We start from the raw sequence: 57120 nt of genomic DNA on the forward strand, positions 1-57120 counted from the left end.
ATCCCACGCTCGACCAGATACCTGACCACCGCTCCGGCGCGAGCCGACGACAGCTCCCAGTTGGACGCATACTTCGCGGTCGAAATCGGCACACTGTCGGTATGTCCTTCGACGAGCACATTCCCCGTCGAATCCTTTTGCAGTACCTGCGCGATCTGATTCAGTACCTCGAACGAATCGGGCAGCAGCCGCGCGTCGCCGGCGTTGAACAGGATCTTCGCGTTGACGGCGATTTCGACGCCGTGCGGCACCTCCGTCACCGTGATCAGCCCTTTCTCGCGCAGCGCATCGAGCAATGCGCTCAGTTGCTTATGCGCATCCTGTTGGGCGCCGCCTGCCGGTGCGGGCACGCTGTGCTGCGCCGTTTGTGTTTCGAGCGTCTGATACCTGAGCTCGAGTTGCCTCGATTTCGCCAACTGCAACGCATACAGCGCGAGGAACAGCACCATCATCGTCGTGATGAGGTCCGCGTACGAGATCAGCCAGCGGCCGCCCTCGGTGCCTTCGCCGCCGGGTTCGGCGTGATCGTCCGCGCCGCTGGCGAGGCGCTTGGTGCCAGACGTCGTTTGCATACGTGATAGGTCCGATTCGAATGACAGCGCGCCGCTGAGCCACGCGCCCTATGACAGGTTTAGGCCAGCGACTCCGCCGCGCGTCCGCGCACTTCGCCTGTCAGGCGCGTCTCGATCGTATGCGGCGACTCCTTGCGCGAAATCGCGAGCAGTCCGTCGAGATAAAGCCGGCGAAACCGCACTTCACTGTCGACCTGCGCCTGGAGCTTGCCGTACAGCGGCAGAAACACCAGATTCGCGAGCGCGAGACCATACAACGTGGCGACGAACGCCGTCGCGATCCCCGAGCCGAGTTGCGCCGGGTCGAGAATGTGATTGGTGACCTGGATCAGCCCGAGCACCGAGCCGAGAATGCCGAAGGTCGGCGCATAGCCGCCCGCCTGCTGCCACACGCGCGCCGCCGCCATGTGATTGCGCGCATACGCATCGAGCTCGCGCTGCAGCGCATCTTCGAGCACGGCGGTCGATACGCCGTTCGCGAGCAGTTCGAGCCCGCGTCTGGCGAACGGATGAATGCCGCTGACATCCATCGATTCGAACGCGAGCAGGCCGTTGAGCTTCGCCTGGTCACCCCATTCGAGCAGATCCGACAGGCTCTTCCGGTCCACCTGCCGTGCGCGCGTGAACGCGAGGCCGAGCAGCTTCACCGCGTCGAAAAAACGTGCCCACGTGTTCTGGATCATCACCGCGCCGAGCGTGCCGCCGAGCACGATGACGAACGCCTCGTACTGGAACAGCGTCAGAAAATGCCCGCCTTCGAGCGCGAAGCCAAAAACGATTGCCGCTCCACCGAACAGCACACCGAATAACGTCAACAGATCCATAGTTTTCCTCGAACGGCGCCGCACTCGCGCTTGCGCGTATCAGCAACGGCGCGCCGTCAAACCGCTTAGCGCGCGGCGTCCTGCAGCGCCGCGAGCGGCGCGGGCGGTGCCTTCAGCGTCTTCACCGCGTCGAGCAGCCGTTGCTCGATGTCGCTAATTTCGACCGTATCGATCTTGATATCGCGCCGCATCACCCACGACACCTCGTTGCGGCGCACTTCGGTCATCACCGACAGCAGGCGCTCCGCCACCGGCCGGCCGTCGACGCTCGCGAGCAGCTTGGCGAGATCGTACGTATCGAAGCCACTGACGACGTCGAACAGCGTGCGCTGGTCGACGAACGCGAGATCGTCGAGCGAATTCAGCGCGCCGCTCTGGCGCGTCGTGCGCCGCGAGAAATACGCGACACCTTGCTGCTCGACATAGGTCAGTACCTTCGACTTACGGAAGGCGAAGACCTCGTCGGCGATCTCGCCGTGCGACAGCTTGTTCAGAATCAACGTCTTGTCGACGCCGATCAGCGCTTCCAGATCGGTCAGCTCGATCAGTTCGAGCTCGCTGCTCACCGCGATATCGAGCTCGCTGTCCGCAACCTGCTGCGCGCGATCGACGATGCGCGCGGCGTCGAACGTGACGACCTGGCGCGCGGCCGCGCCGTCATACGCCGAGTATTCGGTCGACACGTTACCGAGTTGCCCCGGCTGCGCGGCCTCGATCGTCACGAGGTTGAGCTTCTCCATCCGCTTGAGCATCGCCATCACGTGCGGACGCGAATGGCCGGCAATCGCGCGGCACTTCTTGATCACTTCGACGAGCGGCACCGAGATTTCCTCGGCCTGCGCTTGCAGTGGACGGCGTCCCCAACTGTCGTTCGCCTCGCGCCGTTCGCCGTGCGACATCAGCGTCAGCACGTGCGCATACGACAGCACGCCGGGGAGAAAATCGGCGTGCGTATAGGTTGCGAGCAGATCGTCCTTGCGCTTCACGCGACGAATCAGCGTGCGCGTGATATGGCGCAGCAGCGGCGACACGCGTTCGATCTCGTCATCGAGCACGCTGGCCGGCACGACGGTCAGTTGACAGAACGTCAGCGCCTTCGCGGTATTGCTGCGCGGCTCGGCAGCAAGCAACGCGGCTTCACCGAAAAATTCGCCTCGGCCGAGCGTCGCGACGACGACCTTCTTGTCGTCGCAGCGAGTGGAAAGCTCGACCTTGCCTTCCGTGATCAGAAAAACGACGGGCTCACCCGAGTAGCCCTCGGAATAGATGACCTCGCCGGGCGCCGCTGTGCGCGTCCACGACTGTTGACGATTCAATGTAATTCCCCTGCAGCGCGGTTTTGTAGTTGCAGCTGCGCGACGCGACGCAATTGCGTCGCATGGGTCGGCAGCCATTGCCTGTACGCCCGTTTACGACATCGCGGCAGGGACTCTTTAACGGGCCAAGGAGGGCAGGACTGCGAGGAAGCGCGCCGCAAACCGCGCTGCAGATGGGAAGAACGGCGACAAAACGATCGGTGAATCGTTTGCGCGTGGCGTGATGGCGCAATATGCCGCGACATAGCGGCCGTCAAAATTTTTTGTTGATGCAGTTCGAAAACGTTTGCGCGACATCGCGCGCCGCAGCGAATGCTATGCTCTCGGTCGACCGAAATAGTGCGCCCACGGCGCGACATCCACACATGACGAAACTGATCAAACGCGCTTCGGCCGAGGCGCGCGCTTTCCGCCACCGGGACGCCGAAGTCCACGGCGGTAAGCAGAAAATGGCGCGCAAACCGGCGCCGAAAGCCGCACGCAACGCGAGCCGCGCCGTCGACAATGACATTCACGACGCACCGCGAATCGAAACACCGCGCAAACCGCGTTTTGCGCCAGTGACGTTCTCCGAAGAGGGCGGCGTGCGCTACCTGCATTTCGGCACGGAATGGGTGCAAGGCGCGATGCGTCTGCGCAAGCCCGATCACATCGAACTCGAATACGCGCAGCAGATGATGGCGTGGCTGCTGTTCCTCGAAACGCCGAAGCGCATCGTGCAGCTCGGCCTGGGCGCCGCGTCGCTGACCAAGTTCGCGCACCGCTTTCTGAAGAGCGCGAAGGTCGAAGCCGTCGAACTGAATCCGGCGGTCGTCGTGGCCGCGCGCACGATGTTCGGGCTGCCGTCCGACGACGCGCGTCTGAGCGTGCACGAAACCGATGCGTGGGACTTCGTCAATGACAGCGCGAACCACGGCACCATCGGCGCACTGCAGATCGACGTCTACGACGCGACCGCGCGCGGCCCGGTGCTCGACAGCGTGGGCTTTTACCGCGCGGCGCGCGCGTGTCTGACCGACGCGGGCATCGTCACGGTGAATCTGTTCGGCGACCATCCGAGCTTCGTGCGCAACATGAAGCGTCTGAACGAAGCCTTCGACGGCCGCGTCGTCGCGCTGCCCGAAGTGCACGATGGCAACCGCATCGTGATCGCGTTCTCGGGCCCCGCGCTCGACGTGCCGTTCGCCGCGCTCGAGGGGCGCGCGAAGCTGATCGAAGCCGAGCTCGGCTTGCCGGCGCGCAAGTGGATCAAGGGCCTGCGCGAATCGACAGGGCAGACGGGCGCATCGTTCGCGATCTGAGCGACGCGATCCGGCGGGCGTCGTCGATCCGGCCGACGCCTTGTCCCACGCCAGTGCGCCTCGGGTCCGCCCTGCTTGACCGGGCGTTCGCCACTCCTATACTCTTTCGAAGCTTTCGGGGCGCCCGTGGCTAACGCGGGACGACCACCCGCTGAGTTCCACCTGCCATCGACCGCGGGCAGACAAATTCTAAATAGGAAACAGGAGACGTCATGGCTCACGACGCCGACGTGAAGAAGGCCAGCAAGCACTGGCTCTGGCTATTGCTGCTACCCTGGATCGCGATGATCTGGGTACCGTCCTACAACCGGATCGAGCCGCAACTGTTCGATTTCCCGTTTTTCTACTGGTATCAGCTGCTGTGGGTGCTGATCAGCGCGGTCATCACCGCGTTCGTCTACTCGAAGACCCGGTCCCGCTATACCGGTCGCCCGAACGGGGGCGCGCAATAATGAACCCCATTGCAACTTTCGTCTTCGTTCTGTTTTTCATCGGTGTCACGGTTCTCGGCTTCGTCGCGGCCCACTGGCGCCGCGGCGATCTCGCCCACATTGAAGAGTGGGGCCTCGGCGGCCGGCGCTTCGGCACGATCGTCACGTGGTTTCTGTTGGGCGGCGACCTGTACACCGCCTACACCTTCATCGCGGTGCCGGCGCTCGTGTTCGGCGCGGGGGCAACGGGCTTCTTCGCGCTGCCGTACACGATCCTGATCTATCCGTTCGCGTTCGTCGTGTTCCCGAAGCTGTGGAGCATCGCGAAGCGGCACGGCTACGTGACGTCGGCGGACTTCGTGTCGGCCCGCTACGGCAGCCGCATGCTGGCGCTCGCGGTCGCCGTGACCGGCATCGTCGCGACGATGCCGTACATCGCGCTGCAGCTGGTCGGTATCGAAGTGGTGATCGGCGCGCTCGGTTTCGACACGACCGGCTTCGTCGGCGATCTGCCGCTCATCATCGCGTTCGCGATCCTCGCGGCCTACACGTACACGTCGGGCCTGCGCGCGCCGGCCATGATCGCGGTCGTCAAGGACATCCTGATCTACGTGACGATCTTCGCCGCGATCATCGTGATTCCGCCGCAGCTGGGCGGCTTCGGCCATATCTTCGGCGCGGTGCCGCCGGCCAAGCTGCTGCTGAAATCGCCGGACGTCTCGAGCCTGAACGGCTATAGCGCGTACGCGACGCTCGCGGTGGGTTCGGCGCTCGCGCTGTTCCTGTATCCGCACTCGATCACCGCGGTGCTGTCGTCGAAATCGGGCAACACGATCCGCCGCAACATGGCGCTGCTGCCGGCGTATTCGCTGGTGCTCGGCCTGCTCGCGCTGCTCGGCTTCATGGCGCTCGCGGCCGGCGTGAAGGACATGCCGGAGTTCGCGCCGTACTTCAAGGCCTTCGGCCCGAACTTCGCGGTGCCGGCGCTGTTCCTGCACTTCTTCCCGTCGTGGTTCGTCGGCGTCGCGTTCGCGGCGATCGGTATCGGCGCGCTGGTGCCGGCGGCGATCATGTCGATCGCGGCGGCTAATCTGTACACGCGTAACGTGCACAAGGAGTTCATCAACCGCAACATGACGCACGACCAGGAGACCAACGTCGCGAAGCTGGTGTCGCTGATCGTCAAGGTCGGCGCGGTCGCGTTCATCCTCGGTCTGCCGCTCACGTACGCTATCCAGCTCCAGCTGCTCGGCGGCATCTGGATCATCCAGACGCTGCCGGCCATCGTGCTCGGTCTGTACACGCGCGTGCTCGACTATCGGGGTCTGTTGATCGGCTGGGCGGCCGGTATCGCGACCGGCACGTGGATGGCGATGTCGCTGAAGCTCGCGAGCTCGATCTTCACGATCCACCTGTTCGGCATGGCGATTCCGGGCTATGCGGCGGTGTGGTCGCTGATCGTGAACCTCGTGGTGTCGGTGGTGGTGAGCCTGTTCGTGCGCGCGGTGGGCATGCAGCGCGCCGAGGACCGCACGCGTCCGGAAGACTATCTGGACATCGTCGAAGGCTGAACCGGCTGCAACCTCAAGCTCCGAAAAACGCGACGCCCGCCAACGAAAGTTGGCGGGCGTTTGTGTTTGCGGGGCACTTCAGGGCAGGATAGCGGTACCGTCCTTTCACGCGTTCGCCGCGCGCCGCCATGCCTGCTGCCGATACTCCCAACCTGATTCCGCGCCGCGCGGCGCTCAGCCGGATGGTGCGCGCGGTCACGTCGCCGTATTACCGCTACCGGCACGCGAAGGTGCTGCATAGCCTGCGCGTCGGGCTCGCGATGCTGGTGTCGATTCTCGCGACGACCGGCATCGACATTCCGCACGGCATCTGGTCGTCGGTGACGCTGCTGGTCGTGATCGGCGGCTTGCAGCATCACGGCAATATCCGCAAGAAAGCGGCAGAACGCGCGGCCGGCACGCTGCTAGGCGCATCGATCGGGCTCCTGCTGATCGTGCAGCAGAATCTCATCGGTTCGCTGCCGCTCACCTACGTACTGGAGGCGATCATCGCGTCGATCTGCGCGTGGTTCGCGATCGGCTCGTCCGGCTATGTGGGGCTGTTGACCGCGATCACGATGTGCATCGTCGCGGGCCATGGCGACAATCTGATCGACGTTGGCCTATGGCGCACGCTGAACGTGTTGATCGGCATCGTGATTGCGCTGGCCTTTTCGTTTGCCTTGCCGCTGCACGCCACGTATTCGTGGCGCTATGGGCTCGCCGCCAATTTGCGCGAATGCGCGGGCATCTACGCGCGGCTGCTCGACGGCGAGACGATCACCGAGGAGGAGCAGGTCAAGCGCTTCCTGCAGATCAATAAGCGGCTCGTGCAACTGCGCTCGCTGATGCCGTCGGTCGCGAAAGAAATCGACGTGCCGCAGACGAAGCTCGAGGAGATCCAGCGGCTGCATCGCGCGGTACTCAGTTCGCTCGAACTGCTGGCGACGGGCCCGCTGATGAACGCGGACGCCGCCGCGCGCACCGCCTACGCGGCGCAGTGCGGCGCGGAGGTGCGCGCCGTGCGCGCGATCCTGCTGTCCACCGCGCGCGGGCTGCGTTTTGGCCGCCCGACGCGCTTCGGCATTCCAGCGGCCGCCCCGCTCGCGAAACGGCATGGCCACGCGGCCACCACGCTGCCGCCCGACTGGCAAGGACCGTACTGGCTCGGCCAGCGGCTCGCGGAGCAGGTGGACCGACTGCGCGCGCTATTGCTGGAGACGGAGCCGAACTGGAATATCGAGCGGCATGCGCGGGCGGCGCGGATCGCTTAGGCGGGGCTGATCCTCAAGCCTGCGGCGGCAGCGTGACCATCCACATCAGGCCGAAGCGGTCCACCACCATCCCGAAGCCCTTGCTCCAGAACGTTTGCTGGAACGGCATCACGACCTGGCCACCGTCGGCGAGTGCGTTGAAGCAGGTTTGCGCCGACGCGCCGTCGTCGACGGTCAACGACAGGCTGAAGCCGTTGAATGGGCCGGCCGCCGGGTCGCAGTTGCCGTCGGAAGCCATCCACGCGGTCGTGCCCAGCTGCACGTTGGCGTGCATGATCTTGTCGGCGAGCTCCGGGCGCGGCGGGTTGTGCGCGTCCGGCGGCGCTTCCTTGTACAGCATCTTGAAGGTCACCTGGGCACCGAGCTTGTCGGTGTAGTAGTCGAGCGCTTCCTGGCAACGGCCGTTGAAAAACACGTAGGGCTGAACGTACATGATCGTCTCCATGGTCAGGGGTTGGACCGGCGCCGTCGTTCCTAACGAGAAACGGCGCTGAACCGTGAGGTTCAGCGCCGCCTGCGATGGATGATGGCTTCGGGTGGATCAGCGCAGCGTTTCGATCAGCTTTTCCAGCTTCATCGCGTCGGCGGCGAACGTGCGGATGCCTTCGGCGAGCTTCTCGGTCGCCATCGCTTCGTCGTTGACGAGAAAGCGGAACGACTTTTCGTCGACCGGCACGCGCTCGATGTCCGCGTCGTGCGATGCCTCCGGCGACAGCTTGCGCTCGACCTTGTCGGTGCTCTCGTGCAGCTTTTGCAGCAGGTCGGGGCTGATCGTCAGCAGGTCGCAGCCGGCCAGTTCCAGAATCTGCGAGGTGGTGCGGAAGCTCGCGCCCATCACCTCGGTCTTGTAGCCGAACTTCTTGTAGTACCCGTAGATGCGGCGCACCGACTTGACGCCCGGATCGTTGGCGCCGCCGTCTTTCGCTTCGTCCCACGCGCTGCCGGCGCTCTTCTTGTACCAGTCGTAGATGCGGCCGACGAACGGCGAGATCAGCTGCGCGCCCGCTTCCGCGCAGGCGGCCGCCTGCGCGAGCGAGAACAGCAGCGTCATGTTGCAGTGGATGCCTTCCTTCTGCAGCACCTCGGCCGCGCGCACGCCTTCCCACGTCGACGCGAGCTTGATCAGCACGCGCTCGCGCTCGATGCCGTGTTCCTTATACAGCGCGATCAGCTCGCGGCCTTTCGCGATCGAGCCTTCGATGTCGAACGACAGGCGCGCGTCGACTTCGGTCGACACCCGCCCCGGGATGATCTTCAGGATTTCGGTGCCGAACGCGATCAGCAACTGGTCGATGATCGCACCGACCGGCTTCGACGCATGCGCCTTCACGGTCTTTTCGAGCAGCGGCCGGTAGTCGTCTTTTTGCACGGCCTTCAGAATCAGCGACGGATTGGTGGTCGCATCCCGCGGCTTGTACTGCGCGAGCTGCTGGAAGTCGCCGGTGTCGGCCACCACGGTGGTGTATTGCTTGAGTTGGTCGAGTGCGGTTGTCATGTTCGGGCCTTCAGGGCGCATACGCGCCGTGGTTCAGGAGAAGTGAGGACGCCGCCGCGCCGGCTGGACCGAGCATAGAAACCAGCCGGCGGCGGCGGCCGCGGATCAAGCCGCAGCGCGTCCCACGATGGCGCCGGGAAACGCTGCCGGATACTTCTATTCTATGGCGGATCGCCGAGGATGGTATGAACACCGGGTAGCGACAGCCGGGCGTGGCGATCCGTTCACACGCGCCGCGCGTTCAGCACAGCTTGCGTCACCACGCCGGCGACCAGCCCCCAGAACGCCGAGCCGATCGACAGCAGCGTGAGCCCCGAGGCGGTCACCATGAAGGTGACGAGCGCCGCCTCGCGCTGCCTCGTATCCTGCATTGCATTGGCGAGCCCGCTCATGATCGAGCCGAACAGCGCGAGCGCCGCGACCGAGACGACCAGCTCCTTCGGGAACGCGGCGAACAGCGCGGCGATCGTCGCGCCGAACACCCCCGCGAGCAGATAGAAAATGCCGCCCCACACGGCCGCCGTGTACCGCCTGGCGGAGTTTTCATGCGCTTCGGGGCCAGTGCAGATCGCCGCCGTGATCGCCGCAAGATTGATGCCGTGGGAGCCGAACGGCGCGAGCACGAGCGATGCGACGCCGGTCGTCGCGATCAGCGGCGCGGACGGTGTCGTGTAGCCGTCGGCGCGCAGCACCGCGATGCCCGGCACGTTTTGCGAGGCCATCGCGACCACGAACAGCGGAATGCCGATGCTCACGCACGCCGCCACCGAAAACGACGGCATCGTCAGCACCGGATTCGCGAGCGCGACGTGAAAGTGGCTGAAGTCGAGCAGCCCGAGGCCGCCGGCTGCAGCCGTGCCGGCCACCAGGGTCGTGGGAATCGCGTAGCGCGGTGCGAACCGTTTGACGATCAGGTAGGTGAAGAACATCGTCAGCACGAGCGCGGTCTGGAACTGCGCGGCGCGGAAAATCTCGATGCCGATCTCGAACAGGATGCCCGCGAGCAGCGCCGACGCGAGGCCGGACGGAATCCGCTTCATCAGCGCGTCGAACCAGCCGGTGATGCCGACCAGCGTCAGCAGCGCCGCGCAGAAGATGAACGCGCCGATCGCCTCGGCATACTGCACATGCGGCAGCGACGACACCAGCAGCGCCGCGCCCGGCGTCGACCACGCGATCACGATCGGCGCGCGAAAGCGCAGCGACAGGCCGATCGTGCAGAGGCCCATGCCGATCGACAGCGCCCAGATCCATGATGAAATCTGCGCGTCGCTCAGATGCGCGGCCTGGCCCGCCTGGAACATCAGCACGAGCGAGCTCGTGTAGCCGGTCATCGCCGCGACGAAGCCGGCGACGATCGTCGACAGCGAGGTATCGGCGAGCGGATTGAAGCGCCTCGGCGGCGTGGCGGCGGGGGACAGCTGGGGCGACGGGGGCGAACTCATGCGAAGGCTTGTTGTTGTGAGGTTGAGGCGTCAGGACGGGGAGCGTTGACCGGCGGCCCTTACTTGCTCAGCACCCGCATGGCCGTCTCGAGGCCCGCGAGCGTCAGCGGATACATGCGGTGGCCCAGCACCTCGCGGATCGCGCTGACCGACTGCCGGTACGGCCACAGCGCTTCCGGTTCCGGGTTCAGCCACGCGAAGTGCGGGAAATGGTCGGCGAGCCGGCGTAGCCACACCGCGCCGGCCTCGGCGTTGTTGTACTCGACAGAGCCACCCGGCTGCAACACTTCGTATGGGCTCATCGTCGCGTCGCCGACGAAGATCAGCTTGTAGTCGGGTGTGAACTTGTGCAGCAGGTCCCACGTCGGCGTGCGCTCGGCATGGCGACGGCGGTTGTTCTTCCACAGGAAGTCGTACACGCAGTTGTGGAAATAGTAGAACTCGAGGTGCTTGAACTCGGCCTTGGCGGCGGAGAACAGCTCTTCGGTGCGCTTCACGTGATCGTCCATCGAGCCGCCGACGTCGAGCAGCATCAGCACCTTCACGTTGTTGTGCCGCTCGGGCACCATCTTCAGATCGAGCCAGCCGGCGTTCGCGGCAGTGCTGCGGATCGTGTCGGGTAGATCGAGCTCTTGCACGGCGCCTTCGCGGGCGAAACGGCGCAACCGCCGCAGCGCCACCTTGATGTTGCGCGTGCCGATTTCGACCTGGTCGTCGTAGTCGCGATACGCGCGCGCTTCCCAGACCTTGACGGCCGTGCGATTGCCAGCCGCGTCGCCGCCGATGCGCACGCCCTCGGGGTTATAGCCGCCATTGCCGAACGGCGACGTGCCGCCGGTGCCGATCCATTTGTTGCCGCCCTCGTGGCGCTCCTTCTGCTCGTCGAACAGTTCTTTCAGCCGCTCCATCAGCTTGTCGATGCCGCCCATCGCCTCGATCTGCGCCTTTTCCTCGGGCGACAGATCACGTTGCAGCTTCTTCTTCAGCCAGTCGAGCGGAACGTCGAACGCCAGCTCCGAGGTCGCGGCGACACCGTTGAAAAAGGCGCCGAACGCCTGGTCGAACTTGTCGAAGTACTGCTCGTCCTTCACGAGCGTGATGCGTGCGAGGTAGTAGAACTGGTCGAGCGACGGCGCGATCACGTTGGCCTTCAGCGCTTCGAGCAGCGTCAGGTATTCCTTCACCGAGACCGGCAGTCGGGCGGCGCGCAGCGAGTAGAAAAAGTCGATCAGCATGCTGGATGTCCTGCGGCACGGCGCCCGCTCAACGGTTGTTGCGGTTCATGAACAGCAGCCGCTCGAACAGGCTCACGTCCTGTTCGTTCTTCAGCAGCGCGCCGCGCAGCGGCGGCACGATCTGCCTGTGATCGGACGAGCGCAGTGCTTCGGGCGGGATGTCTTCGGCGAGCAGCAGCTTGAGCCAGTCGAGCAGTTCGGAGGTGGACGGCTTCTTCTTCAGTCCCGCGACGTTGCGCAGTTCGAAGAAGCTCTGCAGCGCCGCGGCGAGCAGATCCTTCTTGATGCCGGGGTAGTGCACGTCGACGATCTGCTGCATCGTCGCCGCATCCGGAAACTTGATGTAGTGGAAGAAGCAGCGCCGCAGGAACGCGTCGGGCAACTCCTTTTCGTTGTTCGACGTGATGATCACGAGCGGGCGATGCTTCGCGCGCACCAGTTCGCGCGTCTCGTACACGTAGAACTCCATGCGGTCGAGTTCGCGCAGCAGGTCGTTCGGGAATTCGATGTCGGCTTTGTCGATCTCGTCGATCAGCAGCACGCTCTGCTCGTCCGATTCGAATGCCTCCCACAGCACGCCTTTGACGATGTAATTGCGGATGTCCTTCACGCGCTCGTCGCCGAGCTGCGAATCGCGCAAACGCGACACCGCGTCGTATTCGTAGAGCCCCTGCTGGGCCTTGGTGGTCGATTTGATGTGCCATTGCAGCAGCGGCATGCCGAGCGCGGCGGCGACTTCCTCGGCGAGCATGGTCTTGCCGGTGCCGGGTTCGCCCTTGATCAGCAGCGGACGCCTGAGCGTCATCGCGGCGTTGACCGCGAGCTTGAGGTCGTCGGTGGCGACGTACTGCGATGAGCCTTCGAAACGCATGGCGAGATGCTCTTGTGCGGGAAAAACCCAGTATAAGTCAGAAGGCCTGTTGGCCTGAAACCGGGTCACGTAGGGTGTCAGCCCGCGCGGCGATGCTGGGGCGGTGCCGCTGCGGGACTGCTGTGGTGCCGTTGCGAAGCCGTCGTGGGGATGGCCTGCGGTCCGTTCCGGCGGGCGTTGCGCGGCTCCCGCGTCTGGTGGACGTTCGGCGCGGCGTCGCGGTACAATGAGCCCGATTTTTTTGGCCTGCGTGGCTACCCTACAGTGGCTACCCTACAAAAAGAACGGCGCGGACCGCTGCCTTTCCGGGCACCCGATTCCCCTCAAGCCAGGTTACATCTATGAATAAATTCGTCGGCAAACACGTCGTGATCGCAGCGCTGTCGGTGCTCGCGGGCTACGCGGCCAGTGCGCAAGCAGCGGATGTCGTAGGCAACGCCAAGGCGGGCCAGGACAAGGTCGCGATGTGTATCGGCTGCCACGGCATCCCTGAGTACCGCACGGCTTATCCAGAGGTTTTCCGTGTGCCGAAGCTCGGCGGGCAGAATCAGGCGTACCTCGAAAACGCTTTGCACGCCTACAAGAAGGGCGACCGCCATTTCGACACCATGCACGCGATCGCGACGTCGCTGTCGGATCAGGACATTGCCGACATCGCCGCATACTACGCAGCGCAAACTGCCGCCTCGAAAAACAATCCCAACAAGTGATCGGCGTCGGTCACAGCACATCCAATTCGCGGGATAGGAGATTTCATGATCAAGCCCCAACAGGCACTCCATACGGTATTCAAGGCGGTCGGCGCGGCGGCGGTAATCGGTCTGGCGGCGGCGAACGTCGCCCACGCGGCCGACGCGGGCAAAGGCAAGGTGCTTGCCGACAGCCACAACTGCGCGGCGTGCCACGGTGTCAACCTGAACAAGCCGGTGAGCCCGGAGTATCCGAAGCTGGCCGGTCAACATGCTGACTACGTGTTCTGGGCGCTGCGTCAGTACCAGATGGGTACCGGCAATCCGCACTTCGGCCGCAACAACGCGATCATGCAGGCGCAGGTGCAGAGCCTGTCGCCAAGCGACATGAAGGACATCGCCGCTTACGTCGAATCGCTGGACGGCGACCTCGTGCAGAAGAAGTAAGCGTCGGGCGTCGATTTCGCCCCGAAGCTTCAAAAGCAAAACACCCCGCTTCGGCGGGGTGTTTTGCTTTGGGGACGTCGTACCCGGGCGCGCTTGGGTCTTGCGGCGCTGGAGTTTTCACCCGCTTCAGTGGCTTCAGTCGCGGGTCGCGCGCCGTTCGATGCGCTGAAGGTACGCGTCGGTGTCGGGCGGCGTACCGGTGCGCTGCGCTTCCCAGATGGTTTCGCCGAGGCAGTCCATGATCGCGTGCTGCGCCTCGTGCGTCGAGCCGAGGCGCGCGGCAAGCCGCTCGTGCGCGGCGCGAATGCCGGGCGGCTGGTCGATCGACAGCTGCTCGGAGATCGCCAGATGCATCGACAGGTGCAGGAAAGGATTAGTCTGCCCGCGCTCCGGCGAATAGTCCTGCGCCTGGGCGGCCGGGCCGTCGGTGAGGTCGGCGTGATATTCCGGATGCTCGACGATCCAGTCGGCGGCGATCGCCTCGAGCGGCGTCAGAATCTCGCCCTGGCGCTGTTTGCGCCAGGTGTCGGTGAAAAAGAGACGAACTTCGTCGCGGCTGGGATTGAACATCGTGGAACCGGTGCGTGGCGTGGGGCGTGTGTGAAACCCGATGGTGCGCGAACTTGCATATCAGCGCTGCGCACTGCGGGTAAGCGTTATTTTACGCGGCGGCCGCGCGGACCGCAGGCGGGCGCACGACCTCGGGTTTGGAGCGGGTGCGCGTCTAGAGATCGGGTGGCGGGGTCTTCGGCCGGAACTCGCACAGCGGCTCGATCGCGCAATGCCAGCATTCGGGGCGGCGCGCCTTGCACACATAGCGTCCATGCAGGATCAGCCAGTGGTGCGCGTCCTGCCTGAATTCGGCGGGCGTGACTTTCTCGAGTGCCGCTTCGACCGCGCGCACGTCCTTGCCGGGCGCGAGGCCGGTGCGGTTGGCGACGCGGAAAATGTGCGTGTCGACCGCAATAGTCGGATGGCCGAACGCCGTGTTCAGGATCACGTTGGCCGTTTTCCGGCCGACGCCCGGCAGCCCTTCGAGCGCCTCGCGATCCTCGGGCACCTCGCCGCCGTACTGGTCGAGCAGGATGCGGCAGGTGGCGATCACGTTCTTCGCCTTCGTGCGATACAGACCGATCGTCTTGATATAGCTCGCGACACCTTCCTCGCCGAGGTCGAACACCTTCTGCGGCGTGTTCGCGACCGGGAACATCTTGCGCATCGCCTTGTTGACCGAGACGTCGGTCGCTTGCGCCGACAGCAGTACCGCGATCAGCAGTTCGAACGGCGTCGTGTATTCGAGCTCGGTGGTCGGATGCGGATTCAGGCTCTGAAGCGTTTCGTAGATCGCGCGGCGTTTGTTCGCGTTCATGCGGAGCGGGTCTGTGTGGGTGGGGCGGGACGCGCCGGCGCGATCAGCGCGCGGCCGGTGGCGAGTCGGACGGCGGGCTCGACTCGTTGGACGGCTGCTCGGAGCCGCGCGTGTCGTCGCCGCTGGCGAGGCCGAGACGGCGGCGGCGCGCTTCGGCGGCGTCGATCTGGGCCTGCACGTCGGCGCTGACGTTCTCGGTGTTCATCGGTCCTTGGCCGGTCGCGGCCATGTCTTCCTTCTTCTTGCGCGCGCGTTCGAGCGCGGCCTGGATGATCGCGCGTTTCTTCGCTTCGGCGTCGCCCGCGAGCGGTGAAGCGGAAGGATCGGACGGCGCTGTGGTGCCGCTGGCCTGCACCGCGGCCGGCGCAGCCGCCGGCGCGCTCGCGCTCGCCGCTCGCCGCGCCGCAGCACGCGCTTCGGCGGCGTCGCGCTCGCGCGCGAGACGCGTCTCGTGGCGATCATGACGCGCCCGCGCCGCGTCGGCCTGGCTCTGGCTCCAGGCGTTCCAGCCAGTGGCCTCGCCGGTCACGGGCAGCATCGCGATGCAGTCGACCGGACAGGGCGGCACGCACAGGTCGCAGCCGGTACATAGCTCGGCGATCACGGTGTGCATCTGTTTCGGTGCGCCAACTATCGCGTCGACGGGACAGGCCTGCATGCACAGCGTGCAGCCGATACACACCTGTTCGTCGATAACCGCCAAGGGACGCGGACGTTCGACGCCATTGGCGGAATTGAGCGGAATCACCGGTTTGCCGAGCAGCGCGGCGAGGCGCGCGATGCCCTCGGTACCGCCGGGCGGGCACTGATTATAGTTTGCGTCGCCGCTAGCGACGGCTTCGGCATACGGACGGCATGCGGGATAACCGCACTTCGTGCATTGCGTTTGGGGCAGCAGATCTTCGATGCGATCCGCGAGTGTTTTGACGTCTGTCACGGTCACGACGTGGGGGCTTGCCGTGCGATCGCACAGCCTGAAATAAATAGCACATTATCGCCGATTTCCCGGATTGCCATTCGCAATCCATGTGCCATAATCGAAGCGCTTCATTCGAAAGACCGCAGAAAAGGGTGTGTTTCCCAACCACGACGCGCCCGCTAAACGCCGCCCACTGCAAGGCTCGAGGAGAGGCCGGCGGCGCGATCCGGACAACGCGGCTCACGAAGACGATGCCACCATGAATCAGCCGAAAATCAAAAGAGATCCTGAAGGCACGAGGCGCCGCATTCTGCTTGCGGCGGCCGAAGAGTTTGCAAATGGAGGACTGTTCGGCGCACGAGTCGATCAGATCGCCCGCCGCGCGGAAACCAATGAACGTATGCTCTATTACTACTTCGGTAGCAAGGAGCAACTATTCACCGCGGTACTCGAGCACGCGTTCAGCGCGCTCAACGAAGCGGAACGCACGCTCGAACTCAATGGAATCGCGCCCGTCGAGGCCGTTACGCGTCTCGCGCATTTCGTGTGGGACTACTACCGTGACCATCCCGAGTTGCTGCGGCTCATCAACAATGAGAATCTGCATGAAGCACGCTATATGCAGAAGTCGACGCGCATACGCGAAATGATCTCGCCGATCGTTGCCACGCTCGGCGGCATTCTCGAACGGGGGCAACGCGCGGGGCTGTTTCGCACCAACGTCGACCCTTTGCGCTTTTATGTGACGCTTTCGGGCATGGGCTACTACATCGTGTCGAACCGTTTCACGCTCGAAGCGACGCTCGGCCGCGACTTCAGCAGCGCCGCCGAACGCGGCGAGGTGATCCAGATGAATACCGAACTGCTGCTCGCGTATCTGCTGAGAAAGTAACGGGCGGGAACTGCGCGGACCACTGCCGCGGTAAACAATCAGTATCACGAACGAAGCGCGACAAAAAAGCAACGGCCTCGAAGGAGGCCATTGGCTTTATCAATGCTATTGCAAGTTTAATGCTCAGGCTTCGACTTTTTCTTTCGTCGTTCTTGCTGCCTTGTTGTGCTCGAGAATGAAGTCGCGCAATTGCGGGTAAATGATCGTGCGCCAGCGGCGGCCCGAGAAAATCCCGTAGTGACCGCATTTTTCCGCGGTGAAGTGACGCTTGTTCTTCGCCGGAATGCCGCTGCACAGGTCATGCGCCGCGTAGGTCTGGCCGTCGCCGGAAATGTCGTCGAGTTCGCCCTCGATCGTGAACAGCGCGGTCGTCGTGATGTCTTGCGGCCGCACCCGCTCACCGTTGACGACCCACGTGCCCTCGGCAAGACGGAATTCCTGGAACACGATGCGGATCGTGTCGAGGTAATAATCGGCGTCCATGTCGAGCACCGCGTTGTACTCGTCGTAAAAGCGGCGATGCGCTTCGGCGTCGTCCTCATCGCCTCGCAACAGGCTTTGGTAGAAATCCCAATGCGACGCCGCGTGACGCTCCGGATTCATCGCGACGAAACCGGTGTGCTGCAGGAAGCCCGGATAGACCTTGCGGCCCGCGCCGGGATAGTTCGGCGGCACGGTGAAAATCACGTTGTTCTCAAACCATTCGTACGAGTGCTGCGTGGCGAGCGAATTGACCGAGGTCGGGCTCTTTCGTGCGTCGATCGGCCCGCCCATCATGGTCATCGTGCGCGGCGTATCCTCGCCGCGGCTCGCGAGCAGTGAAATGGCGGCCAGTACCGGCACGGTCGGCTGGCACACCGAGATCACGTGCAGATTCTTCGCGCCGATATGGCGAATGAATTCCTGGATATACGCGATGTAGTCGTTCAGACCGAACTCGCCCGCTTCGAACGGCACCATGCGAGCGTCGATCCAGTCGGTGATGTAGACCTTGTGGTCTTGCAGCAACGTGCGCACGGTGTCGCGCAGCAGCGTGGCGTGGTGTCCCGACAACGGCGCGCAGACGAGCACGACAGGCTCGTCTTTCAATTGGTTGACAGCTTCGCTGTCGTCGGCGAAACGCTTGAAGCGCATCAGACGGCAAAACGGCTTTTCGATGAAGGTCTGCTCGACGATCGGAATGTTATGCCCATCTTTGACAATCTGGTGAATATTGAACTCGGGTTTTTCGTAATCCTTTCCGAGCCGGTAAAGCAGTTCGTAGCCGGCGGAAAGGCGCGTGGCGCCCGGCACATAAGCTAGCGGACTGGCCGGATTCGCAAATGATTTCGATGCGGCCTGAGCCCAGGCGGTGAGGGGGCTCAACATCGCCCGCTGGAATTCATGAAATTGATAGAGCATGTTTGCTCCGTATTAAGCGGTTCGCATTGGGCTTCGCAAACACGCGTGAGGCGTTGCGGCGGGCCATTCTGGTTGTTGGCACATTATTGTTGGCCGACAGTCGGATTGATGATATAGAACAAGGCAGACTTGTGCAACGCAACAATTCTCGCCTTTTAGGGTGCGCAAATTGTCACGGCGTCATGCTAGTGGCGATGCTGCTTCGCCGCTATCAGGGCTTGCCTGCACCTCAAGCTCCATCGCGCGGATGCCGTTATGCGGCGGATGGCCGGTCGCCTGCGCCATCTCCTGCTCGTGCTTCATCAGGTTAAGGCCCGTGTGCACCAGCGCCACGTGCGAAAACGCCTGCGGAAAATTGCCGACGAGACGTTTTTCGACCGGGTCGTACTCCTCGGACAGCAGGCCGACGTCGTTGCATAGCGCAAGCAGCCGCTCGTACATCTCGATCGCCTCCGGCACGCGCCCCTGCAGCGCCAGGTTGTCCACCATCCAGAACGAACATGCAAGAAAGGTGCCTTCCCCGGGCGGCAGGCCGTCGTCGTATTCGGTGGTGCGGTAGCGTCGCACGAAGCCGCCGTTCATCAGGTCGCGCTCGATCGCCTCGACCGTGCCCTTGATGCGCGGATCCTGCGGCGGCAGGAAGGCGACCAGCGGCATCAGCAGCGTGCTCGCGTCGAGCTGGTCGCTGCCGTAGTACTGCGAGAACGCGTTGAGCGCCGGATTCCACGCTTTCTCGCAGACGTCGGCGTGGATCGTGTCGCGCGTCGCGCGCCATTCGTCGAGGGGGCCGTCGAGCTTGAACATTTCGGCCGAGCGGATCGCGCGGTCGAACGCGACCCACGCCATCACCTTCGAGAACGTGAAGTGCTCGCGGCCGCCGCGGGTCTCCCAGATGCCTTCGTCGGGTTCCCGCCAGATCGTGCTCAGGTGCTCGAGCATCGCGCACTGCACGCTCCACGCAGTGACGTCCGCCTGCAGGCCGCCGACGCGCGCCAGATGCAGCGCGTTCATCACCTCGCCGTAAACGTCGAGCTGACGCTGCCCGACCGCGTTATTACCGACGCGCACCGGTTTCGCGCCCTCGTAGCCGGGCAGCCACCCGATTTCGATTTCGGGCAGACGCCGCTCGCCGCCGATGCCGTACATGATCTGCAACTGGTTCGGCGCGCCCGCCATCACGCGGCCGAGCCAGCTGCGCCAGGCGCGGGCTTCGTCGTAGTAGCCGCCGCGCATCATCGCGAGCAGCGTGATGGTCGCGTCGCGCAGCCAGCAGTAGCGATAGTCCCAGTTGCGCGTGCCGCCGAGCCGCTCGGGCAGCGACGTGGTGGGCGCCGCGACGATGCCGCCGGTCGGCTCGTAGGCGAGCGCGCGAAGCGTAATCAGCGAGCGGCGAATCGGTCCGGCCCAGCGTCCCTCGACGGTGCCACGGGCCGCCCATTCGAGCCAGTGATTCTCGGTGCGCGCGAGCGACGTGTGCGGATCGCGTGCGGGCGGAATACGCAGGTGCGACGCCGCGTACGCGAGCGAGAACGGCACGCGCTCGCCTTCGGTCACGGTGAATTCGGCGACGGTCTTCATGTCTTCGCCGCGGAGTTCGACCGGCGTGCGCAGCACCGCGTTGTCGGGGCCGACGATCGCCTTGATGCCGCTGTCGTGCTTGAGCTTGTCGACCCACGGAATCGAGAAGCCGTAGTCGAAGCGCAGCACGAGTTCCATCTTCATTCGCACGGTGCCGCGCTTGCCGACGACGATACGGATCAACTCCGAGGAGCCGTTGCCGGGCGGCATGAAGTCGATCAGCGTGACGGCGCCGTCGGGCGTTTCGTAGTCGGTTTCGAGAATCAGCGTTTCGCCGCGGTAGCGCCGCGTGATGGTGGGCGCGCCGTCCTCGCCCTGGGTGGCGGGGGCGATCAGCCAACGGCCATTGTCGGGCGTGCCGAGCAGCGCCGCGAAGCAGGCGCCCGAGTCGAAGCGCGGCCAGCAGAGCCAGTCGACGGAACCCTCGCGGGAGACGAGCGCGGCGGTATGGCCGTCGCCGATCAGTGCATAGTCTTCGATGTGTGCAGGCATGGACAACGTGTCGGAAAAACGAGTCGTTATGACGGACGGCGACAGCAGCCGCGCTTCGAGGGGTGTTATTACCGGACTACGATCAGCATTGTTTGGTTCACCGCATAGTGCGGCAAAACACGGATTGGTAAATTGTTAAACCATGCATACAATCGGATTTCATGCCGATGTCCGGCGACAGGCCGGACTGCGAATCGGCCTTGCTCATGGCGTATGCAGACGCCGTTTCCGAGGACGAAAGCCATGCTGAACCCTTCGAAATCCGATTGCATCACGATTCTCTCCGCCGCTAGCCAGCTTGCCGGCGATTCCATGCTGCCACTCGATCATGACCGGCTCGGGCTGAGCCGCAACGGGATGCTGACTGCCGCGTCCTTCCTGGTCGAGCGCGCCTGCTTCCGGCGCTATCAGCAGGATGCCGACCATTATGCGGTCGGCGCGCTATCGTTGCAGGGCCGCCTGCGGCTCGATCAACTGGCGAATGGTTGAGCGATAGCGCCGCGAGCTGGCAAGCCGAGTACTCGCGTCACGACGCCGCGCATTCGCCGCACTCTTTGGTAGTGCGCCTTCGCGTTGCGTATGCGTACGTTCGCGTCGCGTCACGTCGATTATTCACGTGGCGCGTTGAACTCGCGCGCGTCCCGCACGCGTCCATCTCGCGCCATGCCCGCCTCTCGCGTATGTCACGGCCTGACATTTGCCGCGCTCTCGCGCGTGCGAACGGTCGGCAACTCGCTAACGTTCCCTTCCGGCCAAAACACGCCGACACCGGACGCAAATCGCGCGCCCGGTGTCGCCTCGCATGTCGCTCACAGGTGAGACGAGCCCACGCCGAAGATCCCGATGATGCCGATGATGATCAGATAAAGCGCGACGATGTAGTTCAACAGGCGCGGCATGACCAGGATCAGGATGCCGGCGATCAGCGAAACGAGCGGGCCCAGGCTGAGCGTGACGTTCATGGAGACTCCGTAGTTGAGACGCGCGATGCGCGATTGAGAAAACGATTGAAAAAACGCCCCGCCGCGCGGGACCCAAGCCACTGGCGCAGACCGCGCGGCAGCGGCGGGTTCACTGCATGATCGGACCTAACGCTCTTATACTCACTTCGACAACAACAACGCGGAACGACATTCGATTCGCGGCGCGGCAGACCAGACACCGTTACACCCGCTTGTACCCCGGCTCGTACGTGAGCCTGTACCAGACAACCGATGTCGAGGAGGTCCCATGCTTCGCAGTCGCCATGCCGCAGCGCGTGTTGCCGTGCGCCCAGTTTCGACTTCCCTTTTTGCTTCTGTTTCTGCCTGTGTTTGTCTTTCGGCTTCCCGTCCGCATCGCGCGGATCGCAGCGCGCGGCGCGCGAGGCGGCCAGCGCTATTGCGGGCCGCCCGCTCGATGATAAGAGGTTTCGCGCTCATGGTTTCGATTGTTGCTTCGCCCGCGTATGCGCAAGATTCCGGCCCGGTCCCCGCGGACGGCGTCTATACGATGCTGGTCGGTACTTACACCAGCGGCAAGAGCGAGGGCATCTACGTCTTTCGCTTCGATACGAAGACCGGCGCGGCGACCCAGGTGTCGGTCGCGCAGACGGTCAATCCGTCGTTTCTGGTCGTGAGCCGCGACCGCCGCTTCGTCTATTCGGTCAACGAACTGCCCGGCGACAACGGCCCGGCCACGCAACGTGGCGGCATCAGCGCGTTCGGCTTCGATGCCGCGCGCGGGCAGCTGACGTTTCTGAATAAGGTGTCGTCGGATGGCAATGATCCGTGTTATCTCAGCATCTCGCCGGACGGCAAGTATCTGCTGACCGCTAACTATTCGGTCGCGCCCGATCCGGGCGGCAGCTTCGCGGTGTTTCCGCTGCAGGCGAACGGCCAGGTCGGCACCTCGGTGCAGACCGTGCATCACGAAGGCGGCGGTCCGGTGAAAGGACGGCAGGACAACTCTCACGTGCATTCGACCGTGTTCGCGCCGGACGGCCACTATCTGTTCGCGCAGGACCTCGGCGCCGACAAGCTGTACTCGTACCGCTACGCGCCGCAGGGCGGCGCCGGCGCGGGCCCCTTCGTGGCGACGGACTGGGGCTACACGCAGCAGAAGGCCGGCACGGGTCCGCGCCATCTGATCTTTGGCGCCGACGGCAAGCACGCGTATCTGACGAGCGAACTCGCGGCCACCGTCAGCACGTTCGACTACCACGACGGCAAGCTCAAGCTCGTGCAGACGCTGCCTCTCGCCGAGCCTGGCTTCAAGGGGCAGGTGGGCGCGGCGGCGATCCACCTGTCGCCGGACGGCCGCTTCGTGTATGCGTCCAATCGCGGCGACGCAAACGAGATCGTGATCTTCTCGGTCGATCCCGCCAATGGGCATTTGAAGCAGATCGGCCGGCAGTCGAGCCTCGGCAAATCACCGCGCGAGTTCACCATCGATCCGACCGGCAACTGGCTGATCGTCGGCAATCAGCTGAGCGACACGGTCTATGTGTTCAAGCGCGATCCGCAGACAGGGCTGCTCGATCCGAATCCGAAGCAGCATTTCGAACTGGGCTCGCCGGTCGATTTCAAGCTGGTGTCGCCGTCGTGATGCACGCCGATTCACCGGGCGCTCATTCCGCCGGCCCGGGCGCGAGCACTTCGCGGCTGCCGTTGATGCTCATCGCCGACACGAGCCCGGCCGTTTCCATCTGCTCGACGAGCCGCGCCGCGCGGTTATAGCCGATGCGCAATTGCCGCTGCACCGACGAGATCGATGCGCGCCGCGTACGCACGACGAACGCGACCGCTTCGTCGTACAGCGGATCGGCTTCCGCATCCGGCGCCTCGCCGAACAGGTCCTGGGCAGCGCCGCCATCGGTGGCGGGGCCCTCGAGGATGCCTTCCTCGTATTGCGGCTCGCCGAACTGCTTCAGATACTCGACGATCGCATGCACTTCCTCATCGGCGACGAACGCGCCGTGCACGCGCTGCGGGTAGCCGGTGCCCGGCGGCAGGAACAGCATGTCGCCCTGGCCGAGCAGCGACTCGGCGCCCATCTGGTCGAGTATCGTGCGCGAGTCGATCTTCGACGACACCTGGAACGCGACGCGCGTCGGAATGTTCGCCTTGATGAGGCCGGTGATCACGTCGACGGACGGCCGCTGCGTCGCAAGGATCAGGTGGATGCCGGCCGCGCGCGCCTTCTGCGCCAGCCGCGCGATCAGCTCCTCGATCTTCTTGCCGGCGACCATCATCAGATCGGCGAGCTCGTCGATCACGACGACGATCAGCGGTAGCGGCGCGAGCGGCTCGGGGGCATCGGGCGTCAGCGAGAATGGGTTGCCGAGCTTCTTGCCCTTCGCCTCGGTGTCGCGGATTTTCTGGTTGAAGCCCGCGAGGTTGCGCACGCCGACCGCCGACATCAGCCGGTAGCGCTTCTCCATTTCACCTACGCACCAGTTCAGCGCGTTGGCGGCGAGCTTCATGTCGGTGACGACCGGCGCGAGCAGATGCGGAATACCTTCATAGACCGAAAGTTCGAGCATCTTCGGGTCGATCATGATCAGGCGCACTTCCTCGGGCGTCGCCTTGAACAGCAGCGAGCAGATCATCGCGTTGATCGCGACCGACTTGCCCGAACCGGTCGTGCCGGCCACCAGCATGTGCGGCGCCTTCGCGAGATCGGCGACGACCGGATGACCGGTGATGTCTTTGCCCATCGCGAGCGTCAGGTGCGAGTGCGAATTCTGATAGACGCTCGCCTCGAGAATCTCCGAGAGCCGGATCGTCTGGCGCTTCGCGTTCGGCAGTTCGAGGCCCATGCAGGTCTTGCCCGGAATCGTTTCGACCACGCGGATCGACGTTAGACCGAGCCCGCGCGACAAGTCCTTCATCAGCCCGACGATCTGGCTGCCGCGCACGCCGAGCGCCGGCTCGACTTCGAAGCGCGTGATGACCGGACCCGCCGATGCGCCGACCACCGTCACCGGCACCTTGAATTCCTGCAGGCGCTGCTCGATCAGCTGGCCGGTTTCGCGTAGCTTGTCGTCCGGGATCGGTTCGATGTCGGCGTCCGCGGGGGCGAGCAGATCGAGCGTCGGCAGCTCGACCATCGATGCGGCCGGCGCATGGAACTCGAAGCCGTTGACCGGCGGGTGGCCGCGCAGCGGCGCGCGGGGGGCGGCGGAGTCGGTAGCGGCCGGGTCGGCGGGTTGAGGCTGCGAGTGCGGTGCCAGCGCGGGTATTGGGGCGATCGATGGTGCGGCGGCCGGCGTGTCCTCGACAGGCGTTGGGTTCGGCTCGACTGAAGCTTCGTCGCTGGTCGCGGGCGCGGCGACGCCCGGGAAGGGGACCACGTTCGAGACCGCGGCCGGTGCGGCTGCCTCCGTCTGCGGCGAGGCCGCCGGCGCTGCGGTGCGCTGAGCCGCCGCCGGGCCGAGTTCGCTCTCCCAAGGCACGAGCGTTTTGTCGATAACGATTTCGGCGACAGGCGCCAGCGCTTGCAGCGGCGTTGCGTCGACGGCGGGAGCCGGTTCGACGGTTGGCGCCAATTCTTGCGCCGATTCTTGCGCCGATTCTTCGGTCTGCGATGCCGGGACGCTGCCGTGCGCGGCGCTGTCGATCAAGGGCGCCGACTCCGTCGGGGTGGTGACCGGCGGCTCTATCGGCGTCGCGGGTTGCGGCGCGCTTGCGGCAGATACCGCGGCGCCAGACTCAGCCGCGGCAGATACCGAGGGCTCAACAGCCGCAGGCGTGCCGGTGACGGCATCCATCGACGCAGGTTCGGCCGACATCGCGGCGGCAGCAACGGGCTCTACGACCGCGGGCGTGACACCCGCAGCCGCCACGTGGGCCACCGACTCCATCGCAGTCGTCGCGTGCGGTGCAGCCGTAAGCGGCGCATGAATGACCGGCGGTTCGGTCGGCCATTGCGCGACCGCTTCGGGGACGCCCTCGACAGGCGTATCGTGCTCGGCCGCCGCCTGCTCAGCCGGCGACCCGGCCGCTGCGTCTTCTTGCTCCGACTGCGCCGGCCACACCGGCTGCGCCGCATTCTGCGGGCTGTGCGCTGGCGGCGCCGCAACGGCCTCGCCGCTGTCGACCTGCAGCACGTGCCGCTGCGCCGGCGGCACCTCGGCCGCCGGCGCTGCCCGCTCCGCGTCGCCGCGCCGCGCGCCATCGGCGCCACGGCCGCGTGCGAGGCTCACGCCGGCAATGTCGGTCCAGCGCGCGGCGTTTTCCGCGATGCTGCGCAGCGTTTCCTCGACGCTCGCGGGCGGCGCGACGGTCGACGCATTCGCCATCGTCCGCGTGAAGTTCGGTGCGGGCCCGCGCGCGGTCGACGGCAGTGTCGCGCCGTTGGCGGGTGTCGCGGCCGGCAACGGTTGACGTGGCGTCGCGCCGCGATTGAGCGGCGCGCTGCCATCGGCTGGACGTGGCAGCGGCGATGGACGGCTAGCGCGGCCCGCTTGCATCGATCCCGCTGGCAGGCCGATGCCGGTGCCCGACGCGGCGGCGCGACCCGCCATTGCCTGCGCCGCCCGCGCTGACACGCCGGACGCGGCGGCGGCCGTCGCCGCCAACGCGGCGCTGGAGCCGTACGGCGCGGCCGAGCGCTGTTCGCCGACGGAGCGCCGACCGACCTGCGCCGCGCCGTCACGAGCCGACGCGCCCGGTGCAGCCGCTGCACCGGCCGCACCCGGTGATCCCGCCGCTGCCGCACGCGGCTGCGTCGTGCGCAGCCAGCCGGCCGGCGCGACCGGCTCGGCCGGCGGGAACGGCGCGGTGGAGCTGTCCGCCGCTCTGTCGACATGCAGCGTCTGCGTTGCCATCGATGCTGCCGGACGGGGCGACGCAATCGACCCCGCGCGCAACTCCGGCTCGATCTGCTTGCCCGGCCCGCGCGCCGCGCTAGCGGCCGCATCGGCGCGCCAGCCCGCGCCGGGGCTACGGGCGGAAACCTCCTTGCCACCCGCGATGCCAGCCGCCGCGGCGGCGCTTGCGCCGCGCCCGCTCGCGGGCGGACGCCACACGGTCGGCCGCGCGTAGCGACCCTTGCCGTTACGCGGTGCCATCGTGTTGGTAGTGGGCGAAACATGCGATGGCGCGCCATCGTCGACGGTGCGGTGACGGCGCGCATCCTCGTCGCGCCTCGCGAGTCCGCGCGACAGACCGAGGCCGAACGCGCCGTCGGCCCAGGCGGCGACGTCGCTCCAGCGGAAGTCGATGAGCCAGGGCAGGCTGATCACGAGCAGCGCGAGCGCCGCGAGCGGCGTGCCGATAGGACCGAGCAGACGTCCAGGCACCGCGGCGAGCGCATGACCGAAACCATTGACGCCGACGATTCTGATCAGCGAGCCCTCCAGTGTGCAACTCGCGATCAGCACGCAGACGAAGCCGAGCCACAGCCGGATCGTGCCGGGGCCGCGCAGACCCGCGCCGCCCGGCAGCACCGATTTCACGAGGCGCCACAAGAGAGGAATGAACCAGACGGCCGACCCGCCGAACCAGCCGAAAACTACCGTGTGCATACCAGACATCTACGAATGACGGAGCGCGCGAGAAGCGCAATCCGTCGAGTTTAAACAGCGCAGCGCGCGGCTTCGACGGCCGGCGCGGGTCCCGAACTCAGCACGAACTCGCATCACTTGTCGCTACGATCGAACATCAGCGTGTCGCCGTTGTCGAGGACCAGCTGCATCTGCTGCGGCGCTCGCATCTGCACGCCGGTGCGCTCGATGCGCTCGAGCGCATCGAGGAACGGCTTTTCGATGTCGCCGCCCGGCGAGACGCACGCCATGCGCGTGCCGGCGAGCGTTTCGAAGCTCAGCTTGCCGTCCTTCAGCATGTATGAACCCATGAAGCGGTTGCAGCCGGAAAAGCCGCTCGCGCGACGCTGGCCGCCTTCGGTCGATAACGTCAGCGTGAGCGGCCCCTGATCCTTCGACGGCACCGTGCGCGCCGTGCCATCGGCGTGCTTCCACGCGCTCAGCACCCAGCTGGTGTCGTCGAGCAGTTGTGCGGCGGCGGGATTGAACGGATCGGGCGGCGCCGCCGACGCGTCCGGATGCTTCGGGATCGCGCAGGCACCGAGCAGCGCGGCGATGCTCAACGCGGCGACGGCCGTGCGCAGGCACGGAGTGATGCGCGCAAGACGTCGCGGGCGGGAGCGGATGGGCATGGCGTCGTTCCTGTTCAAACTGGCGAAGGCGTAAGGGTAACGTACTACGCTCGTCGCGCGCGAGCGCACCCGCGAGCGCCACGGGACAAGGGGCCCGCATGTTAACATCGCGGTCTATCCAATCGCACCCTCATCCCGACTTTTATCTGGAGTTTCCATGCAGATCGGCCAACGGATCGGCACGCCCCTTTCTGAATCCGCGACGCGCGTGATGCTGCTCGGCGCCGGCGAGCTCGGCAAGGAAGTGATCATCGCGCTGCAACGGCTGGGCGTCGAAGTGATCGCCGTCGACCGTTATCCGAACGCGCCGGGCCATCAGGTCGCGCATCGCGCGCACGTGATCGACATGACCGACCGCGCCGCACTGCGCGCACTGGTCGAGCAGGAACGCCCGCATCTGATCGTCCCCGAAATCGAGGCGATCGCCACCGACGAACTCGCCGCGATCGAAACCGCGGCGCTCGCCGAGGTGATCCCGACCGCGCGCGCCACCCAACTGACGATGAACCGCGAAGGCATCCGCCGCCTCGCCGCCGAAGAACTGGGCCTCGCGACCTCGCCGTACGCGTTCGCCGATTCGCTCGACGAACTGCGCGCGGGCATCGCGAAGGTTGGCTATCCGTGCGTCGTGAAGCCGGTGATGTCGTCGTCGGGCAAGGGGCAGTCGGTGCTGCGCAGCGACGCCGACGTCGAACCCGCATGGCAGTACGCGATGGCGGGCGGTCGTGTGAACTACGGGCGCGTGATCGTCGAGGGTTTCATCGACTTCGACTATGAAATCACGCAGCTCACCGTGCGCGCGATCGATCCCGCGAGCGGTGCTATCGGCACGTATTTCTGCGATCCGATCGGCCACCTGCAGGTGGCGGGAGACTATGTCGAATCGTGGCAGCCGCAGCCGATGAGCCCGCTCGCGCTCGAGCGTTCGCGCGAGATCGCGCACCAGGTGACGGCGGCGCTCGGCGGCCGCGGCCTCTTTGGCGTGGAACTTTTCGTGCGCGGCGACGACGTATGGTTTTCGGAAGTCAGCCCCCGCCCGCACGACACGGGGCTCGTCACGCTGTGCTCGCAGCGCTTCTCCGAGTTCGAGCTGCACGCGCGCGCCATCCTCGGCCTGCCGGTCGACACGTCGCTGCGTGCGCCGGGCGCGTCGGCGGTGATCTACGGCGGGCGCGACGAGGCCGGCATCGCGTTCGAGGGCGTTGCGGCGGCGCTGGCGGTGCCCAATGCGGACCTGCGCCTGTTCGGCAAGCCCGAGAGCTTCGTCAAACGCCGCATGGGCGTGGCGCTCGCGACCGGCGAGAACATCGACGAAGCGCGCTCGCGTGCGAAGCAGGCCGCCGCAGCGGTGCGGCCGGTGTCGGGCAAGTAAGGGACATGCGGCGACGCGCGGCGCGCAAGTGTGCGGGACACACGAACGAGCCCGCCGGATTCGTTTGGCTTATCGACGTGAAGAGATTGGAGTAGAGGATCGTATGGCGCCTGAATCGCGCAGCAATCCATGGCGCGGCGCGTTGCGCCGTGTCGGCGCACTCGGCGTGGCGTTCGCGCTGTGTGCAGGCCTCAGCGGCTGCGGGCTCGCGGCCGCACCGTGCCGGATCGCTTCGGCGGGGCTGAAGATCGTGCCGGTGGTCGGGCACGTCGCCGCCGCGCCGACCGATGCGTGCGCCGACGTGATCGATCCTTGAACCGTCGTGCCTGAGACCGGCGTGGCGGCCGGTGCGCCTTGCATGCCTGGCCCCGCAATAATCGAGGTGTTCGATGAAGAGATGGCGCGTTGCAATTCTGGCGGCGGCAGTATCGGCAGTGGCCTGGACGGCGGCATTTTCTGTCGGCGCATCGGCGGCGCCGCTGCAGTTCCGGCACATCGAAGGCAAGCATCACCAGACGCGCAAATACACGTGCGCGACCGGCAAGATCCTGCAGGTCACCTATTGGAGCGCGCAGAACGGACAGAGCTTCGCCGTGCTGCCGGTGAAAGGCACCTCGATGCTGTTCGTCAACACTGTCTCGGCGTCCGGGGCGAAGTACCAGGCCGGCAGCTATACGTGGTGGACCAAGGGTCCGCGCGCCAACCTGTATGACCTGACGAGCGGCGAGAACGCGCCGCCGATCCTCTCCGACTGCGTGACCGTGATTCGCTGATTCGCCGATCGGCGAGACACGGACCTCATGCGGTGGTGGCTTGCTCTGCCGCTGCACACTTGTTCACGCGCACTTTTCGCGCCCGGCTTTCTGCCCACCGCGCGGCCTCGTCGCCTCGCGCGCATCGTTTCCATTCGAGTAGTAAGCTGTCCGGCATGGCGCTCGCCATGCCGTTTGCGATGCCGCGCGCGCGGTGCCGTGTTTCGCGCGCCCCCGTCGTTGTGGTCTTCGATTGTCCCCCAAGTCATCAAGCGAGACACTCAATGAAAGCATCGGACCTGTTCGTCAAATCGCTGGAAGCCGAAGGTGTCGAGTACGTGTTTGGCATCCCCGGTGAAGAAAATCTCGATCTGCTCGAGTCGCTGCGCCGCTCGAAAATCCGTCTGATCCTCACACGCCACGAGCAGGCGGCCGGCTTCATGGCCGCCACCTACGGGCGGCTCACGGGCCGTACCGGCGTGTGTCTGGCGACGCTCGGCCCGGGCGCGACCAACTTCGTGACCGCGGCCGCCTACGCGCAGCTGGGCGGCATGCCCATACTGATGGTCACGGGCCAGAAGCCGATCAAGTCGAGCAAGCAGGGGCACTTTCAGATCGTCGACGTGGTGCGCATGATGGAGCCGCTCACCAAGTACACGCGGCAAATCGTGTCGATCGGCAATATTCCGGCGACGGTGCGCGAGGCGGTGCGCCGCGCCGAGGAAGAGCGCCCGGGCGCCACGCACCTGGAATTGCCCGAGGACGTCGCGCACGAGGAGGGCGACGGCAAGCCGATTCCTAAGAGCTACAGCCGCCGTCCGGTCGCCGAGGAGAGGGCGATCGCGCGCGCGGTCGAGGCGATCACCGCCGCGAAGCATCCGCTGCTGATGATCGGCGCGGGCGGCAATCGCAAGACCACGACCAAGATGCTGCGCGAGTTCGTCGACCAGATCGGCATTCCGTTTTTCACGACACAGATGGGCAAGGGCGTGATCGACGAATCGCATCCGATGTGGCTCGGCAACGCGACGCTCTCCGACGGCGACTTCGTGCACCGCGCGATCGAACTCGCGGACTGCATCATCAACGTCGGTCACGACGTGATCGAAAAGCCGCCGTTCTTCATGCGCAGCGGCGAGGCGGGCGAGAAGACCGTGATTCACGTGAATTTCCTCGGCGCCGAAGTCGATCCGGTGTATTTCCCGCAGATCGAAGTGGTCGGCGATATCGCCAACGCGGTGTGGCAGCTCAAGGAAAGCCTGAAGACGCGTCAGGAGCACTGGGACTTCACGCGCTTCAAGGAGATCAAGGAGCACTTCGAGGCGCATCTGGTGAAAGGCCAGCACGACGACCGTTTCCCGATGTACCCGGTGCGGATCGTCAACGACGTGTACGAGACCACGCCGGTCGACGGCATCGTGTGTCTGGATAACGGCATGTACAAGATCTGGTTCGCGCGCTACTACCGCGCGCACGAGCCGAATTCGCTGCTGCTCGACAACGCGTTGGCGTCGATGGGCGCGGGGCTACCGTCGGCGATCGCGAGCAAGATCGTGCATCCGGAGCGCAAGGTGATCGCCGTGTGCGGCGACGGCGGCTTCATGATGAACTCACAGGAACTCGAAACGGCGGTGCGTCTGAAGCTCGATCTGGTGATCCTGATTCTGCGCGACGATGCTTTCGGCATGATCCGCTGGAAGCAGGAGAACATGAACTTCCCGGACTACGGCATGACGCTGGCGAATCCCGATTTCGTCGCGTATGCCCAGAGTTATGGCGCGCACGGGCATCGGGTCGAGGCGGCCGGGCAATTCGCGCCGCTGTTGCGCGAGTGCTTTGCGACGCCCGGCGTGCACGTGATCGACGTGCCGATCGACTATTCGGACAACGAGCGCGTGCTCAATCGCGAGATCAAGCGGTTGTCCGCGCGGCTTTGAGCTTGCGTGCATCGAATCGAAGGAGAGTGCGACATGTTGCAGACAACCTATCCTTACTACCTCGGCAACGAGCCGGTGGCCGCCAACACCGACCTCGAAGTCACCGACAAATTCAGCGGCGAAGTCGCCACGCGCGTCGCCATGGCCGACGCGGCCGCGATCGACAAGGCGATTGGCCTCGCCGTCGATGCGATGCCCGCCATGCGCGCCTACCCGCCGTTCAAGCGCCAGGCGGTGCTCGAACACTGCGTAAAGCGCTTTCGCGAGCGCTACGACGAACTGGCGCTCGCGCTGTGCATCGAGGCCGGCAAGCCGATCAACGATTCGAAAGGCGAAGTCACGCGCCTGATCGATACGTTCAAGGTCGCCGCGGAGGAGAGCGTGCGTATCGACGGCGAGATCGTCAATCTGCAGATTTCGCCGCGCGCGAACGGTTATCACGGCTACGTGAAGCGCGTGCCGATCGGGCCATGCTCATTCATCTCGCCGTTCAATTTTCCGCTGAACCTGACCGCGCACAAGGTCGCGCCGGCGATCGCGGCGGGCGTGCCGTTCGTGCTGAAGCCGGCGAGCCGCACACCGGTCGGGGCGCTGATCATGGGCGAAATTCTCGCGCAAACCGATCTGCCGAAGGGCGCATTCTCGATTCTGCCCGCGCATCGCGACGGCGCCGACCTGTTCACGACCGACGAGCGCTTCAAGCTGCTGTCGTTCACGGGGTCGCCCGCGGTCGGCTGGGAGTTGAAGCGCAAGGCCGGCAAGAAGAAGGTGATTCTGGAACTGGGCGGCAACGCGGCGGCGATCGTCGATGGCGACCAAGGCGGCAAGCTCGACTACGTGGTCGACCGGCTCGCGTTCGGCGCGTTCTATCAGTCGGGGCAGAGCTGCATCGGCGTGCAGCGGATTCTCGCCCATGCGAGCGTCTACGAGGCGCTGCGCGAGAAGCTGATCGCAAAGACGAAGTCGCTCGTGATGGGTGATCCGAAGAACGAAAAGACCTTCGTCGGGCCGATGATCTCCGAATCGGAAGCGAAACGGCTCGCCGGCTGGATGGAAGCGGCGGTGCAGGCGGGTGCGCGGATCGTCGCGGGCGGCAAGGTCGACGGCACGATGTTCGAGGCGACGCTGCTCGAAAGCGTGAAGCGCGACACCGACCTGTATCGCAAGGAGGCGTTCGGGCCGGTCGCGATACTGGAGCGCTTCGACGATTTCGAGGCGGCGCTCGCGCAGGTCAACGACAGCGACTTCGGCCTGCAGGCCGGCGTATTCACCGATTCACTCGCACATGCGCATCGCGCGTGGGATGCGCTCGAAGTGGGCGGTGTCGTCATCAACGACGTGCCGTCGTTCCGCGTCGACAACATGCCATATGGCGGCGTCAAGGATTCGGGGCTCGGGCGCGAGGGCGTGCGCTACGCGATCGAGGATATGACCGAGCTGCGGCTGATGGTGATGCGAGAAACCTGGTGAAGGGGGCGATCTGACCTGAGCGGGGGGCGGCCGGCGGTTGGCAATGGGGGCAGTGCGGGCGCGAGGATGGCCGGTCGACGCCGCCGCCGGTCGCGTGCCAAAGCGCCCGGCTGTCACGCCACTGTCGTCTATGCGCACTACGCTGCGACCGAAGCGACGGCCGAGCGCCGCCCGTCAGCCGTCATGAGGGTTTTTGCTGAAGTGCTACAATACTCGGCTTTCGGCGGGTGTTTCCGCCAGCCGGAGCCGGCCGCATTATCCGAACTCAGACGGGTCTCGCGCGAAACGACGTGGCTCCGCCTTCATCCTGATGCCCTCCGCGGTCCCGACCGCTGCTGCGCGCATCGCGCCACGCGCATTTTTAGCGAAAGCCACCATGTCCGACACCGCCGTCACGCCCAGTACCGAGACTTTTGATCAATTCGGCCTCGCGCCCGACATCCTGAAGGCCATCAAGGAATCGGGCTACACGTCGCCCACGCCGATCCAGGCTCAGGCGATCCCGGTCGTGCTGGCGGGCCGTGACGTGATGGGCGCCGCGCAGACCGGCACCGGCAAGACCGCGAGCTTCTCGCTGCCGATCATCCAGCGCCTGCTGCCGCAGGCCAGTACGAGCGCGTCGCCGGCGCGCCATCCGGTGCGCGCGCTGATCCTCACGCCGACCCGCGAACTCGCCGATCAGGTCGCCGCGAACGTTCAGGCATACGCGAAGCACACGGCACTGCGCAGCGCGGTCGTGTTCGGTGGCGTCGACATGAATCCGCAGTCCGACCAGTTGCGCCGCGGCGTCGAAATCCTGATCGCGACGCCGGGCCGTCTGCTCGATCACGTGCAGCAGAAAACCGCGAATCTGGGCCAGGTGCAGATGCTCGTGCTCGACGAAGCCGACCGCATGCTCGACATGGGCTTTCTGCCCGACCTGCAGCGCATCCTGAACCTGCTGCCGAAAGAGCGCCAAACGCTGCTCTTTTCCGCGACGTTCTCGGGCGAAATCAAGAAACTCGCCGCGACGTATCTGCGCGACCCGCAGACCATCGAAGTCGCGCGCAGCAACTCGACCGCGACCAATGTCACGCAAATCGTCTACGAGGTCGCCGAGGGCGACAAGACCGGGGCGGTCGTGCAACTGATCCGCGAGCGCGGCCTGAAGCAGGTGCTCGTGTTCTGCAACAGCAAGATCGGCGCGAGCCGGCTCGCGCGCAGCCTCGAGCGCGACGGCGTAGTCGCGACCGCGATTCACGGCGACCGCACGCAGAGCGAGCGCATGCAGGCGCTCGACGCGTTCAAGCGCGGCGAAGTCGAGGCGCTCGTCGCCACGGATGTCGCTGCGCGCGGTCTCGACATCGTCGAACTGCCGACCGTGATCAACTTCGACCTGCCGTTCAACGCCGAAGACTACGTGCACCGGATAGGCCGGACGGGCCGCGCGGGCGCATCGGGCGACGCGCTGTCGCTGTGCAGCCCGAACGAGCGCAAGCAACTGGCCGACATCGAGAAGCTGATCAAGCGTCCGCTCGACTTGCAGCGCCTGACCGTCGAGGCGCCGGTGCGCCATCATCACGAGGAACGTCCGCCGCGCCGCGACCGTAGCGAAGGGCGCGACGAGCGCAGCCGCCGTCGCACGGGCGGGGCGTCGGGTTCGTATGACCGTGCGCATCATCATCGCGCGCAGCCGGTCGACGATTTCTTCCTGAAGCCGTACGAGCCTTCGCCGGCATCGATGCGCAACATCGAGGAGACGGACACGTCGAACGGCGCGCCGCAGAAACAGGAGCCCAAGCGCCAGCTGGCCGCGTTGCTCGGCGGCTTCGGCATGCCGCGCAAAACGCCTTCGTCGTCGTAACGCGGGTTGCAGGCTCGACGCGCCGGCGCAACGCCGCGCGTGCGCATCACGCAGATGCGCGAATATTCATCCGTTTCGCCCAGGCCGCGGTCGCGGCGCTGTAGAACTGCTCCAGCGTCGCAGGCGGCTCACTTCCCAGCTCCAGTCCCAGATGCCGTGCCGCCGCGCCTAGCGCGTCCAGCGGTTCGTCGCTATCGAGCGCGGTCGCGCCGTTCTGCTTGCTCAGCTTCTCGCCGTGCTCGTTGGTGACGACCGGCACGTGCAGATACTCGGGCGTCGGCACGCCGAGACAACGCTGCAGATAGATCTGCCGCGCCGTCGAATCCATCAGATCCGCGCCCCGCACGACGTGCGTGATGCCCGCGTCCGCATCGTCCACCACCACCGCCAGCTGATACGCCCACTGATCGTCCGCGCGGCGCAGCACGAAATCGCCGACCTCGGTCGCGAGATTTTGCGTCTGCGGACCCTGCCAGCGGTCGTCGAACCTGATCATCGCGGCCTCGCCGTCGGGCACGCGCAGGCGCCACGCGCGTGCCGGTTTGCCGTGCAGGCCCGTGCGGCACGTGCCGGGGTAGGCGAGCGTGGTGTTGCGCGCGTGGGCGCGCACCAGCGAATCGGCGATCTCCTTGCGCGTGCAGCCGCACGGATAGACGAGACCGGTCGATTTCAGCTGCTCCAGCGCCTGCTGATAGTGCGCCATGCGCTCGCTTTGCCAGACCGGCGTTTCGCCGGCGTGCATGCCGAAGCGTTCGAGGGTCGCGAGGATGTCTTCGGCGGCGCCGGGCACCGTGCGCGGTGCGTCGATATTGTCGATGCGCACGAGCCACGCGCCGCGGTGCGCGCGCGCGTCGAGCCAGCTCGCGAGCGCGCTGACCAGCGAGCCGAAATGCAGCGGGCCAGTCGGCGACGGCGCGAAGCGTCCGCGATAGGTCATGGTTGGGGGACGAGACGCGAGGTGCCCGCGCCGCTTGCCGCCTTGGCCATCGTTACGCGGCGCACGCGGCCTTGCTGTCCGGGTGGCATACCGGGCACGTCTTGCCGGCGACGTACATCGGCGATCGCTGTTGCTCGGGCGTGACCACCGCGCGGCAGCCGAAACATTGCACGGTCGCGGTCGGTTCGAGTTGCGGATTCAGCGCGGTGCGATAGTCGAACACGAAGCAGTCGCCGTGATAATGCGCGCCGCCCACTTCCTCGAAGTATTTGAGGATGCCGCCTTCGAGTTGGTACACGTTCTCGATGCCGACCTCCTTCATATGGATCGCGGCCTTCTCGCAGCGGATACCGCCCGTGCAGAAGGAGACGACCGTCTTGCCTTCGAGATCGGCGCGATTGTTCTCGATCACTTCGGGGAATTCGCTGAACTTCGTGATGCGATAGTCGAGCGCGTTCTCGAACGTGCCGACGTCGACTTCGAACGCGTTGCGCGTGTCGAGCATCACGACGGGACGGCCCTCGTCGTCGTGACCGCGGTCGAGCCAGGCCTTGAGCGTGGGCGCGTCGACGAACGGTGCGCGGCCGAGTTCGGGGCGGATCGCCGGCTTTTTCATCGTGATGATTTCGCGCTTGAGCTTGACCAGCATGCGCGTGAACGGCTGCTTGTCCGACAGGCTTTGCTTGAACTGCAGGTTCGCGAACTTGCCTTCGAACAGGGTATCGTGGCGGAGGTAGTCGATGAACGCGTCGGTGTTCTCGCGCGTGCCGGCGATGAACAGGTTGATGCCTTCCGGCGCGAGCAGGATGGTGCCGCGCAGGCCGAGCGCATTGCAGCGCTCGGTGACGAGCGGGCGCCAGGCGGCGGTGTCTTCGATGGTCGCGAATTGATACGCGGCGAGGTTGACGATACTCATGTGTGTTCTGCGCTAAAGATGGCCGGCGTGGCGAGGGGCGGCGGGTGCGCCGCCGCTGTCGTGCCCCCGGCTATGGTGGTCCGCATAAGGCCCGCGGGTTGGCGGCCAGCCGGCCACGTCGTAAGAGGCGAAACCTCTATTATCCCCCAACCCGGCATTTTGCCCGACCTGGCCGAACGGCCAAGCGGTTCGCGCAAGCCCGAACAGCGCTCGCGCCGACCCGGTCCTGGCCGGATGGCCAACGCGCCGTTTCGACCTGAAATCGGCGCAAGGGTGGAGTTACAATGTCGCCCATGTCAGATCCCCGCTTCGTTCATCTCCGCGTTCACTCCGAATTTTCGATTGCCGACGGCATCGTGCGTCTCGACGACATCGTCGCGGCGGCGGCCAAAGACGGTCAGGGCGCGCTCGCGCTCACCGACCTCGGCAACGCGTTCGGCCTCGTCCGTTTTTACCAGGAAGCGCGCGGCAAAGGGATCAAACCCATTGCCGGCTGCGACGTGTGGATCACCAATCCTGACGACCGCGACAAGCCCTCCCGTTTGCTGCTGCTGGTCAAGGACCGCCGCGGTTACCTGAACCTCTGCGAATTGCTCAGCAAGGCCTCGCTGACGAACCAGTATCGCGGCCGCGCGGAGATCGAAGCCGGCTGGCTCGAGTCCGGTCTGGGCGAAGGGCTGCTCGCGCTGTCGGGCGCGCAGCAGGGCGACGTCGGTCTTGCGCTGGCGGCCGGCAACGAAGAGGCGGCCAAGCGCAATGCGCGGCATTGGGCGAAGGTGTTCCCAGGCGGCTTCTATATCGAACTCCAGCGCTACGGCCAGCCTGGCGGCGAGCAGTACGTGCAACAGGCGGTCGCGCTCGCGGCATCGCTGAAACTGCCGGTCGTCGCGACCCACCCGATGCAGTTCATGACGCCGGACGACTTCACCGCGCACGAAGCGCGTGTGTGCATTTCCGAAGGCGACATTCTCGCGAATCCGCGTCGCCAGAAGCGCTTTACGGCCGAGCAGTATTTCCGCTCGCAGCAGGAGATGGCCGCGTTGTTCGCGGACATTCCTTCGGCGCTCGCGAACAGCGTGCAGATCGCGAAGCGCTGCAATCTGACGCTCGAACTCGGCAAGCCGAAGCTGCCGCTCTTTCCGACGCCCGACGGCATGTCGCTCGACGACTACCTCGTGCAGCTGTCGAAAGAAGGCCTCGAAAAGCGGCTCGAACAGCTGTATCCGGACGAGGCCGAGCGCGACGCGCAGCGCGCGACGTATTACCAGCGCCTCGAATTCGAGTGCGGCACGATCATCAAGATGGGCTTTCCGGGCTACTTCCTGATCGTTGCGGACTTCATCAACTGGGCCAAGAACAACGGCGTGCCGGTCGGTCCGGGCCGGGGTTCGGGCGCGGGTTCGCTGGTCGCCTATGCGCTCGGCGTGACCGATCTCGATCCGCTGCGCTACAACCTGCTGTTCGAGCGTTTCCTGAATCCGGAGCGGGTGTCGATGCCCGACTTCGATATCGACTTCTGCCAGCACGGCCGCGATCGCGTGATCCAGTACGTGAAGGAGAAATACGGCGCGAACGCGGTGTCGCAGATCGCGACGTTCGGCACCATGGCGGCGAAGGCGGCGGTGCGCGACATCGGCCGCGTGCTCGATCTCGGCTACATGTTCACGGACGGCATCGCGAAGCTGATCCCGTTCAAGCCGGGCAAGCACGTGACGATTGCCGACGCGATGAAGGAAGAGCCGTTGTTGCAGGAGCGCTTCGACAACGAAGACGAAGTGCATCAGCTGCTCGAACTCGCGCAGCGCGTCGAAGGCTTGACGCGCAACGTCGGCATGCACGCGGGCGGCGTGCTGATCGCACCCGGCAAGCTGACCGATTTCTGCCCGCTGTACACGCAAGGCGACGAAAGCGGCGTCGTGAGCCAGTACGACAAGGACGACGTCGAAGCGGTCGGCCTCGTGAAGTTCGACTTTCTGGGCCTGACCACGCTGACCATTCTGGATTGGGCCGAGCGCTACATCCGCCGCCTCGATCCGTCGAAGCAGGACTGGTCACTTGCCCAGGTGCCGCTCGACGACCCGGCGTCGTTCTCGATCCTGAAGAAAGCGAATACGGTCGCCGTGTTCCAGCTGGAAAGCCGCGGCATGCAGGGCATGCTGAAGGACGCGCAGCCCGACCGCTTCGAAGACATCATCGCGCTCGTCGCGTTGTACCGCCCGGGTCCGATGGACCTGATCCCGAGCTTCTGCGCGCGTAAGCACGGCCGCGAGGTGGTGGAATATCCGGACCCGCGAGTCGAACCTGTTCTGAAAGAGACCTACGGCATCATGGTCTACCAGGAGCAGGTGATGCAGATGGCGCAGATCATCGGCGGCTACTCGCTGGGCGGCGCCGACCTGCTGCGTCGCGCGATGGGTAAGAAAAAGCCCGAGGAAATGGCCAAGCACCGCGAAATTTTCGCGGAAGGCGCGGCCACCAACGGCCTCACGCGCGAGAAGTCCGACGAAATCTTCGACCTGATGGAGAAGTTCGCGGGCTACGGCTTCAATAAGTCGCACGCGGCCGCCTACGCGCTGCTTGCGTACTACACCGCATGGCTGAAGGCGCACCATCCGGCCGAATTCATGGCGGCCAATATGTCGCTCGCGATGGACGACACGGACAAGGTCAAGATCCTGTTCGAAGACTGCCTCGCGAACAAGATGGCCGTGCTGCCGCCGGACGTGAACCTCTCCGCCTATCGCTTCGAGCCGGTCGCCGAAGCCGACGGCAAGCGCTCGCGCACGATCCGCTACGGTCTCGGCGCAATCAAGGGCAGCGGCCAGAACGCGATCGAAGAAATCCTGCGCGCGCGCGAGGAAGGCCGCTTCATCGACATCTTCGATTTCTGCAATCGCGTCGATCGGCGCATCGTCAATCGCCGCACCGTCGAGGCGCTGATTCGCGCCGGTGCGTTCGACTCGCTGCATCCGAACCGCGCGCAGCTGATCGCGTCGGTCTCGCTCGCGATGGAAGCGGCCGAGCAGGCGGCGGCCAATGCGCTGCAAGCGGGGCTGTTCGACATGGGCGACGCGCCGTCGCAGGGCCACGAACTCGTCGACGAAACGGAGTGGCCGGAAAAGCGCAAGCTGCAGGAAGAGAAGGCCGCGCTCGGGTTCTACCTGTCGGGCCATCTGTTCGATGCATACAAGGACGAAGTGCGTCGTTTCGTGCGCCAGAAGATCGGCGAGCTGAAGGAAGGGCGCGACAAGCTGGTCGCGGGCGTGATCGTGTCGCTGCGCACGCAGATGACCCAGCGCGGCAAGATGCTGATCGCGCTGCTCGACGACGGCACCGGCCAGTGCGAAGTGACGGTCTTCAACGAAGTCTTCGAAGAGCACAAGCAGTTGTTCAAGGAAGACGAGTTGCTGGTCGTGCAGGGCCAGGCGCGCAACGACGCATTCACGGGCGGCATCCGCTTCACGGTCGACACGGTGATGGATCTCGGCCGCGCGCGCTGCCGTTACGCGGACTCGCTGAAGGTGCAGATGAACGGCAACGCGGACGCGCAGGCATTGCGCCGGGTGCTCGAAGCGCACACCGCCGGCAAGGACGAGCAGCCGTCCGCCACGGCCGCGCCGGCCGCCGCGTCGCGCGGCAATGGCGGCGGGCGGGGCGGCTTCGGCGGCGATGGCGGCCGTCAGCGTCAAGCGGTGCAGATTCCGAACGGGCTCGCGGTGCAGGTCGTCTATCGCAGCGAGCATGCGCAAGGCGAAATGCGTCTGGGCGACGCCTGGCGCGTGAAGCCGACCGATGAACTGCTCGCCGCACTGCGCGGCGAGTTTGCGGGAAGCTCGATCGAGATCGTGTATTAAGCCCGATCGATGGCATGGCTGGCGGGTGCCGCGTGTAGCGGCTATCGTTACCGGCCGCCCGTTTCTTGCAGACGTGCCAGCTTCAGAAATCGGTAGTACACCGTCTCCGCGTTGAACAGAGCGATCATCAACCCGGCGCGGCCGTCCAGAAAACCGCGGCGCAGCAGATAAGTCCGCACGAACGCCCACAGCCCGCGCCCCACCGCGAGGCGAACGCTGCCTTTCTGCCCGGCCTCGTAACGCTGCCGCGCGCCGGCTGTGGAATACGCATCGAGCTTGCGCAGCACGCCCTCGTAGTCCTCGTACGAGAAGTGCATCAGCTTGCCGCTCAGGCGTTGCGCGGGGGTGTCGAATACGAGGCGCTCGTGCACGAGGTCGTCGGAGAAGCGCGCGGCGCCGCGTTTAAAGAGGCGCGGAATCCAGTCCGGATACCAGCCGCTGTGATGGACCCAGTGGCCGCAGAAGCTCGACAGACGGTCTACCGCGTAGACGTCGGCGGCCGGGGCGGCGAGCGTCGCGCGAATCGATGCGGCAAGTTCGGGCGTGACGATTTCGTCGGCGTCGAGCGACAGGATCCAGCTTGTCGTCAGTGCCTCGACCGCGCGGTTCTTTTGCGGGCCGAAGCCGGGCCAGTCCGTCTGTTCGATGACGCGAGCGCCGTACGTGCGGGCGATGTCGGCGGTGCCATCGGTGCTGCCGCCGTCGATCACGACGATCTGATCGGCGAAGGCCACGGCTTGCAGGCATTCAGCCAGCCGCGCCGCCGCGTTCCGGGTGATGATGGCAACGCCAAGAGTGGTTTCTTGCATACCTGAGTTGCATGGAGGACGAAGTGACCGCGGGGGCTGCGACCCGGCAATCGAGCAGCGAGTATACACACCCCATTGCGCCCCACACCACAGCGCCGCTCCGCCATGCCCTCCGCGCTGTCCGTCGCGCACCGGGCGCCGGCCGTCATCTTCGAGCGATTACAATGCTCTTTTTCGAGATTCCACGCGGCGGCGCAACCGCGCGCCGCGTGTTCGCTGTTCCGCATTTCCAGAGGATTCCTTGAGCGCGAAGCCAACCTTAAGCAAACCCATGGGTTCAGGCGATGCGTCGTCGCCGGCCGTCGTCCTGCGGCGCCTATGGCCATTCATCAAGCCGCTGCTGTGGGTCGTGCTCGGCGCGATCGTCGCGATGGCGGTGAGCGCCGCCACCGACGCGGCCATTCCCGCGCTGCTCAAGCCGCTGCTCGACAAGGGCTTCGGCTCGCATGCGATCGACAAGACCAAGTGGCTCGTGCCAGCCGCGGTGATCGGCCTCGCGTTGATTCGCGGCGTGTCGCAGTACGCGTCCGGCTATCTGCTCGCCTACGTGTCGAACAAGATCCTGCTCGAACTGCGTCTGAAGATGTTCGACCGCATGATCCACACGAGCGTCGCGTTCTTCCAGCGCGAAACCGCCAGCACGGTGATCAACGCGATCGTCTTCGAGGTCAACCAGATCCTCAACGTGCTGCTGAGCGTGATGGTCACGCTCGTGCGCGATTCGCTGACGGTGATCTTCCTGCTCGGCTATCTGTTCTATCTGAACTGGCGCCTGACGCTGATCGTCGCGGTGCTGCTGCCGGGCATCGGCTGGCTGGTCGGCAAGATCAACCGCCGGCTGCGGCGCCTGAACCGCGAGCATCAGCTGCTCACCAATGAGCTGTCGTATATCGTCGAGGAGACGGTGGGCGGCTACAAGGTCGTCAAGGTGCACAACGGCGAGCAGTACGAGACGGACCGCTTCACCGCGATGAGCCGGCGCCTGCGCGGCTACGCGATGCGCATGACGGTGTCTGGCGGCCTCGCGCAGCCGTTGACGCAGTTCCTCGCGTCGATCGCGCTCGCGGTCGTGATCACGATCGCGGTGGTGCAGTCGTCGTCGGATCAGACGACGGTCGGCGGCTTCGTCGCGTTCGTCACGTCGATGCTGTTGATCATCTCGCCGCTCAAGCATCTGATGGACGTGAACCAGCCGTTGCAGCGCGGCATGACCGCGGCTGAACTGATCTTCGGCCTGATCGACGAGCCCGCCGAGCCCAAAGGCGGCGGCAAGCCGCTCGCGCGCGCGCGTGGCGAGGTCGAGTTCCGTGACGTGTCGTTCAACTACGGCACGAACTCCACGCACGAGCGTCATACGCTCGACCAGGTGTCGTTCAAGATCGCGCCGGGCGAGATGGTCGCGCTCGCGGGTCCGTCGGGCAGCGGCAAGACCACGCTCGTGAACCTGTTGCCGCGCTTCTTCGATCCGACCGGCGGTGCGGTTCTGATCGACGGCGTCGCGCTGCCCGAATACGACCTGCACGCGCTGCGCAGCCAGATCGCCATGGTGAGCCAGGACGTCGTGCTGTTCAACGACACGATCGCGCACAACGTCGCGTACGGTCAGGCGGTCGACGCGGAGAAGGTCAAGGCGGCGCTGCGCGCCGCGAACCTGTGGGACACCGTGCAAGCGATGCCGCAAAGCATCGAGACGCTCGTCGGCGACAACGGCATGATGCTGTCGGGCGGCCAGCGCCAGCGTCTCGCGATCGCGCGCGCGATCTACAAGAACGCACCGATCCTGATTCTCGACGAAGCGACGTCGGCGCTCGATTCCGAGTCCGAACGCCACGTGCAGGCGGCGCTCGAAACGCTGATGAAGGGCCGCACCACGCTCGTGATCGCGCACCGGCTGTCGACGATCGAGCGCGCCAACCGCATCCTCGTGATGGAGGCGGGGCGGATCGTCGAGCACGGCAGCCATCGCGAACTGCTCGAGCACGACGGCTTGTACGCGCATCTGCATCGAATCCAGTTCCAGCAAAGCGCAGTTTGATCCAGTCCGCCCTGCGCAAAATCGACTGCCCATGTCTCACGACCATCCGAGCAAGCCGCTCGTCTCCATTGCGCTCGCGACGTACAACGGCCGCACCTTTTTGCCCGAGCTGCTGGCTTCGCTCGAAGCGCAGAGTTGGCCCCATCTCGAAGTCGTGGTGTCCGACGACGCCTCCAGCGACGGCACCCGCGAACTGCTCGCCTCCTATGTCGGACGCGTGCCGGTGCGGCTCGTCGGCGACGGTACGCGCGCCGGCATCGTCGGCAATTTCGAGCGCGCGCTTGCCGGCTGCCGCGGCGACTACATCGCGCTGGCCGACCAGGACGACGTCTGGGCGCCCGAGAAAGTCACCGATCTGATGTGCGAGCTGCGGCGCATCGAAAGCGCGGGTGGTGGCGCCGCGAAGCCGGCGCTCGCGTTCTGCGACATCGAGCTCGTCGACTCGACGCTGTGCTGTCTGTCACGCTCGCTGTTCGATATCACCGCGAAGTCGCGCTGCGCGACGCGACTGCGCGATTTTCTGCTGAGCAACCACGTGCCCGGCTGCGCGATGCTCGTCAATCGCGCGACGCTCGAACGCGCGCTGCCATTCCCGCCCGGCATCGTGATGCACGATTGGTGGCTTGCGATGGTGGTCGCGTCGTTCGGCGAGATTCGCCACGTCGCAGCGCCGCATCTGAAGTATCGGCAGCATGACGGCAACGCGGTCGGCGCGAGCGCGACCAACGAGCGCGGCGCGGCGCGCGACGAATGTGGCGCCGCGGCGGCACACCGCCGCGGCGCAAGCCGGCAGCGGCAGATCGAAGCCATCGCCGAGCAGGTGCGGGTGTTCGCGCGACGCTTCGGCGCCGAGCTGCCCATCGACGCGCGTCACGACATGTATGCGTTTTCGCGCGGTGTCGCGAGCTGGCGCGGCGCGTTGGCGTTCGTGATGATCAGCCGCACCGGCGAGACCTTCGTGCGCTCGGTGAAGATGCTGCGGCGCTTGCGCGCGAGCGTGCTGAGCTTCGGCGTCGAGGTGCGACGGCCGAGTCTGGTGCGACGCTTGCGGCAGCGGCGCGGCGCCTAGCGCCGACTTTGGTGACCGATGTCGCGTCGCCAGGCACTGCCAGACCACAGCGTGGTCTTCAGGCCTTTTTGCCCCGCGCGACCCGCTTGATCCAGATGCCCGGCGCGTACACCACCGGGCAACTCGCATAAAGAAACATCCGCATCCGCAGCCCGAGCTTCACGCCGGCGCTGCGCGTCACCAGCCCGATGCGTTCGCCGAGGCTGTCCGCTTGGAACATCGCATGGATGAACTGCTCGCGCGCGAGCTTCGGCGCCATCGCCGCGCGCATGCGCTCGCCGACGCCGGCGATCTCAGCGTCGCGTTGCAGTTGCGCGAGCTCCGCGAGTCCGTAGCGATTGCTCTGCCGCATCCGTGCGATCAGTTCGTCGACCGACTGGTAGCGGCGCTTGCGCGATAGCCCGCCGCGCCGGTAGCGCACCAGCGGCTCGCGCAGACTGATTGCGCCGCCCGACAGGATCGCGCGCAGCACCATGATCTGATCCTCCGCCGCGGCGCCCGGCAGCATCGGCCCGAAACGCGTGATCAGGCGTCGCGACCACGTATGCGCGGCGCCGATCAACCAGGGACGCTCGACCAGCCAGTCGTCGAAGCTGCGGTAGCGGTCGAGCCCGGTCGGGCTCACGCGCTCGTGGACCTGACCCGCTTCGTCCATGTCGGCGAGATCGGTCGCGATCAGGTCGGGGCGGCGCCCATGCGCGAGCCAGCAGTCGACGACGCGTTCGCAGCGCTCGGGCGCCGACATGTCGTCGCCGGCCGCGATGAACAACAGCTCGCCGTGCGCGAGCTGCGCGAGTTGCGACAGGTGCGCGCTGATGCCCTGGTTGACGGTATTGCGCCGCGCGATCACGCGATGCGGCCCTGCGTAGCCGGCGAGCGCCGCTTCGATGGCGGCGTAGGTGGCGTCGCTGGACGCGTCGTCGGAGACGATGATTTCGAGCGGCTCGTAGGTTTGCGCGAGCGCGCTGCGCACGGCGTCGCCGATCTGCTCTGCCTGGTTGTAGGCGATCACCAGCATCGAGACGAGCGGGCGCGGGGTGTCGGCGGTTGCGGCGGGCAGCGGGCTATCGGTCATGAAGTCGGGGCCAAGGCGATTGGCCTAGATTCTAGCCGCTGGCGGCCGAGCCGCGCGACGCACGCGGCAAACCTGAACACCGCGATCTGAGCCCGGCGAAACCCATCCTTTACAATTGCCGCTGCCCGAAACTCCGCATCCACGGCCTCGTCCGCGCATGCGCCCCACCGAGATCGATCCTTGTCAGAGCCAACCCGCGACGCAGCCCTCGACCCGCACCGCCGTCCCCTCACCGACATCGCGTTGACCGCCCAGGCGCTGAAAAACAGCGGCGGCGCCGAGCGCTACACGCGCGACGTGATCGCCGGCCTGCATCGCCTGGGTCTGCGCCCGACGCTGTTCGCGCGCGAGATCGATCGCGCGCTGCCGGAGGCCGCGTGGATCGATGCGCAGCCGCTCAACGTGCGCTGGGCGCCGCGCAAGCTGCGCAACCTCGCGTTCGACTGGCGTCTGAAGCAGCGTTTGAAGCGGCATCGTCCGGCGTGCGTGTTCTCGATCAATCACTCGACGCACGCCGACGTCGCCTTGTGCGGCGGCACGCACCCGGGCTCGCTCGAAGCCGCGGGCCGCGCGCCGCGCCGCAGCGACGCATGGCAGATCGAGCTCGAGCGGCGCGTCTACACGCGGGCACGCTCGATCGTCGCGCATTCGCAATTGATGAGCCGCGAGTTGCAGCGTTTCTATCAGGTGCCGGCCGCGCGCATCGACGTGCTGTATCCGCCGGTCGACACCGAACGCTTCAGGCCGCTCGACGCCGCCGCACGCGCGGCAGTGCGTCGCCAGCTTGGCGTGCCCGACGATCGCGTGATGTTCGTGTTCTCGTCGACGAGTCACGAGCGCAAGGGCTATGCGCTGCTCGAAGCGTTTTTCTCGCGCACGACGCTGCCGGTGTGCCTCGTCGTCGCGGGCCGCCCGGTGCCGAAGACCAGCGACACGATTCGTTACGCGGGCTACAGCAAAGAGATCGAGAAGCTGTTCGCGGCCGCCGATTTCACGGTCGTCGCGTCGGCGTACGAGCCGTTCGGCCTCGTCGGCGTCGAGTCGGTGATGTGCGGCACGCCGCTCGTGATCGCCGAGAACGTCGGCTCGGCGGAGACCGTGACCGGCGCGGCGAAGATCGCGTTCTCGCGGCAGTCCGAGGGCAGTTTCGAGCGAGCGATCGAGCAGGCGGTCGAGCGCGTGGAGAGCGGCCTCGCACGGATCGCGGCGCCGCGCGACAGCCTGGTCTACGACCCGAGCGTCGACGCGCACGTCGCGGCGCTTTACGAGGTATTCACGCGAGGATGAGGGCGGCGCGCCGCGCTTGGCTTGCCGCTTGTCCTCGAATCGGAATCAATGGCGTGGAAACTGCGTCTCGCGCACGAGCACGGCCGACGTGGGCGTGGCCCGCGCTTCGCTTCGCAACTCGCGTTTGCGCGCATCGATCACCGCCAGCAGCGTCGCCACCAGCAAGGCGAGCAGCACAGTCACCATGATCGGCACCAGCACGTCGATCGTGAGTCCGAAGATCACCGTGCTGGCCGCGACCGCGAGACCCGCGTAGGACGCGGCGCGAATCGCTGGATCAGTCGCGTGCCGGTGCCGCCAGAAATACACCGCCATCCCGTAGTAGAACAGCAGCAGGCAGATCACGCCGACTGCGCCCATCTCGGCGAGCGTCGAGAAAAAGTCGCTATGCGCGCGCTCGTTGACGATTTCGGCCTTCACTTCGCCGCGCTTTGCCATCGCACCGAGTTCGTCGACCAGATGGCCCTTGCCGACGCCCCACACCGGATGCCGCTCGAAGATCATCCGCGATGCGTCCCACAGCTGCAGGCGCAGACCGGTGGCCGTGAAATCCTCGCCCTTGTGCATCATCGATACATCGTTCGGCACTTCGGCCAAGCGCTTTTGAACCCGTTCGGTCGACAGCAGCCCGGTCGCCCCGATCGCGATCGCGAGCGTCGCGATCAGCAGGCGCTTTTTATGGGTGAACCACTGGTACTGGACGCCGAGCAGCACGACGAACACCGGCACGGCGACCCAGCCGCCGCGTGAGCCCGACAGAAACGACGCATAGCCGCCCGACACCAGCGCGAGCACGCGCGGCACGAGCACCCGCCAGTCGCGCGGATTGTCCCAGCCGAGCGTGAACACCGACAGGAACGCGAGCAGCAGCGCCGTATCGCCGAACGGAATCGCGTTCGTGTACGAGTTGTTCAGGCGGTTCGCGTCGGTCCAGCCGCCGGGCGGCTGATCGATGATCGCCCACGCGCCGACCGCGAACGCGCCGGCCGCGCAGCCCCAGCCGATCATGCGCAGATTGCGCGACGGCAATTGCCGCAGCAGCAGGAACACCAGCGGTGCGAGCGCGAAGCGCGCCATCGAGTCGAACTCGCGTGGCAACCAGTAGCCGAGCGCCAGTTGCTGCACGCCGATCCCTACGACGAACGCGAACATGCCGATCGCGAACCAGCGGTAGGTGCGCAACGCGGAGAAATAGCCCGGCTTGCGCCGGTTGACGATGGCCGCGCCGAGCGCGAGCGCGACGAGCGCGAAAAAGCAGTAGCCGGTGCCGCCGCGCCAAATCAGATTGACCGCGGGCGCGAGAAACAGCAGAGCCGACGTGAGCCAGACCAGACTGGAAGCAAAAATCATAGGTCGAGGTTATCGATGAACACTACCGTTCCGGTGGTGAAATTGCAGGGGTGCCGGACCATTTGAATTTTTCAAGACGGTAGAGCGATCCGGATTATAACCACGCGCTTCCTTGCGAAATGCTTGCTGCCGCACGCGCTACGGTTGCGCTGGCCGCGGCATGCGGCGGGGCGGGCGGCGCCTGTCGTGCGAGCAGGCGGGGGCGGTACAATCGCGCGACACTCATGGCCGGCGCGCGGCGCATGCCGCGCTCGCGCCCAGCTCAACGGACCGACTCGATGTTCTCAATCATCATCCCGACCTGGAACAACCTGCCTTATCTGCGCCTCGTGATCAAAAGCCTGCGCCGTCATTCGGCGCATCCGCACCAGATCATCGTGCATGTGAACGACGGCTCGGACGGCACGCTCGCGTGGGTGCGCGACGAGGGCATCGAGCACACGGCGTCGCCCGGCAATATCGGCATCTGCCACGCGGTCAATCTCGCGGCGGCCCGCGCGACGCAGGACTACATCGTCTACATGAACGACGACATGTATTGCTGCCCCGGCTGGGACGAGGCACTCGTGAAGCGTCTCGCCCAGATGCCGGCGGACAACCTCTTCATGCTGTCCGGCACGATGATCGAGCCGGTCGATTCGGGCAATCCATGCGTAGTGGTGCGCGACTTCGGCCGTGACGCGCAGGTGTTTCGCACCGACGAGCTGGTCGCCGCCGCGCCGGGTCTCGTGCGCGCCGACTGGCGCGGGGCGACGTGGCCGCCGACGCTCGTGCATCGCGACTGGTGGTTCAAGGTGGGCGGCTATAGCAGCGAGCTGAGCCCCGGCATGAGCAGTGACAACGATTTCTCGATGAAGCTGTGGGACGCGGGCTGCCGCGTGTTCGTCGGCGTCGGCGACAGTCTCGTCTATCACTTCCAGCAGAAGAGCACCGGCAAGATCGTGAAGAACGACGGGCGCCGCCAGTTCCTCAACAAATGGGGGATGACGCAGGCGACCTTCGACCGCTACTACCTGCGACGCGGCACCGCCCTCGACGGCGCGCTCGCGCTCAGCGAGCCGGAGCGCACCGGCCGGCTGCGCCGTGCGCTGCTGAAGTCGCGCATCAAGCGCGCATTGGGCTAACGGGCGTTGAGCCGAAAGCGATTGCCTGACGCGCGGCGTGTGTCAAACGCCGCCTGTCACGAGCGGCAGCACGGTCAGATCCGGATGCGTGCCGTCGACGATGCTGCGCCCCACGTGCACCGCTTCGTATAGCGCATCGTCGAGGCTCGCGAAGCTCTCCTCGCCGTCCGCGTGAAACGGCACCGCATGGCCGGGAAGCTGGGGGTTGGCGCCCGGATGGCAGACGTAGCCGCGATACGTGTAGCGGCTGTTTTGCGTGGCCGCAGCGGCGGCATGCGCCGCGTCGGGCGGGTCCTTCACGACAGGTGACACGTGTATTTCGAAGCCTTCGTATTGCACCGTATGCCAGGCTGCGGTTTCGTCGGCCATGACCGCCTCCGTCTGGGTCTGTCCTGTTCAAAAGTCTAGGTGATTTACCGCCGGAACGCGCGGGCGCGCCGCTAAGGCAAAACCACTACGGTCCGAACCAAAGCTTCGGCGCGGGGAGTAGCTTCAGCAGCTTCAGCAGCGTCAGGTCGTCCCCGATCGATCGGCCAGGCGCATTCTGTTGCCATCCAGGATCGTGCTCGCCTGAACGCCCCGGCTGGTTCCCGTCGGATAAAATGCTGCGCTTTGCCCAACTCCGACTTCGCTCATGTGGTTCAAAAACCTTCAGCTGCACCGTCTGCCCGCTCCCTGGTCCGTTACCCCTGAACAGATGCAGAAGTGGCTCGCGCCGCACGCGTTCGCGCCCGGCCAGAGCGTCGAGATGCAGGCCCAAGGCTGGGCGCCGCCGCGCGAGAGCGACTCGCTCGTCTACGCGATGAACGCTCAGATGCTGCTGACGTTTCGCGCCGAGAAGAAGCTGCTGCCCGCGTCGGTCGTCACGCAGATCACGCGTGAGCGCGCGGCCGAGCTCGAGGATCAGCAGGGTTTCAAGCCGGGCCGCAAGCAGATGCGCGATCTGAAGGAGCAGGTCACCGACGAACTGCGGCCGCGCGCGTTCAGCATCCGCCGTGATACGCGCGTGTGGATCGATTGCAGGAACGGCTGGCTCGTGATCGACGCGGCGTCGCAGGCGGTTGCCGACGATGTGCGCGGTCTGCTCGTGAAGTCGATCGACTCGTTGCCGCTGATGACGGTGCGCGTCACGCAGTCGCCGGTTGCGGCGATGACCGGCTGGCTGCTCGACGGCGACGCGCCGGCCGGTTTCACGCTCGATCAGGACACCGAGCTGCGTTCGCCCGCCGAGGGCAATGCGACGGTGCGCTATGTCGGCCATACGTTGGACACCGACGATATGCGCCGCCACATCGAGGCGGGCAAGCAATGCATGCGGCTGGCGATGACGTGGAACGACCGCGTGTCGTTCGTGCTGACGCCGTCGTTGACGATCAAGCGCGTGGCGCCGCTCGACGTGCTCAAGGAAGCGAGCGACCCGAGCGCGCAGAACGACGACGAGCGCTTCGATTCCGACGTCGCGCTGATGACGGCCGAACTGGATCGCATGCTGCGCGATCTGATCGATGCGTTGGGCGGCGAGCAGGGCGAGCAAGGCTTCGCGTTGCCGCAGGCCGTGGCGGCTTGAGCGTCAGATTCTCGCGCTATCTAGCGCTTCGACGATGGTCCAGTAAGGCGTGATCGAGCGCAAACGGATCGGGTAGGTACGCTGCAGCAGTGCGAGCGTCCCGTCCGTATCGGTGAGCTGGTAGATGCCCGACACGCGCAGATCGGCGATGTCGTCGGCATAACGCAACACGCCGGCGTGGTAGCGCGCAAGTTCGTCGACGAGGTCCGCGATCCGCATGTCGTTCGCGTAGAGCAGGCCACGCGTCCACATCGCCTCGCGTGCGTCGAGCGCTTGCGGTGCCGCGACGCGGCTACGCGTGAACGTGCACCATTGGGCTGACGCCAGCATCAGCGCCGCGCCCGATGCCGGCGTCACCAACGCGTCGCCCCGAAATGCGGCCACGCGTGTGAAGCCCTCCCGTTGCCTGACGCTGAACTGCGCGCCGCGCGCTTCGACGACGCCTTCGGCCGTCTGCACGAGCAAAGGCGCATGAGTGATTCGGGCGTCCGGTGTGCCGCGGGCATCGCTCACGGGCCGCACCATGATTTCCCCTGCCAGCAGATGGACGCGCCGAGCGTTCGCTTCGAACGCGACGTTGATCGCGCTCGCGCTGGCCAGCGTGACCTGCGTGCCGTCCGCAAGCAGCACATCGTGCAGTTCGCCGGTCGCGGTGCGGAACTCGGCGGTCCACGTCCGCCATGGCAGGCGGCTCACGAGCCAGCCCGCAGGCGCGGCGATAGCGAGCCACGACAGCGTCTTCAGCGCGCGCCGACGTGCCTTGGACACACCCGCACCACCCGCGTCTTCGCATAGTGCGGGGCCCACGTCCGCGGGCACGGCGTCGGTTTTGCGCCGCCATTGCTGCGCGAGTGTTTGTTTAGATGTGCGGTAGTCCGGACGCATTTGATAAATGTGAAATAAATTGGATTTAAAAGGCCATATTGAACAATCAGGTAAGTCGAATAATGAATGCGGAAAATCCGCATCTGAGTTCACAGGGAATTTACGAAAAATAAGTGCGCCTAGCCATATCAGGGCGGGCAGTCGCATTGTCATCGATATGAGAAATTGCGCTGTGCGTGCGCCTTTTCTTTTTCATGAATGTTTAGCGTGCCATACGCGTAATTGCGCCGCAAGCGAACTCAGCTAATTTGTCACGAATTACAGTGTGCCGGATTGAGCTGACCGTCGTATGAAGGATGCATCGAGCCGCGGCGACCCATGAACCCCGGTAAAACTCGGTGCGCTGCCGCACCTTCGAAGCAGACGAAAAAACGACAGCCGTATCAAAGGCTTGCAGCTTTTTCCGGGAAGTTATGCACAGATTTGCCAACAAAAACTGTGGGTAACTTTGGGGGCCGAGGCGCCGTCAGTCCTCGAGCGCCCACGCGCGCTTGCGGCGCAGCAGCGCCGAGCCGATCGATATCGTCGCGCCGATGCCGCCCATCGTCAGCGATAGCGCGACGATCAGCGGGCCGGTTTGGGTGCGGGCGGAGAACACGCCGACGAGCAGGCCGGCGAGAGGCTGCGTCACGTTGTTCAGCAAAATCGCGACGCCGATCGTCTTGCCGTAGTCTTCGGGCGGGATGATCTGCAAACGCGCGCTGCGGATGTAGACGTTGAACATCTTGTCGAAGCCGACGATCAGCAGAAAGCCGAGCGCATAGCCCCACGGCGACGCGCTCGCGCCCGCGATCACGCCGCCCGCGCAGATCGTCACGAATGCGACCAGACCGAGCACGCGCGCGGGCCAGCCGGCGCGCGCCACCGTCAGCAGCACCAGCACCGTGGCGATCGCACCGGCCGTTTGCAGACCCGCATAGTAGCGGTTCGATTGCGCGTGCAAGCCCGTCACCATCGCCGCCGAAGTCGCGAGCGTGACACCGATTACGAGGTTTTCCGCGGCCGCGAGCATGATGACCTTTTTCAGGCCCGGCAGCGTCCACACATGATTGAGCGCGATGCGCAGCGGCGCGGTCCAGTGAGCGGCGGGTGCGAGCGCATGAGCGGGCGCATGGGCGGGCACGCGCGAACCGCTCAGTCGCTGCCAGACGAACAGCGCGGCATCGGCGCAGAGGAACAGCACGCCGGTCGCGGCGACCACCCATTCCCAACGCCACCAGCCGAGCAGCAGCGCGGCGAGCATCGGCCCGAGCACGAAGCCGAGCTGATCGGCCAGTTGCGAATACGCGAGGACCTTGTGGATCTGCTGCGTACTGAAGATCTGCGGCAGCATCACCTCGCGCGCGACGAGTCCTTGGCTCGTCAGCACGCCGCACACGGCCGACAGCGCGATCAGCCAGCCGATACCGCCGAACAGCGCATACGCGGCGATACCGCCGAAGCATGCCACCGCGCGCACCGCCTGGCTCAGCCGCATCAGACGCAGCGGCGGCAAGCGGTCGCATAGCGCGCCGAAGAACGGGAACACGAGGTAGCGCGGCAGCGTTTCGATGAAAAACGCGAGGCCCGACCATGAGACCTGGCGGGTCGTTTGAAACACGACGAGCGGCACCAGAAAGAGCAGGATCTGATCGGCGAGACGCGCGATGAACAGCGAGCAGAAGAAGGCCTGATGGTTGACGCGCACCGTGGTTGTCTCGCCGTGTTGGGGTCGAGGCCGATCCTATCAAAAGATCGCGCGGGCGACGCGGCGCACGCGCCGCGCGCCGTCCTACTCGCCGCGATACGCCTGTTCGAGCGGCGCGATATCGAGCTTGACCATCTTCATCATCTGCGCCATCACGCGGCTTGCCTTTTCGCGATCGGAGTCGCGCAGCATCTCCATCAGCACGTTGGGCACGATCTGCCACGACACACCGAAGCGGTCGCGCAGCCAGCCGCAGGCCCACGGCTGGCCACCGCCGTCGAGCAGCTTCGACCAGTAGCGGTCCACTTCTTCCTGCGAGTCGCAGTGCACGAGCAGCGAAATGGCCGGCGTGAACGTATATTGCGGGCCACCGTTCAGGGCCATGAACTCCTGACCTTCGATTTCGAACGTGACGGCGACGACCTTGCCCGCGGGTCCGGGCCCGGCATCCGTGTAGTGCAGCGTGGTGGCGATGCGCGAAGCCGAAAACACGGACGTGTAGAACGCCGCGGCTTCTTCCGCATTGCCGTCGAACCACAGGCACGGCGCGATTTTCTGCATGACGTTGCTCCTTCGCGATGGGTGACGGCGGGCGCCGGGCGTGCGTTCGCCCGCCGCGCGCCGGCTGCTCACTTCTTCTCTTCGGGCGAACAGTTCATCGCGGCCATCGCCTGCTGGATTTCCTCGGTGCTGAGGTCGCGCTTGTGCGTCGCGAGCGACCAGCTGTGGCCGAACGGGTCCTTGACCTGGCCGTAGCGGTCGCCCCAGAACATGTCGGTGACGGGCATCGTGACGGTCGCGCCCGCGTCGACCGCCTGTTTGAAACTCGCGTCGACGTCCGGTACGTAGTAATGAATCGTGACCGGCGTGCCTTTCAGCGTGATGGGGCCGAAGGTTTGATGCTCGGGCCATTCGTCGGTCAGCATCAGCATCGAGTCGCCGATTTTCAGGGTCGCGTGCATCACCTTGCCGTCGGGGCCCGGCAGACGGACCTGTTCGACGGCGTTGAAGGCTTTCGTGTAGAACGCGATTGCTTCGGCGGCGTTCTTGCAGATCAGGTACGGCGTGAGCGAGTGCATCCCGTCCGGGATCGGTTTGACAGCGGCGCTGGACATGACGGTGACTCCTTGAAGTAACGGTTCCTCAGTGGAAAGACCGGCTGCGTGAGCTGGGTCTTCAACGTTACGACGACTTTGCGGCCGTTGGATCGACACCCCGAAAAAAATATTTTCAGGTAGGGGCGAGGCGGCCCCGCCGGTTATCCCGCCGGATTGTCCTCGTCCGCGGGCGGCGCCGACGACGGCGCCGCGCTGCCCGGCGGCGCGCCGAGGATGCTGATCTGGAACGTGTGCGTCGCGGCGAGCGACTGCAGCGCCGCGTCCTCCGGGATGCGCTCGTCGAGCGGCAGGATCACCGAGCCGCCGATCACCGCGCGGCGGCTGTTGTCGGCCGGGCGCAAGCCCCACACGTCCTGATAGACGACGGGGACCGTGACGCCGTCGCGCGTCGTGTTGCCGAGGTACAGCATCACGTGCCCGCCGATGTAGATCAGCGTGCGCAGCGGCACCCCATGCCGCGCCAGATAGTCGAGCCGCTCGGCGGGCGTCGAGTCCGACAGATCGACCATGCGGCCGGCGCTCATCTGCGTCGACGAATGGCGCGGCAGCCACACGCCGAACGCGGCGAAGATGCTTTGCAGTTCCGACGAACAGTCGTTGTAGAGCCCGCTATTGCCCCAGCCGTACGGCCGGCCGATCAGCGCCTTCAATAGCATCGCGAGATGGCGCGGCGTCGCGGCGAGCGGCATCGGCGTGATTTGCGTGGCGTCGAGCGACGCGGTGCGGATCAGCGCGCGGCCGTCGACGTCGCGTGCGGGTACGAGCAGCTGCAGTGTGGCTGGGTTGGCGCTGGTCGCAGCCGATGATGCCGGGGCACCCGCCACCAGCGGCAGCATCGTCCCGGCCGGCGCGTCGAAGCGGAACACGCCACGGCTGTCGTTGACCGCCGCCGACGCGACGATCACCGCGCCCAGCGACTGTGCGGCCGCCGCGCGCCAATCATCGACGAAACGATCATCGGCGAGCGCAACGCCGTCGCTGCGCACCCAGCCCTGCACGTCGGGCGTCTGCACGTAATGCCACGCGCCGTCGCCGCTGCTGCCGAGCACATAGAGCGGCGTGCCTGGCCGCACCGCCGAAATCTGCAGGTTGTCGAACGGATAACCTTCGCCGGCCAGATGATGGTCGTAAAACGACGGATCGGTGGTCGGCAGCTCGCGCACCATCAGGTTGCCGGTCGCGATCGCGCGCCGCTCGCTCTGAAAGACCGGCGTTTCGGTGAACTGCGCGATGTTGATATTGCCCGCGATCGCGTCGATCCACGCCTTGTCGTGCGGCCGGAAGTTTTCGCCGTAACCGATGACGCTGCCGTGCTTGCCGGTGTTGTCGAACTTGTCGATGCGGCGCTGTTGCAGCGCGGCAATGTCCTCGCCCTGTTCACGAAACACGCGCGTCGTCACCCAGGCGGGATTCCACGGCGATGGCGCGTTCGCGCCCGTGCCGAAGTAGCGCGCGAACAGCGCGTCGAAATGCGCGCGCTGCTCGGCGGCGCTGAGGAACGGCCGATCGTAGTCCGGGCTGTCCGGATCGAGCCAGTGATCGACGTTCTGGTCGTAGTGGGCAAGCGGAAACAGCGTGACGTTGTCGACGAACGCGTGGGTGTCGCGCGGCGGCGTCGGCGTGCTGCACGCGACTAGTGCGGTGACGGCGGCGCACAGCACGACGGCGCGGCAGACATGGCGGGAAAGAACGGCGACGGGCATAAAAACGATTCGGCGTATGAGGTTCACGGGCACGATGATACGGTGTCGGCGATGCTACGGCGCATTCGATGTTTAGCGGCTGCGCGCGGCTTCCATTACACTCGCCTGATCCGTCCGCCCCGCGCGTCGCCACGCGCTTGAATCGACAGGGAGCCCGCCATGAAAACCAGCGCACGCAATCAGTTCAGCGGCGAAGTCACCGAAGTCAAGCACGGCGCCGTCAACGACGAAGTGACGCTGCGCACGCCGGACGGTCTCGAGATCGTCGCGATCATCACGCACGGCAGCGCGGAGTCACTTGGGCTCGCGGCCGGCAAGCAGGCGTTTGCGCTCGTGAAGGCCTCGTCGGTCATCGTGATGGTCGATGTCGCGACGCACCAGGTGTCGGCGCGCAACTGCATCGAAGGGACGGTCACGGCCGTGACGAAGGGCGCGGTCAATTCCGAGGTGACGATCCGCGCGGGCAGCGCGCAGATCGCGGCGATCATCACGAACGACAGCGTCGAGCGCCTTGGACTCGCGAACGGCAACACGGCGACGGCGGTTTTCAAGGCGTCGAGCGTGATTATCGGTGTCGATCAGTAAGGGGCCTTGGTATCGCGTATGGCGCGAACGATGATGCCGTTCCATCCAAAAACAATCCTGTGAGCGTCCATCCGGAAAACTGCAAAACAATTGTCGCTGTCTACGACGACGCTTGTAGCGGGCAATCCGGTTTCATTCACGCGAAGTTCGAACTGTTTATTCAGTTCCGAAAGCGTATCAATTTGTTTGACGGTAAAGCCCGTATTTGGCTTGCAGGTTTCGTTGTCGAAGCTCATGGATCGCGGCGTAATTTTCATAGTCATGCCGAGAATCCGTTTTGCTTCGGGCACACCGCCGGAAATATCGGCATAGTCAACTACATCGGTCACGACCCAATTGCCGACGAAATCGTTAATCGCCGCGTGTGGTGTTTCTGCCGCGGACACGCTTATCCAGGTGGTCAGCGCGAGAAGCACATACGAAAAAAGATTGCGACCGGTCATTGCATGGCATCGGAAAGATCTTAAAAACAAATCGAATGGAGAA

The 57120-nt window shown here is 65.5% G+C and carries 50 protein-coding genes (1 of these 50 running past the window's edge); 22 read left to right on the top strand and 28 right to left on the bottom strand.

The genetic code is table 11. From position 1 onward, the window contains the following. The 3 genes from BJG93_RS04245 to BJG93_RS04255 all read right to left on the bottom strand — a co-directional run. Positions 1-572, bottom strand: the 5' portion of a protein-coding gene (locus BJG93_RS04245; RefSeq protein ID WP_027197099.1) for an OmpA/MotB family protein. It extends 115 nt beyond the left edge of the window; 572 of the gene's 687 nt are visible here — the first part of the coding sequence; the start codon lies at positions 570-572; its stop codon lies beyond the left edge, outside the window. Positions 573-631: 59 nt separating this feature from the next. Then, positions 632-1396 (bottom strand): flagellar motor protein, encoded by a 765-nt coding sequence (locus BJG93_RS04250; protein WP_027197100.1) that lies wholly within the window; start codon positions 1394-1396, stop codon positions 632-634. Positions 1397-1461: 65 nt separating this feature from the next. After that, positions 1462-2712 (bottom strand): Crp/Fnr family transcriptional regulator, encoded by a 1251-nt coding sequence (locus BJG93_RS04255; protein WP_027197101.1) that lies wholly within the window; start codon positions 2710-2712, stop codon positions 1462-1464. 365 nt (positions 2713-3077) lie between these two features. Here BJG93_RS04255 and BJG93_RS04260 point away from each other — a divergent pair, with 365 nt between their 5' ends. The 4 genes from BJG93_RS04260 to BJG93_RS04275 all read left to right on the top strand — a co-directional run bounded on the left by BJG93_RS04260 (position 3078) and on the right by BJG93_RS04275 (position 7268). Continuing rightward, the gene (locus tag BJG93_RS04260; RefSeq protein WP_027197102.1) at positions 3078-4013 is read left to right on the top strand and encodes a class I SAM-dependent methyltransferase; all 936 of its coding nucleotides are present in this window, start codon (positions 3078-3080) and stop codon (positions 4011-4013) included. Between the two features lie 212 nt (positions 4014-4225). Continuing rightward, positions 4226-4465, top strand: coding sequence for a DUF3311 domain-containing protein (locus BJG93_RS04265; RefSeq protein ID WP_027197103.1), 240 nt, complete (start codon positions 4226-4228; stop codon positions 4463-4465). Beyond that, positions 4465-6015: a monocarboxylate uptake permease MctP gene (mctP, locus tag BJG93_RS04270; protein WP_027197104.1), complete on the top strand. Its 1551-nt coding sequence runs from the start codon at positions 4465-4467 to the stop codon at positions 6013-6015. The genes BJG93_RS04265 and mctP overlap by 1 nt, the downstream gene beginning before the upstream one ends. 128 nt (positions 6016-6143) lie before the next feature. Then, positions 6144-7268 (top strand): FUSC family protein, encoded by a 1125-nt coding sequence (locus tag BJG93_RS04275; RefSeq protein ID WP_027197105.1) that lies wholly within the window; start codon positions 6144-6146, stop codon positions 7266-7268. A 13-nt stretch (positions 7269-7281) separates the two neighbouring features. Here BJG93_RS04275 and BJG93_RS04280 read toward each other — a convergent pair whose 3' ends face one another. The 5 genes from BJG93_RS04280 to BJG93_RS04300 form a co-directional block, all read right to left on the bottom strand. Next, positions 7282-7701: a VOC family protein gene (locus tag BJG93_RS04280; RefSeq protein ID WP_027197106.1), complete on the bottom strand. Its 420-nt coding sequence runs from the start codon at positions 7699-7701 to the stop codon at positions 7282-7284. A 108-nt stretch (positions 7702-7809) separates the two neighbouring features. Continuing rightward, entirely contained in the window at positions 7810-8763 is a 954-nt protein-coding gene (tal, locus tag BJG93_RS04285) for a transaldolase (RefSeq protein WP_027197107.1), read from the bottom strand. Between the two features lie 224 nt (positions 8764-8987). After that, positions 8988-10208, bottom strand: coding sequence for a benzoate/H(+) symporter BenE family transporter (locus BJG93_RS04290; RefSeq protein ID WP_034479222.1), 1221 nt, complete (start codon positions 10206-10208; stop codon positions 8988-8990). Positions 10209-10267: 59 nt separating this feature from the next. Continuing rightward, positions 10268-11443 (bottom strand): vWA domain-containing protein, encoded by a 1176-nt coding sequence (locus BJG93_RS04295; protein WP_027197109.1) that lies wholly within the window; start codon positions 11441-11443, stop codon positions 10268-10270. Positions 11444-11471: 28 nt separating this feature from the next. Further along, positions 11472-12314, bottom strand: a complete 843-nt coding sequence (locus tag BJG93_RS04300; RefSeq protein WP_027197110.1) for an AAA family ATPase — start codon at positions 12312-12314, stop codon at positions 11472-11474. A 341-nt stretch (positions 12315-12655) separates the two neighbouring features. Here BJG93_RS04300 and BJG93_RS04305 point away from each other — a divergent pair, with 341 nt between their 5' ends. Further along, on the top strand, positions 12656-13024 hold the full coding sequence (locus BJG93_RS04305) for a c-type cytochrome (RefSeq protein WP_027197111.1): 369 nt from the start codon (positions 12656-12658) through the stop codon (positions 13022-13024). 45 nt (positions 13025-13069) lie between these two features. Next, positions 13070-13450, top strand: coding sequence for a c-type cytochrome (locus tag BJG93_RS04310; RefSeq protein WP_027197112.1), 381 nt, complete (start codon positions 13070-13072; stop codon positions 13448-13450). Positions 13451-13585: 135 nt separating this feature from the next. On the opposite strand, the gene BJG93_RS04315 is transcribed toward BJG93_RS04310, so the two are convergent. The 3 genes from BJG93_RS04315 to rsxB form a co-directional block, all read right to left on the bottom strand. Next, complete coding sequence (locus BJG93_RS04315; RefSeq protein WP_027197113.1) at positions 13586-14020, bottom strand: DUF1841 family protein; 435 nt, start codon at positions 14018-14020, stop codon at positions 13586-13588. A 154-nt stretch (positions 14021-14174) separates the two neighbouring features. Next, a complete protein-coding gene (gene nth / locus BJG93_RS04320; protein ID WP_027197114.1) occupies positions 14175-14819 on the bottom strand; it encodes an endonuclease III in 645 nt (214 codons plus the stop codon). Positions 14820-14862: 43 nt separating this feature from the next. After that, positions 14863-15762 carry an electron transport complex subunit RsxB gene (gene rsxB, locus BJG93_RS04325; RefSeq protein ID WP_174566106.1) on the bottom strand — a complete coding sequence of 300 codons (900 nt, stop codon included), beginning with the start codon at positions 15760-15762 and terminating at the stop codon, positions 14863-14865. A 235-nt stretch (positions 15763-15997) separates the two neighbouring features. Between rsxB and BJG93_RS04330 the strand changes: the two genes are divergently transcribed. Beyond that, complete coding sequence (locus tag BJG93_RS04330; protein ID WP_027197116.1) at positions 15998-16630, top strand: TetR/AcrR family transcriptional regulator; 633 nt, start codon at positions 15998-16000, stop codon at positions 16628-16630. A gap of 123 nt (positions 16631-16753) precedes the next feature. On the opposite strand, the gene BJG93_RS04335 is transcribed toward BJG93_RS04330, so the two are convergent. Next, positions 16754-18031 carry a polyhydroxyalkanoate depolymerase gene (locus tag BJG93_RS04335; protein WP_027197117.1) on the bottom strand — a complete coding sequence of 426 codons (1278 nt, stop codon included), beginning with the start codon at positions 18029-18031 and terminating at the stop codon, positions 16754-16756. Between the two features lie 180 nt (positions 18032-18211). Next, positions 18212-20101 (bottom strand): glycoside hydrolase family 15 protein, encoded by a 1890-nt coding sequence (locus tag BJG93_RS04340; protein WP_027197118.1) that lies wholly within the window; start codon positions 20099-20101, stop codon positions 18212-18214. A 243-nt stretch (positions 20102-20344) separates the two neighbouring features. Here BJG93_RS04340 and BJG93_RS04345 point away from each other — a divergent pair, with 243 nt between their 5' ends. Beyond that, a complete protein-coding gene (locus BJG93_RS04345) occupies positions 20345-20590 on the top strand; it encodes a hypothetical protein (protein WP_027197119.1) in 246 nt (81 codons plus the stop codon). A gap of 320 nt (positions 20591-20910) precedes the next feature. Here the strand turns inward: BJG93_RS04345 and BJG93_RS04350 are convergent, their stop codons facing one another. Next, positions 20911-21063 carry a DUF3096 domain-containing protein gene (locus BJG93_RS04350; protein WP_082194614.1) on the bottom strand — a complete coding sequence of 51 codons (153 nt, stop codon included), beginning with the start codon at positions 21061-21063 and terminating at the stop codon, positions 20911-20913. A gap of 268 nt (positions 21064-21331) precedes the next feature. Here BJG93_RS04350 and BJG93_RS04355 point away from each other — a divergent pair, with 268 nt between their 5' ends. Continuing rightward, positions 21332-22687 (top strand): beta-propeller fold lactonase family protein, encoded by a 1356-nt coding sequence (locus BJG93_RS04355; RefSeq protein ID WP_027197120.1) that lies wholly within the window; start codon positions 21332-21334, stop codon positions 22685-22687. A gap of 22 nt (positions 22688-22709) precedes the next feature. Here BJG93_RS04355 and BJG93_RS04360 read toward each other — a convergent pair whose 3' ends face one another. Both BJG93_RS04360 and BJG93_RS04365 read right to left on the bottom strand, forming a co-directional pair. Continuing rightward, positions 22710-26609 carry an FtsK/SpoIIIE family DNA translocase gene (locus tag BJG93_RS04360; protein WP_071336549.1) on the bottom strand — a complete coding sequence of 1300 codons (3900 nt, stop codon included), beginning with the start codon at positions 26607-26609 and terminating at the stop codon, positions 22710-22712. Positions 26610-26722: 113 nt separating this feature from the next. Beyond that, positions 26723-27259 (bottom strand): META domain-containing protein, encoded by a 537-nt coding sequence (locus BJG93_RS04365; protein WP_027197121.1) that lies wholly within the window; start codon positions 27257-27259, stop codon positions 26723-26725. A gap of 157 nt (positions 27260-27416) precedes the next feature. On the opposite strand from BJG93_RS04365, the gene purT reads away from it, so the two are divergent. The 6 genes from purT to BJG93_RS04395 all read left to right on the top strand — a co-directional run bounded on the left by purT (position 27417) and on the right by BJG93_RS04395 (position 34633). Beyond that, positions 27417-28631, top strand: coding sequence for a formate-dependent phosphoribosylglycinamide formyltransferase (gene purT, locus BJG93_RS04370; RefSeq protein ID WP_027197122.1), 1215 nt, complete (start codon positions 27417-27419; stop codon positions 28629-28631). A gap of 103 nt (positions 28632-28734) precedes the next feature. Next, a complete protein-coding gene (locus BJG93_RS04375) occupies positions 28735-28947 on the top strand; it encodes a DUF6726 family protein (protein WP_027197123.1) in 213 nt (70 codons plus the stop codon). A 73-nt stretch (positions 28948-29020) separates the two neighbouring features. Then, complete coding sequence (locus BJG93_RS04380) at positions 29021-29404, top strand: MliC family protein (RefSeq protein WP_027197124.1); 384 nt, start codon at positions 29021-29023, stop codon at positions 29402-29404. Between the two features lie 263 nt (positions 29405-29667). Next, the gene (locus tag BJG93_RS04385; protein WP_027197125.1) at positions 29668-31320 is read left to right on the top strand and encodes an acetolactate synthase large subunit; all 1653 of its coding nucleotides are present in this window, start codon (positions 29668-29670) and stop codon (positions 31318-31320) included. A gap of 33 nt (positions 31321-31353) precedes the next feature. Then, entirely contained in the window at positions 31354-32790 is a 1437-nt protein-coding gene (locus BJG93_RS04390) for an aldehyde dehydrogenase family protein (protein ID WP_027197126.1), read from the top strand. A gap of 376 nt (positions 32791-33166) precedes the next feature. Further along, positions 33167-34633: a DEAD/DEAH box helicase gene (locus tag BJG93_RS04395; RefSeq protein ID WP_027197127.1), complete on the top strand. Its 1467-nt coding sequence runs from the start codon at positions 33167-33169 to the stop codon at positions 34631-34633. 46 nt (positions 34634-34679) lie between these two features. On the opposite strand, the gene gluQRS is transcribed toward BJG93_RS04395, so the two are convergent. Continuing rightward, positions 34680-35570, bottom strand: a complete 891-nt coding sequence (gene gluQRS / locus BJG93_RS04400) for a tRNA glutamyl-Q(34) synthetase GluQRS (RefSeq protein WP_027197128.1) — start codon at positions 35568-35570, stop codon at positions 34680-34682. 52 nt (positions 35571-35622) lie between these two features. Continuing rightward, positions 35623-36486 (bottom strand): sulfurtransferase, encoded by an 864-nt coding sequence (locus BJG93_RS04405; RefSeq protein ID WP_027197129.1) that lies wholly within the window; start codon positions 36484-36486, stop codon positions 35623-35625. 284 nt (positions 36487-36770) lie between these two features. Between BJG93_RS04405 and dnaE the strand changes: the two genes are divergently transcribed. Further along, the gene (gene dnaE / locus BJG93_RS04410) at positions 36771-40340 is read left to right on the top strand and encodes a DNA polymerase III subunit alpha (RefSeq protein WP_027197130.1); all 3570 of its coding nucleotides are present in this window, start codon (positions 36771-36773) and stop codon (positions 40338-40340) included. 47 nt (positions 40341-40387) lie between these two features. Here the strand turns inward: dnaE and BJG93_RS04415 are convergent, their stop codons facing one another. After that, the gene (locus BJG93_RS04415; protein ID WP_027197131.1) at positions 40388-41149 is read right to left on the bottom strand and encodes a glycosyltransferase family 2 protein; all 762 of its coding nucleotides are present in this window, start codon (positions 41147-41149) and stop codon (positions 40388-40390) included. Between the two features lie 241 nt (positions 41150-41390). On the opposite strand from BJG93_RS04415, the gene msbA reads away from it, so the two are divergent. Together msbA and BJG93_RS04425 are read left to right on the top strand one after the other, a co-directional pair. Beyond that, positions 41391-43184 (top strand): lipid A export permease/ATP-binding protein MsbA, encoded by a 1794-nt coding sequence (msbA, locus tag BJG93_RS04420; protein WP_027197132.1) that lies wholly within the window; start codon positions 41391-41393, stop codon positions 43182-43184. A 31-nt stretch (positions 43185-43215) separates the two neighbouring features. Further along, entirely contained in the window at positions 43216-44253 is a 1038-nt protein-coding gene (locus BJG93_RS04425) for a glycosyltransferase family 2 protein (RefSeq protein ID WP_027197133.1), read from the top strand. Positions 44254-44311: 58 nt separating this feature from the next. Here the strand turns inward: BJG93_RS04425 and BJG93_RS04430 are convergent, their stop codons facing one another. Further along, positions 44312-45328 carry a glycosyltransferase family 2 protein gene (locus tag BJG93_RS04430; protein WP_027197134.1) on the bottom strand — a complete coding sequence of 339 codons (1017 nt, stop codon included), beginning with the start codon at positions 45326-45328 and terminating at the stop codon, positions 44312-44314. A gap of 180 nt (positions 45329-45508) precedes the next feature. Between BJG93_RS04430 and BJG93_RS04435 the strand changes: the two genes are divergently transcribed. Continuing rightward, entirely contained in the window at positions 45509-46615 is a 1107-nt protein-coding gene (locus BJG93_RS04435; protein ID WP_027197135.1) for a glycosyltransferase family 4 protein, read from the top strand. Positions 46616-46660: 45 nt separating this feature from the next. On the opposite strand, the gene BJG93_RS04440 is transcribed toward BJG93_RS04435, so the two are convergent. Further along, positions 46661-47965, bottom strand: coding sequence for an O-antigen ligase family protein (locus tag BJG93_RS04440; protein ID WP_027197136.1), 1305 nt, complete (start codon positions 47963-47965; stop codon positions 46661-46663). Positions 47966-48243: 278 nt separating this feature from the next. Here BJG93_RS04440 and BJG93_RS04445 point away from each other — a divergent pair, with 278 nt between their 5' ends. After that, positions 48244-49089, top strand: a complete 846-nt coding sequence (locus BJG93_RS04445; protein ID WP_027197137.1) for a glycosyltransferase family 2 protein — start codon at positions 48244-48246, stop codon at positions 49087-49089. Positions 49090-49131: 42 nt separating this feature from the next. Here the strand turns inward: BJG93_RS04445 and BJG93_RS04450 are convergent, their stop codons facing one another. Next, positions 49132-49458 (bottom strand): hypothetical protein, encoded by a 327-nt coding sequence (locus BJG93_RS04450; protein WP_027197138.1) that lies wholly within the window; start codon positions 49456-49458, stop codon positions 49132-49134. 265 nt (positions 49459-49723) lie between these two features. On the opposite strand from BJG93_RS04450, the gene BJG93_RS04455 reads away from it, so the two are divergent. Beyond that, on the top strand, positions 49724-50656 hold the full coding sequence (locus tag BJG93_RS04455) for a recombination-associated protein RdgC (protein ID WP_027197139.1): 933 nt from the start codon (positions 49724-49726) through the stop codon (positions 50654-50656). A 3-nt stretch (positions 50657-50659) separates the two neighbouring features. Here BJG93_RS04455 and BJG93_RS04460 read toward each other — a convergent pair whose 3' ends face one another. The 5 genes from BJG93_RS04460 to BJG93_RS04480 all read right to left on the bottom strand — a co-directional run bounded on the left by BJG93_RS04460 (position 50660) and on the right by BJG93_RS04480 (position 56049). Continuing rightward, positions 50660-51424, bottom strand: coding sequence for a FecR family protein (locus BJG93_RS04460; protein WP_231337433.1), 765 nt, complete (start codon positions 51422-51424; stop codon positions 50660-50662). Between the two features lie 583 nt (positions 51425-52007). After that, the gene (locus tag BJG93_RS04465) at positions 52008-53228 is read right to left on the bottom strand and encodes an MFS transporter (RefSeq protein WP_027197141.1); all 1221 of its coding nucleotides are present in this window, start codon (positions 53226-53228) and stop codon (positions 52008-52010) included. An 84-nt stretch (positions 53229-53312) separates the two neighbouring features. Further along, positions 53313-53789, bottom strand: a complete 477-nt coding sequence (locus tag BJG93_RS04470; RefSeq protein WP_027197142.1) for a VOC family protein — start codon at positions 53787-53789, stop codon at positions 53313-53315. Positions 53790-53857: 68 nt separating this feature from the next. Further along, positions 53858-54343, bottom strand: a complete 486-nt coding sequence (locus tag BJG93_RS04475; RefSeq protein ID WP_027197143.1) for a VOC family protein — start codon at positions 54341-54343, stop codon at positions 53858-53860. 143 nt (positions 54344-54486) lie between these two features. After that, the gene (locus tag BJG93_RS04480; protein ID WP_027197144.1) at positions 54487-56049 is read right to left on the bottom strand and encodes an SH3 domain-containing C40 family peptidase; all 1563 of its coding nucleotides are present in this window, start codon (positions 56047-56049) and stop codon (positions 54487-54489) included. Positions 56050-56208: 159 nt separating this feature from the next. On the opposite strand from BJG93_RS04480, the gene BJG93_RS04485 reads away from it, so the two are divergent. Beyond that, positions 56209-56634, top strand: a complete 426-nt coding sequence (locus BJG93_RS04485) for a TOBE domain-containing protein (protein WP_027197145.1) — start codon at positions 56209-56211, stop codon at positions 56632-56634. Here the strand turns inward: BJG93_RS04485 and BJG93_RS04490 are convergent. Next, positions 56628-57077, bottom strand: coding sequence for a hypothetical protein (locus BJG93_RS04490; RefSeq protein ID WP_027197146.1), 450 nt, complete (start codon positions 57075-57077; stop codon positions 56628-56630). The two genes, BJG93_RS04485 and BJG93_RS04490, sit on opposite strands and share 7 nt — an antisense overlap. Between the last annotated feature and the right edge of the window lie 43 nt (positions 57078-57120).

It is taken from the genome of Paraburkholderia sprentiae WSM5005 (assembly GCF_001865575.2).
In the GTDB taxonomy this organism is placed as follows: Bacteria; Pseudomonadota; Gammaproteobacteria; order Burkholderiales; family Burkholderiaceae; genus Paraburkholderia; species Paraburkholderia sprentiae.

Bases quoted from the DNA above. Each gene is read 5' to 3' on its own strand.
- BJG93_RS04250 (WP_027197100.1), bottom strand. From the start codon at position 1,396: ATGGATCTGTTGACGTTATTCGGTGTGCTGTTCGGTGGAGCGGCAATC.
- BJG93_RS04260 (WP_027197102.1), top strand. From the start codon at position 3,078: ATGACGAAACTGATCAAACGCGCTTCGGCCGAGGCGCGCGCTTTCCGC.
- BJG93_RS04265 (WP_027197103.1), top strand. From the start codon at position 4,226: ATGGCTCACGACGCCGACGTGAAGAAGGCCAGCAAGCACTGGCTCTGG.
- mctP (WP_027197104.1), top strand. From the start codon at position 4,465: ATGAACCCCATTGCAACTTTCGTCTTCGTTCTGTTTTTCATCGGTGTC.
- BJG93_RS04275 (WP_027197105.1), top strand. From the start codon at position 6,144: ATGCCTGCTGCCGATACTCCCAACCTGATTCCGCGCCGCGCGGCGCTC.
- BJG93_RS04280 (WP_027197106.1), bottom strand. From the start codon at position 7,701: ATGTACGTTCAGCCCTACGTGTTTTTCAACGGCCGTTGCCAGGAAGCG.
- tal (WP_027197107.1), bottom strand. From the start codon at position 8,763: ATGACAACCGCACTCGACCAACTCAAGCAATACACCACCGTGGTGGCC.
- BJG93_RS04290 (WP_034479222.1), bottom strand. From the start codon at position 10,208: ATGAGTTCGCCCCCGTCGCCCCAGCTGTCCCCCGCCGCCACGCCGCCG.
- BJG93_RS04295 (WP_027197109.1), bottom strand. From the start codon at position 11,443: ATGCTGATCGACTTTTTCTACTCGCTGCGCGCCGCCCGACTGCCGGTC.
- BJG93_RS04300 (WP_027197110.1), bottom strand. From the start codon at position 12,314: ATGCGTTTCGAAGGCTCATCGCAGTACGTCGCCACCGACGACCTCAAG.
- BJG93_RS04305 (WP_027197111.1), top strand. From the start codon at position 12,656: ATGAATAAATTCGTCGGCAAACACGTCGTGATCGCAGCGCTGTCGGTG.
- BJG93_RS04310 (WP_027197112.1), top strand. From the start codon at position 13,070: ATGATCAAGCCCCAACAGGCACTCCATACGGTATTCAAGGCGGTCGGC.
- BJG93_RS04315 (WP_027197113.1), bottom strand. From the start codon at position 14,020: ATGTTCAATCCCAGCCGCGACGAAGTTCGTCTCTTTTTCACCGACACC.
- nth (WP_027197114.1), bottom strand. From the start codon at position 14,819: ATGAACGCGAACAAACGCCGCGCGATCTACGAAACGCTTCAGAGCCTG.
- BJG93_RS04330 (WP_027197116.1), top strand. From the start codon at position 15,998: ATGAATCAGCCGAAAATCAAAAGAGATCCTGAAGGCACGAGGCGCCGC.
- BJG93_RS04335 (WP_027197117.1), bottom strand. From the start codon at position 18,031: ATGCTCTATCAATTTCATGAATTCCAGCGGGCGATGTTGAGCCCCCTC.
- BJG93_RS04340 (WP_027197118.1), bottom strand. From the start codon at position 20,101: ATGCCTGCACACATCGAAGACTATGCACTGATCGGCGACGGCCATACC.
- BJG93_RS04345 (WP_027197119.1), top strand. From the start codon at position 20,345: ATGCTGAACCCTTCGAAATCCGATTGCATCACGATTCTCTCCGCCGCT.
- BJG93_RS04350 (WP_082194614.1), bottom strand. From the start codon at position 21,063: ATGAACGTCACGCTCAGCCTGGGCCCGCTCGTTTCGCTGATCGCCGGC.
- BJG93_RS04355 (WP_027197120.1), top strand. From the start codon at position 21,332: ATGCTTCGCAGTCGCCATGCCGCAGCGCGTGTTGCCGTGCGCCCAGTT.
- BJG93_RS04360 (WP_071336549.1), bottom strand. From the start codon at position 26,609: ATGCACACGGTAGTTTTCGGCTGGTTCGGCGGGTCGGCCGTCTGGTTC.
- BJG93_RS04365 (WP_027197121.1), bottom strand. From the start codon at position 27,259: ATGCCCATCCGCTCCCGCCCGCGACGTCTTGCGCGCATCACTCCGTGC.
- purT (WP_027197122.1), top strand. From the start codon at position 27,417: ATGCAGATCGGCCAACGGATCGGCACGCCCCTTTCTGAATCCGCGACG.
- BJG93_RS04375 (WP_027197123.1), top strand. From the start codon at position 28,735: ATGGCGCCTGAATCGCGCAGCAATCCATGGCGCGGCGCGTTGCGCCGT.
- BJG93_RS04380 (WP_027197124.1), top strand. From the start codon at position 29,021: ATGAAGAGATGGCGCGTTGCAATTCTGGCGGCGGCAGTATCGGCAGTG.
- BJG93_RS04385 (WP_027197125.1), top strand. From the start codon at position 29,668: ATGAAAGCATCGGACCTGTTCGTCAAATCGCTGGAAGCCGAAGGTGTC.
- BJG93_RS04390 (WP_027197126.1), top strand. From the start codon at position 31,354: ATGTTGCAGACAACCTATCCTTACTACCTCGGCAACGAGCCGGTGGCC.
- BJG93_RS04395 (WP_027197127.1), top strand. From the start codon at position 33,167: ATGTCCGACACCGCCGTCACGCCCAGTACCGAGACTTTTGATCAATTC.
- gluQRS (WP_027197128.1), bottom strand. From the start codon at position 35,570: ATGACCTATCGCGGACGCTTCGCGCCGTCGCCGACTGGCCCGCTGCAT.
- BJG93_RS04405 (WP_027197129.1), bottom strand. From the start codon at position 36,486: ATGAGTATCGTCAACCTCGCCGCGTATCAATTCGCGACCATCGAAGAC.
- dnaE (WP_027197130.1), top strand. From the start codon at position 36,771: ATGTCGCCCATGTCAGATCCCCGCTTCGTTCATCTCCGCGTTCACTCC.
- BJG93_RS04415 (WP_027197131.1), bottom strand. From the start codon at position 41,149: ATGCAAGAAACCACTCTTGGCGTTGCCATCATCACCCGGAACGCGGCG.
- BJG93_RS04425 (WP_027197133.1), top strand. From the start codon at position 43,216: ATGTCTCACGACCATCCGAGCAAGCCGCTCGTCTCCATTGCGCTCGCG.
- BJG93_RS04430 (WP_027197134.1), bottom strand. From the start codon at position 45,328: ATGACCGATAGCCCGCTGCCCGCCGCAACCGCCGACACCCCGCGCCCG.
- BJG93_RS04440 (WP_027197136.1), bottom strand. From the start codon at position 47,965: ATGATTTTTGCTTCCAGTCTGGTCTGGCTCACGTCGGCTCTGCTGTTT.
- BJG93_RS04445 (WP_027197137.1), top strand. From the start codon at position 48,244: ATGTTCTCAATCATCATCCCGACCTGGAACAACCTGCCTTATCTGCGC.
- BJG93_RS04450 (WP_027197138.1), bottom strand. From the start codon at position 49,458: ATGGCCGACGAAACCGCAGCCTGGCATACGGTGCAATACGAAGGCTTC.
- BJG93_RS04455 (WP_027197139.1), top strand. From the start codon at position 49,724: ATGTGGTTCAAAAACCTTCAGCTGCACCGTCTGCCCGCTCCCTGGTCC.
- BJG93_RS04470 (WP_027197142.1), bottom strand. From the start codon at position 53,789: ATGCAGAAAATCGCGCCGTGCCTGTGGTTCGACGGCAATGCGGAAGAA.
- BJG93_RS04475 (WP_027197143.1), bottom strand. From the start codon at position 54,343: ATGTCCAGCGCCGCTGTCAAACCGATCCCGGACGGGATGCACTCGCTC.
- BJG93_RS04480 (WP_027197144.1), bottom strand. From the start codon at position 56,049: ATGCCCGTCGCCGTTCTTTCCCGCCATGTCTGCCGCGCCGTCGTGCTG.
- BJG93_RS04485 (WP_027197145.1), top strand. From the start codon at position 56,209: ATGAAAACCAGCGCACGCAATCAGTTCAGCGGCGAAGTCACCGAAGTC.
- BJG93_RS04490 (WP_027197146.1), bottom strand. From the start codon at position 57,077: ATGACCGGTCGCAATCTTTTTTCGTATGTGCTTCTCGCGCTGACCACC.